Below are 57186 nucleotides of genomic sequence, written 5' to 3'. Positions count from 1 at the left end.
GCGTACGCGATGGACCCCATCGGGGTGAAGACCGGGTTGTGCCAGGGACCGAGCACACCGACCACGCCGAGCGGCAGATAACCGACCGACGCCTGCTGATTACGGTTGAGCCAGTTGGAGGCCAGTTTGCGCCTGCCGAGCGCGTGAGCGGCATTACGGGCCGCCCAATCCAGATTCTCGACAGCGAGCATCACCTCGATGGCGGCCTCCGCTTCCGGTTTTCCGGTCTCCTCGCGCAGGATGTCGACCAGTTCGCTCGCGCGTCGCGCGATGATCCGCTTCCACGCCAGCAGCCAGCGTTTGCGGGCGCTGAAACTCGAGCCGGACCACCATTTTTCGGCTGACCGGGCGGCGCGAACGGCGCGAGTCAACTCACCGGCGCCCTGGACGGCATAGCTGCCGACGATTTCCCCGGTGCGCGGGTCGTAGGAAGTGAGCACGCTCGGTCGGCCGGGTCCTCCCGAACGCACCGCCACGGGTGGCTGCGCGGTTTCGGCCATGCGCCCCAGCCTATGGGGCCCCTATCGGGCCGACAAGGCATGAACGCTGCCCGTATGCTGCCACTGCGAGCCCGACCAGCGACGATCACGGCCGCCGATTCGGTTGTGACCAAACGCACATTTGCCGTGCCTGTTATTGGGTACCGGCGGCGGCCAGGGCCGAAACAGCCGGGCCGGTAACATCGCGCCCGGCAGTAAGGATCACCCAACGGGACGCCGAGCCGCGCGTTACCGGCGACCCGTTCGCCCCATCCGGCCGATAGTGGAGAGTTGATGCCGAGTTCGAACCAAGCCGGGTCGTCCGTGCCCACGGCTGGGCCGCCACCAGTGAGCAAGCCCGCCGGCGAGGCCCCTGCCGTCGAAGTAAGGGACGTACGCAAATCGTTCGGCCCGGTGCACGCACTGCGCGGTATCAGTTTCACCGCCGCCCGCGGCGCCGTCCTCGGTGTGCTCGGACCGAACGGGGCGGGCAAAACCACCACCGTGAAGGTCCTGTCCACGCTGTTGCGCCCCGATTCGGGCACCGCCGTGGTCGCCGGGCACGATGTGGTGAAGGATCCGGCCGGGGTGCGCCGCTCGATCATGATGACCGGCCAGTACGCGGCTTTGGACGAAAATCTGTCCGGCCGGGAGAACCTGGAACTGTTCGGCAGGCTGATGGGCCTGAGCAAATCCGCGGCCCGCACACGCGCCGACTCCCTACTGGAGGAATTCGACCTGGTCTCGGCGGGTAGGCGCGCTGTGCGCAACTACTCCGGCGGTATGCGTCGCCGCGTCGATATCGCCTGCGGGCTCGTGGTGCGGCCGGAGGTGGTGTTCCTCGACGAACCGACCACCGGGCTGGACCCGCGCAGCCGCCAAGGCGTATGGGATCTGGTCACCGGTCTGAAGGACCAGGGCATCACCGTCCTGCTGACCACCCAGTACCTCGAGGAAGCCGACGTCCTCAGCGACAACATCATCGTCATCGACAAAGGCATGGTCATCGCCGAGGGCACCGCCGACGAACTCAAGGAGAAAACCGGCGGCAGCTACTGCGAGGTCGTCCCGCTCGACCCCGGCCAGCTGACCTTGGCGGCCGCGGCACTCGGCGATCTGGTGCCCGCCCCGGTGGCCGCGGAACTCGGCGGCGACCGACTGTCCATCCCGGCACCCGACGGACCGGGAACGCTCGCCGAGGCGTTACGCAGGCTCGACGCCGCAGGCATCCCGTTGGACGATATCGCGTTGCGCAGGCCATCCCTCGACGATGTGTTCCTGTCCATCACCGGGCATACCGGCTCGGCGAGCGACGAGACTGAGCGGCCGAGTTCGTTGAGCGGCGAGTCGGCGGGCGCCGCGATACTGCCGGGCGGGCGAGCGTGACCGTCTCCACTACCGGCCCCGGCACCACCCGGACCGACCTGTTCGCCGATCTGCCGCGGGCGCGGCGCACGGCGTTCGCGCAGTGGCGGGCGCTGACCGGGCGCATCATCTGGACCATGGCCACCAAGGGCGAACTGGCCGTCGCGGTGGTCACTCCGCTGGTTTTCACCGTCGGCTTCTATCTGCCGCTGCGCTTCGTGATGAAACTGCAGGGCATCGACTACGCGCAGTTCGTCATGCCGATCATCGTGCTGCAGACCATGGCCTTCACCATGATGTCGAACGCGCAGATATCGGCGTTCGAGGCGCTGAGCGGGTTCAACACCCGATTGCAGACGATGCCCGTCGGCACGTTGGTACCGCTGCTGTCGCGGATCGCGGCAGGAATGGTGCGCTCGGTCACGTCGTTGACCGCCGCTGTCGTCTACGGGCACGTCATCGGTTTCCGGTTCGAGGCAGGTTGGGGGCAGGCGGTGCTGTTCTGCCTGTTTTCGCTGGCCGTCGGCACAGTCTTGGCGATCGGCGCCGACGCGCTCGGCAGCCTGACCAAGAGCCCGGAATCGCTGAGCCAGGCGCTGACCCTGCCGACATTGATCTTCGGGATGCTGTCGTGCGGGTTCGTGCCCGAAAGCGGATTCCCGGAATGGATCCGGCCGTTCGTGCGTAATCAGCCGATCTCGCAGTTCTCCTTCGCATTGCGCGATATGGCTGCCGACGGGGTGAGCTGGCAGGTTCTGTGGGTGCCACTGGTGTGGCTGGTCGGGCTGGCGGCGGTGTTCACGCCGCTGGCGATCTGGGCGAGTGTGAGGCGGGCATGAGTTCTGTCCAGGTGACGGCGGAACCGGCCGTCGGGAAGCATGCGGACCTGCCCGTGGTGGCGGCCAGGTCGGAGAAATCGCCGCAGCTGTGGCTGACGCACAGCCTGATCCAATGCAAACGGCTGCTGACGGCCTGGGCTCGGGACCCGGCGACCACCATCCAAACTCTGGTGTATCCGGCGCTGACGCTGCTGATGTTCCGTATCGTGCTCGGCGATTCGATCACCGCCGCAACCGGTAAACCGAGCGTCTACGGCACCGTTCCGCTGATCACCCTTGTCGCCGCTATGTCCGGTGCCGTGGTGAGCGCCCTGGGCTTCAAAACGGAGAAGATCACCGGCCTGCTCGGCCGGTTCTGGACCATGCCGATACACCGCGCGGCCGGCCTCACCGGACGGCTGCTCGCCGAGGCCATCCGGGTGCTGATCACCACGCTGTTCGTGCTCGCGGTCGGCTATGCGATCGGGTTCCGGTTCGGTCAGGGGCCGCTCGCGGCGCTCGCGCTCATCGCTATCCCGGTCATGTTCGGGATAGGTTTCGCGGTGTTCGTTACGGCCCTGGCCACGGCGACCGAGGGGGTGGTGCTGGTCAATCTGATCGGCATGATCAGCACCCTGCTGATGTTTTTCAACTCCGGTTTCGTGCCCGTGTACGCCTACCCCACCTGGTTACAGACGGTCGTCGGGAATCAGCCGATGAGCTGCGCGATCGAGGCGATGCGCGGGTTGTCCTACGGCGGTCCTGTCGCCGAACCGCTCACCAAATCCGTGCTGTGGACGCTGGGGATGATCATCGTGTTCGCCTATCCCGCGATCCGCGGCTACCGCAAGGCCGCCGAGAACGGAGCCTGAGCCGGCACGGCTGTGGACAACTCCACCGCAGGGGGGTGACCTGGCATAACGGCGGACTCGGTGCGGTTGTCCCGCCGGGTCCGCCCGTATGCTTCAGGTACCAGACGAGGGAGGTGTCGCAGTGACCACAGCCACCGCACCCGAGCCGCGCGATCCGGCCGATGTGCTGCTGGAAGGGTTCCACGCGCTGGAGACGCCTGAGGGGTTCCGGGCCGAGCTGATCGAGGGGGAGATCATAGTGACACCACCACCAGGCGGGACGCACGAAGGAAATATCGCCTCCGTGGTTCGGCAGGTGATGCGGAATTCCGCCACCGAAACCGATTTCTCCGGAAACAAGGGGCTGGTCCTGGACCGTGGCGGCCTGTGCCCGCGGAACCATGTGATTCCCGATGGGGTATTCGCCCCGGTCGGCGCGTTCCGGGACGAGCCACCGTGGATGCCGTGTGCCCCCGTGATCTTGGTAGTCGAGGTGACCAGCGACAACCCCGACCGCGACCGCAAAACCAAACGGTATTGCTACGCACGCGCCGGGATACCGCTGTATCTACTGGTGGACCGCCGGGAAAGAACAGTGACCTTGTTCAGCGAGCCCGGCGGCGCGGGCGACCTGGTCGACTACCGCCAGGACGTGCGGATGCCCTTCGGTAAACCGGTCGACCTACCAGAACCGTTCGCGTTCCCCCTGGACACTGCCGACTTCGGCTGAGCAGCACTCCCTGAACGGCGCAGTTGTCGCTCGAGCCTGCGACGGTGAACGGCACACTCCCTCCGGCGCTCGAGCAGGAGCGATGGCGGCGCGACCTCGCGCACCACGATCTGTGGTTCGGCGGATTCAGTGCTCGGCCGGATCCGCAGAAGCGGTTTCCGCACGGGAATCGGCGGGCGCGAAGGGGTAGCCGACCCACCGATTGCGGTTGGTCCAGCCCACCAGGTCGTAGCGCCAGCGGAACGGCCAGGTGTGCGCGACGGTGTTGAACAGCACCACGCCCAGCGCGGCGTAATCGTCGTGGGCCGACAGCAGCGCCCGCTGGCCCCGCGGCGAGGCGGAGAAGAACGCGTCGAACATGGCGATGGACTGTTCGGTGGTCAACCGGCCCAGCCCGAACAGGCCCCGCATCCGCATCCAGTAGACGAGTCGCGCTCGCCACGGCCACAGCGCCTCGACCGGGTCGGCGCCGGACTGGATCGCCGCAATAGCGGTATCGGCCAGCGCCAGCGAATCCGCCACGCTGTACCCGGTTGCCGGGTGCATCATCCCGCCGCGCGAGCCGAACGGAACCACCCGCCCGGTGCCCTTACGCGGGGGTGGCTGATCGAGCGGATAGTGGGCCGCCTCGCTCGGTTCGGTGCCGGTGAGCCGGATACCGTGCGCGGCGAGCCGGTTCAGTGTCCGCTTACGCAGTTCGTGCTGCGGCATACCCCCACGCAACCCGAGGCTGGTCTCCTCGAAGATCACGGTGCCGTCGCCCAACGGCACCGCGTACAGGAACGATGGGGGCTCGCCGGGCCCGGCGCCGTTCTCCGGCCGCCAGTCCAGTAGCAGGCCCTCACCCTCGGCCACCATCGGAGCAGCGGTTTCGGCATCGACGAAGATGCCGTGCGCGCTCGCCGCCCGCCGCGCACCCAGGGTGGGCAGCCCGCGCGCGTCGACCACAACGCCCGCGCTGATGCGGGTGCCGTCGGCGAGTTCGACCGTATGTGCGTCGACCCGGGTGGCCCGGCCCGCGTGGACGGTCGCGTCGTCCAGCGCAAGCGCCGCATGCAACCCCGGTTTCGACAGCACACAGTAGGGGCGCTCGATCCGATGCCGGGTTTTGGTCCACACCGTCGGTGCGGGAATCCGGCTGGCGATGACCTCGGCGGGCAACCACTCCGGTAGTTCGTCCACCCAGCAGGAGAACGTCGGTGGCCACAACCGGTCCGGTCGCGGATCGACCGCGGCGACCGACAACCCGGCCACCATGGCACGATGCGCCAGCGCGCGCCCGGCCGGGCCCAGACCCACCACGCACACATCGACATCCCGGACCGCGCTCACTGCCATGCAGGCATTCAAGCCGCTGCGCTCAGCGGAACGCAACCGCCGGCGGGCCTGGAATCGATGTGATCGCGTTCGGGCGTTCAAGTGTTACGCTGCTGCCCGAACAATTCCGATTTCCGCCGAGCGATTTCCGGCGATGCCCCCAGTTCTGTTGGCCCAACAATTCCAGTCGTGAAACGTGTTGTGCCGCAACATAACGTGATTGTCCTATGCGAAGAAGGGACATCATGAGGGGTTTCCACCGCCGCAGGCTCGGTGTGTTCGCCGCAGCGGTCATCGCACTGGGCATCTTTCCGGCGCAGGCTGCGGCCGCGCCCGGCACAGAAACCGAAACATCGCTCGTCGCGGTACAGGAGCACGATCCGCGCCATGTCACGCTCACCGTCCATGCCGCCGCGATGGACCGGGATATCGAGGTGCGGATCCAGCGCGCGGCCGATACCAGCGAGCCGCGGCCTGCGCTGTACCTGCTGCTCGGTGCGGGCGGCGGCGTCGACGGGACCACCTGGGGCACCGAAACCGATGCCCTGCAGTTCTTCTCGGATAAGAACGTGCATGTTATCGAACCGATCGGCGGGATGTTCAGCTATTACGCGGATTGGCGGCACGACGACCCGCGCCTGGGCAAACAGAAGTGGAAGACCTTCCTCACCGAGGAACTGCCGCCGGTGATCGATGAATTCCTCGGTACCAACGGCCGCAACGCGATCGCCGGGTTCTCGATGTCGGGCACCACCACACTGTCACTGGCCGCCACCACCGGTGATCTGTATTCGAGCGTCGCCGCCTACAGCGGATGTGCCCAGACCAGCGACCCGGTGGGTCGGGAGTTCGTCCGCCTCACCGTGGAGGAATGGGGTTGGGCCGAGATGGACAATATGTGGGGTCCGCCGGGGGATCCGGAATGGGCGGCGAACGATCCGTACGTCCAGGCGGAAGGATTGCGTGGAAAAGCGATCTATATTTCCTCGGGAACCGGCGTGCCTGGCCAATATGACGTGTACGGCGGTGAATACTCGTTGGATGGTCCTTGGGGTTTTGCGAATCAAATTGTGCTCGGCGGAATTATCGAGGCCGCGACCAACTACTGCGCGCACAATATGCGTGACCGGCTGAACGAGCTCGGAATATCGGCGCATTACAACTTCCCTCCCGTCGGCACCCACACCTGGGGTTATTGGCAGGACGCGTTGAAGGGTTCCTGGCCAGTGCTTGCCGCTCCCCTGGGGATATGACATGGGGATACGGCAACAGGTTGCGCGGCTGGCGAGTCTGTTGGCAGCCGTCACGGTCGGCGCGGTCGCATTCGCCGCGCCGAGCGCAGCAGAACCGGTGTTCCCGCTGCTGGCCGGCGCCAACAACCCTGCCTGCGTGCCGTCCGGCGGGTACGAGCCGGTCCTGCTGGTGCACGGTTCGGGAACCGACGCCGTGCGCAGTTTCGCCGCCTACGCTCCTGCCCTGCACGCCGCGGGTCACTGTGTGTTCGCCGTCAATCTGGGACGGGGCCCGGCCCTGATCGAAGCGGTGAGCGGCCAGGCGGGTTCGTCGGCGGGTGCGGGACCGATCGGCGCCGCTCTGCTCGGGAACACGGTCTGGGGTGTCGCCGATATCGTCGAGATGGCAGGCGGACTAGGGGACGCCGTTCAGGCTGTCCGTGACCGGACCGGCGCCGCGAAGGTGGCGCTGGTCGGCCATTCCACCGGCGGCACGGTGATCCGCACCTACCTGCGGGAGCACGGCGGCGCCGCCGTGTCCTCGGTGGTCACGCTCGGCTCGCCCTACCGGGGCACCACCTGGGCCGGGCTGCGGGAGATATATCCCGATCTGGCTACCCTCGGGCTGACCGAAGCGCAGATCGCCGCACAGGTCTTCGGTCTTCCCGGCAGGCAGCAGGCGGTGGGTTCGCCGCTGCTGAACCGGTTGAACGCGGTGGGGGAGACGGTGCCCGGGGTGCGCTACACCGCGATCGCGTCGCGCGCCGATACCGTGATCACTCCGCCGGACACCGCGCTGCTGACCACCGCCGAAGGCGGTAACCGCAATATCTGGTTGCAGGACGGCTGCCCCGGCAACACTGCCGATCACGGCGGTCTGCTCGGCGACGAACGGGCAATTGCCCTGGTGGTTGCCGCACTCACCCCCGAAGGCGAGTCGGTCCCCACCTTGCCGTGCAATTGAAACGTTATGGGAGCGTTACTGTTTGGGTGTCACCCAGGTGGTGATGTCGGCGTGCACGACTTCCGTCCCGCGCTTGTCGTAGATCGACACCGGCACGATCAGTTCCCGGCCTTCGGTGAACTCGCCGAAATCCGGTGTTTCCGGCAGTTGTGCCACTGCTCGCAGCCCCGTCTCGGCCTTGGCGAGGTATTGCACGTTCATCGCCTTGGGGATCCACCGGTGGGTGGCCGGGACGGTCGCCTCGCTGAGCATGCCCATCGCCACTTCGGCGAGGTTGCATGCGGCGATGGCGTGGAAGGTGCCCAGATGGTTGTGGATGCCGAACCATTTGGGTGCCCGTACCTCGCACAGACCCGGTTCCAGTCGCGTCACGGTGGGTAGCACGGTGCCGAAGTAGGGCACCCGCGCCACCATGCCCAGCGAGAACAGGGCGTGCCCGAGCCGGTTGTCCGGCAGTTTCGTCCAGCTGCGCAAAGTCGCGGTCGCGTTCGTCATAGACCGATCTTACTTGTCGGTAAGTTGAGTATGGGGGAAACTGGCCGTGCGGCTGGCCGGGTCTGTCGATCCGCTCTCGAGCGACCCGCCACCCCCGATTTGATGTGCTCGCAGCTCTCGGGCATACTGTTCGGGTTGCCTTGACCCGGGTAGTGCGAGTTTCCTGATGAAGCGGCGTTGCCGGGCCTGGTGAGCAGAACCCAATCATGTACCCCACCGATGCGGTGCGGGTACGTCCGGGACGGTATTCCGACAGCCTTACAGGGATGTGTATTCCAGGGCCGAGGAATGAGCGGCCGAGCGACACGCCCGACCGCGTGGACCGGAGAACCATGACAGATGAACAGCGGCGAGGATCGGGCGTGCCCCGGTCGTGGTCTCCATTGAGACGTCTTCGTGTGTTCGGGCTGTGCAAATAGGGTGGTACGGATGCCTGACCGGTTTCCGGACCACGAACGAAAGCGGAGAAAAGGACACTTAGCGTGGCGGGACAGAAGATCCGCATCAGGCTCAAGGCCTATGACCACGAGGCGATCGACGCGTCTGCGCGCAAGATCGTCGAGACGGTGACCCGCACCGGTGCCCGGGTCGTCGGGCCGGTGCCGTTGCCGACCGAAAAGAACGTGTACTGCGTCATCCGTTCGCCGCACAAGTACAAGGACTCGCGCGAGCACTTCGAGATGCGCACGCACAAGCGGCTGATCGACATCCTCGACCCGACGCCGAAGACGGTCGACGCGCTGATGCGCATCGATCTGCCGGCCAGCGTCGACGTCAACATCCAGTGACGGGGACTCGAGACATGACTGACAACAAGAACAGGCCCGCGGCCGGAATCCTCGGCACCAAGCTCGGCATGACCCAGGTGTTCGACGAGAACAACCGCGTCGTCCCGGTGACCGTTATCAAGGCAGGCCCCAACGTGGTCACCCAGATCCGGACCGAAGAGCGCGACGGCTACAGTGCCGTGCAGCTCGCCTTCGGCGCCATCGACCCCCGCAAGGTGAACAAGCCGGTCTCCGGCCAGTTCGCCAAGGCCGGTGTCACCCCGCGCCGTCACGTCGCCGAGATCCGCGTCGCCGACGCCTCCGGCTTCGAGGTCGGCCAGGAGCTGTCCGCCGACGTCTTCGAAGAAGGCACCTATGTCGACGTGACCGGCACCAGCAAAGGCAAGGGTTACGCGGGCACCATGAAGCGTCACGGCTTCCGCGGCCAGGGCGCCAGCCACGGTACGCAGGCTGTGCACCGCCGCCCCGGCTCCATCGGTGGCTGCGCCACCCCCGGGCGCGTGTTCAAAGGCATGCGGATGGCAGGCCGGATGGGTAACGACCGCGTCACCACGCAGAACCTGTCGGTCCACAAGGTGGACGCCGAGAACGGCCTGCTGCTGATCAAGGGTGCGATCCCGGGTCGCAAAGGCGGCGTCGTGATCGTCAAGAGCGCCGTGAAGGGTGGTGCGCACGCATGACCAGCTCCGCAGTGAGTACGGAGAAGAAATCCGCCAACCTCACCCTCCCGGTGAAGGAAATCGGCGGTAAGACCAGCGGCACCGTCGAGCTCCCCGCGGAGATCTTCGACGCGACCGCCAATATCGCGCTGATGCACCAGGTGGTCGTCGCCCAGCTCGCCGCAGCGCGGCAGGGCACGCACTCCACCAAGACCCGCGGCGAGGTCCGCGGCGGTGGCAAGAAGCCGTACCGGCAGAAGGGCACCGGTCGCGCCCGCCAGGGATCGACCCGCGCACCGCAGTTCACCGGCGGTGGCACCGTGCACGGCCCGAAGCCGCGCGACTACAGCCAGCGCACCCCCAAGAAGATGGTTCGCGCCGCGCTGCGTGGCGCGCTGTCGGACCGGGCGCGTAACGAGCGGATCCACGTGATCAGCGAACTGGTCGCCGGGCAGACCCCATCGACCAAGACCGCGAAGACCTTCCTGGCGGAACTGTCGGACCGGAAGAAGTTCCTGCTGGTCCTCGGCCGTGAGGACATCGCAGCGTGGAAGAGCGCGCGGAACCTGGAGCACGTGCACACCATCGCGCCGGATCAGCTCAACACCTACGACGTGTTGGAGAGCGACGAGGTCGTGTTCAGCGTGGAGGCACTCAATGCTTTCGTGCACGGCCCGGCTGAGGCTGCACAGGAGGAGAGCAAGTGACCACCATCGCCGACCCGCGCGACATCCTGCTGGCGCCGGTGATCTCGGAGAAGTCCTACGGGCTGATCGAGGAAGGCACCTACACCTTCCTGGTCCACCCGGACTCGAACAAGACGCAGATCAAGATCGCCGTCGAGAAGATCTTCGGGGTGAAGGTCACCAGCGTCAACACCGCCAACCGTCAGGGCAAGCGCAAGCGGACCCGCTTCGGTTACGGCAAGCGCAAGGACACCAAGCGCGCGCTCGTGACCATCTCGGCCGACAGCAAGCCCATCGAGATCTTCGGAGGCCCGGTCGCGTAAGCGCCCGGAAGTCCAGAAAGCAGAGAAGAACTCATGGCAATCCGTAAGTACAAGCCGACAACCCCGGGCCGCCGCGGGTCGTCTGTCTCGGACTTCGCCGAGATCACCCGGTCGACCCCCGAGAAGTCGCTCATCCGCCCGCTGAGCAAGAGCGGTGGCCGCAACGCCCACGGCCGGATCACCACCCGGCACCGCGGTGGCGGTCACAAGCGTGCCTACCGGCTGATCGACTTCCGCCGGATGGACAAGGACGGCGTACCCGCCAAGGTCGCACACATCGAGTACGACCCCAACCGGACCGCCCATATCGCGCTGCTGCACTACCGCGACGGCGAGAAGCGCTACATCATCGCCCCCAAGGGCGTGGTGCAGGGCACCCCGATCGAATCCGGCCCGACCGCGGATATCAAGCCCGGCAACAACCTGCCGCTGCGTAATATCCCGACCGGTACCACCGTCCACGCCGTGGAGCTGCGGCCCGGCGGCGGCGCCAAGATGGCCCGCTCGGCCGGTTCCAGCGTCCAGCTGCTCGGTAAGGAAGGCCCCTACGCCACGCTGCGTATGCCCTCCGGTGAAATCCGCCGCGTCGACGTGCGCTGCCGCGCCACCGTCGGCGAGGTCGGCAACGCCGAACAGTCGAACATCAACTGGGGCAAAGCGGGCCGGATGCGCTGGAAGGGCCGCCGTCCCACGGTTCGTGGTGTCGTGATGAACCCCGTCGACCACCCGCACGGCGGTGGTGAGGGCAAGACCTCCGGTGGTCGCCACCCGGTCTCGCCCTGGGGCCAGCCGGAAGGCCGCACCCGCAAGCCCAACCGTCCCAGTGACAAGCTCATCGTCCGCCGCCGTCGTACCGGCAAGAAGCGCTGAAGGAGGAGGTAAGAAATGCCACGCAGCCTCAAGAAGGGCCCGTTCGTCGACGACCACCTCCAAGCGAAGGTGGACGTGCAGAACGACAAGGGCACCAAGCAGGTCATCAAGACCTGGTCGCGTCGTTCGACCATCACCCCGGACTTCATCGGTCACACCTTCGCCGTCCACGACGGCCGTAAGCACGTGCCGGTGTTCGTCTCGGAGAACATGGTCGGGCACAAGCTCGGTGAGTTCGCACCGACCAGGACGTTCCGGAGCCACGTCAAGGAAGATCGGAAGAGCAAGCGGCGATGACGACTGATATTCAGAATCCGACTGCCCGCGCTACGGCGAAGTACGTTCGCGTCACCCCGATGAAGGCTCGTCGAGTGGTGGACCTGGTCCGCGGCAAGCGGGTCGAAGACGCCCTCGCCCTGCTCAAGTTCGCGCCGCAGGCCGCGAGCGAGCCGGTCGCCAAGGTCGTGGCCAGTGCCGCGGCGAACGCCGAGAACAACCTCGGCCTCAACCCCGACACCCTGGTCATCTCGACGGCCTACGTCGACGAGGGCGCCACCATGAAGCGGTTCCAGCCGCGCGCCCAGGGCCGGGCGTTCCGTATCCGCAAGCGCACCAGCCACATCACCATCGAGGTCGAGAGCGTCCCCACCGCCGGTGGCACTCGTGGCCGCCGGAAGGGAGGGGCAAAGTAAATGGGACAGAAGATCAACCCCCACGGCTTCCGCCTCGGTATCACCACCGACTGGAAGTCCCGTTGGTACGCCGACAAGCAGTACTCGGACTACGTCAAAGAAGATGTGGCGATCCGTAAGCTGCTCAGCACCGGCATGGAGCGGGCAGGTATCTCCAAGGTGGAGATCGAGCGCACCCGCGACCGGGTTCGCGTCGACATCCACACCGCGCGTCCTGGCATCGTCATCGGCCGCCGCGGCGCCGAGGCCGACCGTATCCGCGCCGAGCTGGAGAAGCTCACCGGTAAGCAGGTGCAGCTGAACATCCTCGAGGTCAAGAACCCCGAGTCGGATGCGCAGCTCGTTGCCCAGGGTGTGGCCGAGCAGCTGTCCAACCGTGTCGCGTTCCGTCGCGCGATGCGCAAGGCCATCCAGTCGGCCATGCGGTCGCCGAACGTCAAGGGCATCCGGGTGCAGTGCTCGGGCCGCCTCGGTGGCGCCGAAATGTCTCGCTCGGAGTTCTACCGCGAGGGCCGGGTGCCGCTGCACACGCTGCGCGCCGACATCGACTACGGCCTCTACGAGGCCAGGACCACCTTCGGTCGCATCGGTGTGAAGGTCTGGATCTACAAGGGCGATATCGTCGGCGGCAAGCGTGAGCTGCCCGCCCAGAGCGCTCCGGCCGGGGATCGCCCGCGCCGGGAGCGGCCGAGCCGCCCGCGTCGCTCCGGTTCCACCGGTACCACTGCGACCAGTACCGAGGCCGGGCGCGCCGCCACCGCGGTGGCCGACGCACCGGCGGAAAAACAGGAGGGCTGACGCCATGCTGATGCCTCGTAAGGTCAAGTACCGCAAGCAGCATCACCCGAGCCGTACCGGTATCTCCAAGGGCGGCACCTCGGTGGCGTTCGGTGATTTCGGTATCCAGGCGCTCGAGCCGGGCTACGTCACCAACCGGCAGATCGAGTCGGCGCGTATCGCGATGACCCGCCACATCAAGCGTGGCGGCAAGATCTGGATCAACATCTACCCGGATCGCCCGCTCACCAAGAAGCCCGCCGAAACCCGCATGGGTTCCGGTAAGGGTTCGCCGGAGTGGTGGGTTGCGAACGTCAAGCCCGGCCGGGTGATGTTCGAGATGAGTTTCCCGAACGAGGAGATTGCGCGCGAGGCGTTGCGCCGTGCGATGCACAAGCTCCCGATGAAGTGCAGGATCGTGACGAGGGAGGAGCAGTTCTGATGGCTACTGGAACTCCGGCCGCAGAGCTCCGCGAGCTGACCGAGGAGGAGCTCGTCTCCCGCCTGCGTGAATCGAAGGAAGAGCTGTTCAACCTGCGCTTCCAGATGGCGACGGGCCAGTTGACCAACAACCGTCGTCTGCGTGTGGTGCGTCACGAGATCGCGCGTATCTACACGGTCATGCGTGAGCGTGAGCTCGGTCTGGCCACCGGACCCGCTGATAAGGGAGATGCGGCATGAGCGACGAGAAGGTGACCGAGGTGCGCGGCCGTCGTAAAGTGCGGATCGGCTACGTCGTTTCGGACAAGATGAACAAGACGATCGTGGTGGAGCTGGAAGACCGGGTCAAGCACCCGCTCTACGGCAAGATCATCCGCACCACCTCGAAGGTGAAGGCGCACGACGAGAACGAGATCGCCGGTATCGGCGACCGTGTGCAGCTGATGGAGACCCGCCCGCAGTCGGCCACCAAGCGGTGGCGGCTGGTGGAGGTCTTGGAGAAGGCCAAGTAAGCCTTCTACTCGGCTGGCAGTCGTTGTTCGAAGGCCCGCTTCCCGTTCGGGAGGCGGGCCTTCGGCGTTTCCGAATCCGGGCTGTATCGGGAAACCGAGCGGTGAACGGCCGGACTTCCGTGGCTCAGCGGTGGTGATCGTAGTCAGGACGACTGCCACTATCGCAAGTGCACGCCAGTTCGGCGAAAGGCGTCGAGAGACCGCACGCGAGCGCGGAATCAGTCGAGGCGTAGGCCGAACTCATTCGTCAGGACCAGTGCCTGCTCGTCGGTGGCGAGTACATAAAAATTGTCTCCCGGCTCATCGAGCTCGACCGACCGGAAGACTCTGCCATCGCCTGGGTTGAGAGCGTCGACGTGAGACAAGATGCCCATGTGGTCCACATAGCGGTCCCATTGGTGATCCAACGTCCATTCGACGGTCGAACCATTGCGGACGAACCGCAGGACATCCCCCTGCTCCGGGTCGATGGTCAGTTCGACGTCGTCTATGACGACAGTTCCACCACTGCACGCTGCTGCGTCGAGCAGCATGCTGTGGTAGGCGCCCTCCAAGTCGTCGACACTGTCTCCGTAGGCCGCAAACGCCACCTCGAAATCGACCAGAGCGTAGGACAAGTCCTCTTCGTCGTCCAACTTGTCGTGCTGTCGGTCGCCCATATCGGTGAGCACATTGTGCGCGGTATCGACAGAGATCATGCCGAGCGAGATCAATCGCTCGGCCAGGGCGGCATAGGTCACTTCGCGTGTTCCTCTCACTACCGCACCTTGATGGAGGCCATCCAGCCACCGCAAGCCGGAATTTCCACTGGTGTGCTGATAGCCACCCCAGCGTCGAGCCCTGTCGCTACGACTGACGGCCTTCGACGACCAGCCGCCCACCCTGCACCCACCTGGCGCGATCTCCCGTGCGGTACAGCCTGCCCTGCGGCTCGAACGGGTCGGCCACGAACCGTTCCTCGTCCGCACCGTCGGCGAACCCGTCCGCGAGCACTCGCCCGCCCACGTACACATCGCCCGCAACGCCCGGCAGCACCGGCCGTCGTGCCGCGTCCAGCACCAGTACCTTCGCACCCGGTACCGGACGCACCCAGCCACCGGACACCAGCGGACCGCGCGCGACCGCGCCCAGATAAGCAGGCGAACGGTAGGCGAACGTGCTCACCGCATCGGGAGATACCGAACGCACCAATTCGGGAAGCGTTTCCGCCCAAACGGTCCCGGCCAGATCCCATCGCTGCACCGAGTCCAGCCGCACGCCGTCCGTCGCGGCCAACCGCAACGGCAGCCCGGCGTCGGAGATCACCTGTGTAGCCGCATGTGTGGCGATCAACTCGCCCAACGCTGCCGCGTCCCCGCGCTGTGCCACCGTCGGCATCACAACCGTCGCACCGTGCGCCACCGCCGCCAGCAGATCCGCCGCCACCTGGGGATCACCCCACGGCAGCGCGATCAGCCGTACATCTCGGGGCCGCAGCGCCGGATCGAACCGGCGCAGCTTCCGGTCCGCGGCCACGCAACGACGGTCGGCGACCGCCACCGCCAACGCGTCCAGCCCCAGCAGCAGCCCGCGAGCGCCGAGCGGGACCGCCGCATCGCCGATCGCGTTGCGCATGGCGGCCAGCTGGGAGATCACACCGGCGCTCGACGTTTCGCCCGAACGGCTCGGTGGCTCGCCCCGATCGAGCATGTCGAACAGCTCGCCGTAGGTGAGAACTTCACGGCCGCAGCGGAAGGCGATACGGCTCGACGGGACGGCGCGACCGTGCCGGAACAGGGTGGTCAAGCCGATCAGATCGCACGGATCGACACCGGTCGACCATTCGTCGAGCACCCGGCGCTGTTCGCTCGTCAGGATCGGTTGCAGCCTGGGCGCTGTTGCGCCCGGACGTTCGGCGAGCAATCCGGTTCCGGTCATCACACTCATCGCACACTCCGCCATGTCGTCTGCATCGCCGATGTTTCCAGCGCCGCACCGTCGCCCGATACGAGCTGACGAGACGGCCGCGCGGGCGTGGTCGCCAGCACGCGGTCGGAAAGTTCGCCGAGACAGCTGAGATTCGGAAATCCGGGCCCCTGCGCGATACCGGCCAGGTTCGGCAGGTAGAGCTTCGCCTCCAGCCCCTCGACGGACAGATCGTGGCCGATCGACGCCTCCAGCCTCGGCTGGGTGATCGGGCCGCCGACGGCCAGCTCGACCAGATCGGCGGCCTCGTCGTCGAACAGCTTCATGAACCACAGCGGATGCCCGCCGGTCGCGTCTACCACCAGGTCGAACGCGTGTACCTGGTCGGGACGCAGCTCGTTGCGCAAGGTGAGCGCGACCGCGTCACCCTGGTCCGCGAACCGCACCACGCGGCCCTGCAGATGATGCACTCGGTTGTCGGCGAGCAGCGATTCCTGCACCCGCACCGAGAACACGCCGCGGTCGGTGCGGCGTACTACATCCCGGCGTTCCTGGATGCTCAGCGCTCGCCATTTGGTGGGATCGCTGAACAGCGAGTTCTCGAAATAGCTTTCGCCGCGGGTGTAGATGGTGGCGCCGGGCGATATCACCGAAACGGTCAGCACATCGTGGCGGATCAGTTCGTCCATCGCCGACCCCGCGGTTTCGCCGCCGCCGATCACCGCGGCCCGCGACGAAGCAGGGAGATCACGGCGGGCGGCCAGATCCCAGAACTCGGCGATACTCAGCACTTTCGGGTGCTGAGCCAGCGCGCGCCTGCTGTCACCCGGGCCGGTGATCATCAACCGATCGGCATCGACCTCGGCGGTATTGCCGTCGGAATCGGCCACGGTGACCAGCCAGCCGTCGGCGGCAGCACGGATGGTCTGCACCCGCCCACTGATCAGATCCAGATCGACTTTGTTCGCCACCCACTGCAGATACTTGGCCCACAGATTGTGTTGTGGGCTCGGCCGCCCGCGGTCGACCCATTCGGCGTAGGTACCGCGCTCCACCAGGAAGGATGACCAACTGAAGGCGAGCATTGCTTCGTTGATGGCGTGATTGTGGCCGCGCGCCCAATTCGAGTGGTAGGGGAAACCCACATCTTTTTCCGGGCTGGTGCCCAGCCGGTGCTGTCCATCGGTCCAGCCGCCGGAAGCGAGCCAATTGCCGCCCACCGCATGGGGTTCCACCACCGTGACATGCGGCGCAGGCAGACCCAGTTCGCGCAATACCTGCGCTTTTGCGGCGACGGCCACGGCTTTCGGCCCCGCGCCGACCACGAGAAGTCTCTCCACTGGCTATCCCACTTTCCCGGAAAACATCGGCCACCGCCCGCTGGACGATCCGCCAACTATGTTTGCATAGGCTTACCTTATAGTGCATCCTCGGTGCCAGTGTCCCGGCCTCGGAAAAAGTGGGGCGCGGAAGGGCGGCGCCCGAAGAGACAACCGAACGGAGCCGCAGAACTCATGAACGAAACCGGGAGCTACGTCCTCGCCCGCGAACTGACCGACCTCCCCGACGACGTGCGCCAGGCGCCTGCACCGGTCATCCCTGAGTTCTCGTCTCCCTACACGCTGCGGCTCGCCGACCCCGACGGTGACGACCCCGACATGCTCGCCGAATGGATGAGCAGGCCCCATCTGGCCGAGACCTGGGAGCAGGCATGGCCCGCCGAACGCCGCCGCGCCGACCTGCGCGCCCAACTGGCCGGCGCGTACTCCCGGCCCTGCATCCTCGGCTTCGATCTCGCGGCCATCGACCGCAGTGACCTGGGACGGCGTGAGGTGGCCTATGTCGAGCTGTACCGGCCGGCCAAAGATGAGATCGCCCGGGTCTACCAGGCCGACCCCCACGATATGGGATTCCATATCGCTACCGCCGACACCAACCTGCTTGGTCGTGGAGTTATCTCGGGGTGGCTGGGAGAGCTGATGCGGGCTATTTTCGCCGCCGACCCCCGGTGCAAACGGATCATGGCGGACCCGGATCACCGCAACACTCCGATACGTCGGGCCCTGGTCAAGAACAACTTCCACAGCCTGGGCGTGCTCGACGTACGACCGGATCGGCGCATCAACCTCTTCGCCCTGCCCCGCCGCCCCGAGGATCTTCCGGCGGTCGTCGCATAGCCCTGCCCGCAAAAGCTCAACCCAGTAGGAACGGCCTGCTGATGCGCTCGACCGCGCCGCGTGCGGGTGTAGGTTGCCCGGAAAGAAGCAGCCCCGACAGAGCGAGGGAAAACAGTGCCTGCTACAGGCAAACGCAGCAAACCGGTGACCCCGATACCACCCGATCTTCCCGTCCTCACCCCCGCCGATCCCGGCGACGGTTTCGCCGAGACCAGCGAGATCCAGGAACGCGCTTTCACTGGCGGCGACCTTTCGCACCCCGATCTCTATGCCGTGAGCCTCGACGGCTGCCGGCTCGACAGTGTCCGGTTCTCCGGTGCCATGCGCATGGGCACCATCGCAGACTGCGAACTCGACGTTTGTGATCTGGCAAACCTGCTCGCCGACGAATCCTCGATGTTCCGTTGCGCCATCAGCACCAGCCGGCTCACCGGCATGTCGTGGACCGCGGGCGTGTGGCGCAATATCTCGGTCGCATCGACCCGCGCCGACCTGACCTCTTTCGCCTATTCGAAATTGCAGACGGTCGTGTTCCGCGAATGCGATCTCCGTCAAGCCGACTTCGCCGACGTGGAGTTCCGTGATGTGGTCTTCGAAGACTGCGACCTGTCCGGCGGCCGGTTCCACCATGCCCGGATCCAGCAGAATGTCCAGTTCCGCAACTGCACCCTGACTGGGCTGGTCGGCGCCTCCGGGCTGCGCGGCGCCACGGTGGACGGCGGCGATCTACTCGGACTGGCCGCTTGTCTGGCCCAGGAAGCGGGTATCAGTGTGGAGTGGTGAGCGGTTCGACGGATAGACCCCACCGTCGCTTTGCTTAGGCTAAGCTAACGCGCATGGGCAAAGGAACCAACGGCGTTCTGCTGAAGCTGTGGCGTGCAGACGACTACCGCCTACGAGTGACGTCGACCGAGGACGTCTCCGACAAGTACAAGCGGATCGGTTTCACTGCGGGCGGCCTGCTCGCCAACCACTCGGTGCACCCCACCCAGTGGATCCGCCTGTGGATCCCCAACGGCGACAAACTGCAGCAGCGCGGCTACACCCTGGTCGACCAGGACCCTGCAGGCGACCACTTCTACATCGAGTTCGCCCTGCACGAGGGCGCCGCCAGCCGCTGGGCCGAACAAGCCGCCACCGGCGACGAAATCGAAGCATCCGTTCTCGGCTCCAACTTCCAACTCCCCGAAACCACCCCCGGCGAATACGTCGTCTTCGGTGACACCGCATCCCTGCCCGCGATCAACTCCCTGCTCGACGCCATCGGCGACACTCCCGCCCGCGTCTGGCTGGAATGGCAGCATCAATCCGACGTCAACCTGCCCGTCCGCAACAAACCACACCACCAGGTCACCTGGTTGCAACGCGTCGACAACGGCCGGCTGATGCGCGAACAGGCCCAGAACATCGACTGCCCCACCGACGCCTTCGCCTGGGTCGCCTGCGACGGCGCCACCACACGATCGATCGTGAAAACCCTCAAAACCGCGCATAGCCTGCCGAAAACACAGATCAAGTCGCAGGCGTACTGGCGCTAGGGGTGCATTGCGGGCACATCGGTGCCATGGTGGATATGTACGGATTCGATCGGCCGTGCCGCGATGTCGGAGGCCGACCCGTCGATTACCACGGAGGCGAGGAGGTGAGGATATGAGTTCTGGTCATAGTCCCCACCCCCACCGCTTCCGATTCAGCGCCACGTAATGCGATTACGTACGCACCCGGTATCCCACGCCATTCGTTGTTGCCAGCGGTAGCTGGGCGTGTTCGTCGGCGGGTTCTGGCCTCGAGCCTCGGTGACCTCGCCTGCTCGCTGAGCAGCCGGTGAGCAATCCTGCCGCGTCCTGTCACCGATAGTCGGTGTGACGCACCTCGGGTGCATCGCTGAAGGCTGTCCGACCTCAGAACCAGGGGATTTCTCATGACACAAACATTTCCCTATGCCACGAAGACACTGCCGCAACGTCCTGCCGTCCATAACCGGGCCGACATCCGGCCCGACGAACGCCGAGCACTTCACCCGACTCGATCCGCATCTTTTCCAGCCCCGCCCTTCCTGATGGACACGCAATACCCAGCGCACCCCAGGTCCGGTGACGTCATTACCGACGCACTCGACAATGTCGGTCGCGCTGTCATGGTCGGAAGCCTCATCGGCACCATCACCGGCGCTGCCGTCGGGGGTGCCATCGGCGGTGCCGGCCCGGCCTTCAGCGTCGTCCTCCTCCCCGAAGCCGCGGTGACGTGCCTCGGCGGCGCTCTGATCGGAGCATCGATCGGAGCGCTCGCAGGCACAATCGCCATCGGCGGTGGGGCGTTGGTCGGGGCCTCGGCGAAGATCGTCTACACCACAACAGCACAGCATCGAAAGCCGTAAACGCTGCGCTGGTGCACGTAACTCGCCTACAGCATGCGGAATGCGCATCGGCACGCATGAGTTGACGTCAAGTACTGACACCCCCGTAGCCGAGGAGATGCCCATGGCCGCCACCGGAACATCCAGCAGCGATGTGTTGATCGACACCACAACCGATTTCGGCAGGATGGTTGCCGATCGGCTGGCCCGGGAGCAGGTGATCTGGTTGACGACTGTCGGCCCCAGCGGGACACCGCAGCCCAATCCGGTCTGGTTTCAGTGGCACGACGGCGAGTTCCTGCTGTTCAGCCAGCCTGATCGGCCGAAGCTGCGCAATCTAGCGCGTAATCCGCGGGTTTCGGTGCATCTGAACAGTACCGAACACGGCGGCGAGGTGGTGGTCTTCACCGGTGTGGCGCGGGTTGCCGATGAGCCCACGCCCGCCGAGCTGGACTCTTTCGCCGAGAAATACGCCGACGGCCTCGTTTCCATTTCGATGACCAGGGAAGAGTTCTTCGCGGAGTATTCGACTCCGGTGCGGATCACCCCGGAGCGCCTGCGCGGTTTCTGACGTATACGGCGCTGCGCTTACTGTCGACAGCCCGTACGCACGGGTGGTACTCACCTGGTCTCCGGACCGGGCACCGCGTTGACTAGGGTCGATGCCGATGAGAAGAAGGCAGCAACCCCCGCTGCCGAAGCGGTACGGTTTGGATCCGGCCCGGCTGCGGCTCCCGGAGGACGGCGAATGGGCGACGATCCGCGACCATCTGGTGCACCGGCTGCCGCGGGTGCCCGCGGCGCGTATCGATGAACTGTTGCGTGCGGGCGAGATAGTCGACCTGGACGGGCCGATCGCGCCCGATGCGCCCTATGTGCCAGGCGGGGCGGTGTGGTTTCATCGCGATCTGCCCGAGGAGACGGTGGTGCCGTTCGATATTTCGATCGTGCACCGCGACGACCATCTGCTCGTCATCGACAAACCGCATTTCCTGGCCACGATCCCGCGCGGGCAGCACATCTTGCAGACGGCGCTGGTGCGGCTGCGTCAGGAACTCGACCTACCCGATCTGGTGCCCGCGCATCGACTGGACCGGGTGACGGCGGGGCTGGTGCTGTTCATCATCGATCCGGCCCGGCGCGGCGCCTACCAGACGATGTTCCACCGCCGCACAGTGCGCAAAGAATACGAGGCGATCGCCCCCTACGATCCGGCGCTCGAACTGCCCGTGACGGTGCGCAGCCGGATCATCAAGGAAAAGCAGGTGCTCGCCGCTCAGGAGGTCGCAGGCGAACCGAACGCGATCACCGAGATCGAACTGCTCTCCCATCGCGACGGCCTCGGCCGGTACCGGTTGCGCCCGCACACCGGCCGCACCCACCAGCTGCGGCTGCATATGAACTCGCTGGGCATCCCGATCCTCGGCGACGACTTCTACCCGGTGCTCTCCGACAAACCGGTAGACGACTTCACCCGGCCGTTGCAGCTACTGGCATCGTCCCTCGAGTTCACCGATCCGATCACCGGTACGCCGCGCCGGTTCGAAACCACCCGCACCCTGCACGCCTGGACGGCGCCTGCGGAATGGGCCACCGGCGCCAGCTGCTCGACCGCCAGGGCCGCCCAGCCGTAGCCGCAGCGGTGAGGCACCGGCCGTGGTTCACTGCGGCGGTTGGTCGGCGGCACAGACGATATCCGTCTCGGGCAATGTGCCGTCCGCGAAATAGCCGTTGATCGCGTCGCTCACACATGCGCTCAACCCGGGACGGAAAGTGAGGTGTATCCGCACATCACGCAGCGTGACCAGGCGCGATCCGGTCATCTTCTGATGCAGTCGCACCCCTCCCGGGTACGGTGTGCGCGGATCGCCGGTCGCCTGCAGGATGAGGGCGGGAACGGAGTTCCGGACAACTGTCGGCGGCTCGACCGGGCGAGGCCAGAACGCGCACGGCTGGATATTGTTCGCCATCGCGCCGAAGACCGGCTGGGCGGCGCGGGTACGCGCGACAGCGTGGCGATACCATTCCGGGTCCGTGGGGGCTCCGACATCACCGCAGGCGATCACGGCCAACGCGTAATTCTCGCCGGCCTGCAACGCCTCCAGCAGATCACGGAGCCCGGATTCATCGGAATGTGTCGGCCTCCCCTCGGCTGCGTTGGCGAGCTCACGGACCGACTCCGCCAGCACGTCGTTCAGCCGGTAACTCCGTAGCAGAGTATGCAACAGAAACGGGAGTAGATGGTCGTCGACCGGATAGCCTTCGACGAGTATCGGCTGGTTGGCGGCCCGGCGGGTGAGGTCCTCGACTGTCCGGCGCACCCGCGGCGCCGTATCCCCCAGGTGGTAATGCTCGTCACGCAGCGCGACCCAGTTCGCCCAGTCGTCCAATGCGGCCTCATCGGCTGGTCCCCAATCCTGGACCATCCCTGTCCAGTACCGGTCGGGATCGATCGCGCTGTCGAGCACGATCCGGTCACTGCGGTGCGGGAACATCTGGGTGAACACCGCGCCGAGGTAGGTGCCATAGGACAAACCGAAGAAGTTGATCTTCTCCTCGCCGAGCACACTGCGCACGACGTCCATATCGCGGGCGGTGTTGCGGGTGGTGAGCCTGCGCAGCTTCGCGACATCGCCGTCCAGGCACGCCGCAGCCATATCCGCAGCAAGCGCCACCTCGTGATCGAAACCGGCCGCATCGAGACCGGCCGACCGGATCATCTCCGGCACCGGCCAGCCACACGGTTCCGGCGCGTCAGACGCGCCGACACCCCGCGGATCAATTCCGATGAGGTCGTATCGGGCACGGACCTCAGGGCTGAGCACGTCACCGAGCAGGCTCAGGCTGTCCAGGCCGCCCGCACCGGGGCCACCCGGGTTGGACAGTAGGATCCCGCGTCGCCGGGCCGGGTCGGTGGCCTTCGCCCGAGAGATCGCCACGGTGATCGTGCGCCCGTCCGGCTCCTGGTAGTCGAGCGGAACCACGACATCGGCGCACTCGACGCCCGGACTACTCACCTGCTCCGGCGAACAAGGCCGCCAGCGCAGGTCCTGATGGTAGAAGGAGACCCGGTTGCCGTCCCCGATCACTGTCAGTGTCGCCCCCGCCAAGGCCATCACGAGCAGGCATCTGCCTACCCATTGCAGCATCATCGGGTTCCGCGCCGGAGCCGATATGCGCTCTGGCAGAACTGTTTTCCGCGACTCCACACCCTCACAGACACTAACAGTCCTGCGGTTCGGTGTCGGGCCGACCACGTTCGGGTGACCAGGGAGGAGCCGGACGGGGACCGCATGGGGTCTCATTACACTGGCCACGATGTTGCACCCGCACTCCACCGACGCAACTGTCGCGACTACCGCGACCAGGATGCCCAGCAGGCATCGCGTCCACGCCTACCTCGATATCGCGGTGGTCGTGCTGGTACTGGCCTGCACGAACCTGATCGCACATTTCACCACCACGTGGGCGAATATCGTCACGGTGCCGGTCGCGGCGATGGTGCTGCTTGCGATGATGCGCAGACGTGGCCTCGGCTGGGCGGAGCTGGGGCTCTCACCCAGGCATTGGAAACGCGGCTCACTGTATGCGCTGGCTGCTGTGGGTGTAGTGCTGGCTGTGGTCGCGGTCGGCGCGGCGCTGCCGGTCACCCGGCCGTTCTTCCTCGCCGACCGTTATGCCACCATCTCCGGCGCGCTCATCGCCTCGATGATCGTGATTCCGTTGCAGACGGTGATCCCCGAGGAGCTCGCCTTCCGCGGTGTACTGCACGGCACCCTGGGTCGCGTATACGGCGCTCGTGGGGTTTTCGCCGTCGGCTCGCTGCTGTTCGGCCTCTGGCATATCGCCTCGTCGCTGGGCTTGACCACAAGCAACCGCGGTCTCACCGAAATCTTCGGCGCCGGTGTGACCGGCCAGGTCTGCGGCATCCTGATCGCGGTCGCCGCAACCGCCGCCGCGGGCATCGTCTTCACCTGGCTGCGGCAGCGCAGCGGCAGCCTGTTGGCCCCGATCGCCCTGCATTGGTCGGTCAACGGCGCGGGCGCCCTGGCCGCCGCCGTCATCTGGCACACGACGCTCGCCTGAGGACGCGGAGGCGGGTCGAGGCCGTGCCATACTGGCCAGGTCAGCCGTTCACCGCCGTGAAGCGAGGGAGCCGATGACCGCCGATCCTGCACCGATGGGCGAGTGCCCGTCTCCGGGTTGGCCGGTGCCACCGCCCGAGGGATATTTCGCCGAGGACCTCGACCGGCTACCCGATCTGCCACCACATACCGAGTTGATCGACGGGAGTCTCATCTTTGTGAGCCCGCAGATGAAGTTCCATATGCGAGTCATCAGGGCCATCGAAGGTGAACTGGTTCGGCAGGCACCGGCACATCTGGAGGTATGCCGGGAGATGACAGTGACCCTCGGCCCGCGGCAGCGGCCGGAACCGGATGTCATGGTGGTCCAGGCTGCTGCAGATACCGGCCTGAATCAGACGACCTATCGACCTGCCGACGTTGTTCTCGCCATCGAGGTGGTGTCACCGGATTCGATGGAGCGGGATCGCAAACGTAAGCCGTTGCTGTACGCGGAAGCCGGTATCCCGCATTTCTGGCGGGTGGAGAATTCCGAGAGCCGGGCCGTTGTGTATGTGTACGAACTCGATCCTGCCACCGAGCAGTATGCGCTGGCGGGTATCCACCACGATCGACTCCGGTTGACTGTGCCATTCGACATAGCTCTTGATTTGACCAGGGCGACTACATAGAACTGGCGCACCACGCTCACCTGAGCACCCGGCCTCCTAGCTGAGATCATCCGGTCGCAGACGGAAGGCCCGATGGTCGGTTCACGGCGCCGCGGGCTCGAAGGAACCCGGACGCCGCTGAAGAACCGATCACCGCGGGAATTCACTAATCAACTGAACGGGTCGCGATAGCCGCCGTAATCAACTCCCGAGCCGCGCTCCCCGTCACGGCCTGCTTCGCCAACACATCAAACGTCCGCCCATACAGCGCCAACTCCCGCGGCTGTGTAATCGTCATCTCAGCCGTCACGTTCTCCACCATCACCATCCGGTTGTCGAACATGATGAAATTCGAAATCGGCACCCGATACCGCGCCCTAGCAGGCACAATCCCGAAAGTAACGCGCGGCATCCCCAACACCGCCAACAAGCGATCCAACTGGCCCACCATCACTCGATCATCTCCCACCGTCGTCCGCAACGCCTGCTCCCCGATGACGAAATGAAACCGGTGCTCTCGTCGGTACAGGATTTGCTGACGCTCCATCCGCTTCGACACACCCTCATCCAGATCATCAGCGGTCCCATAGAAGTCGATGACGTTCCGAAGAATCTCCTCCGCATACTCCGCGGTCTGCAACAAGCCAGGAATCAGCACCGGCTCATACCAGCGCATCAACTCCGTCTCCGCCTCGAGCTTCACCGAAGCCTGCTGCCGGCGCTTCGTACCAGCACCGAGGACACGCCGCCACTCCAGATACGACGCCTCCATGTTGCGGACCGTTGCAATCAGATCCGCGACTTGATCCACGCTCTTTGTGTGCTCACACCACGCTCGGATATCGGCGTCGGTAGGTTTGGTCTTCCCGTACTCGATCTTCGACACCTTGGATTGATGCCAGCCCGCCAGCCGCGCCAGCTCGGTACCAGACAACCCAGAATTGAGACGAAGCTCCCGGAGACGACCCCCGAGAGCTTCGCGCATCTGGTGAATCGAACTACTCACTGTGTGGTGTACTCCCGCAACGGCACAGCCCGAGCCCACACGCGTTCCTTCACGGCACGGCAATACTCGACCATCCGAGGATCTGTGGACACTGCGCCGCCAGCCCATCGCCCGGAGGGCTCGAACACCGTGAACGCGACCAGCGCATCATCGAACAGCCACCAATCATCTGTGGTCAGTTCATCAACGCTGATCATGTGCCGGGGCAGATACCTCACGTCTTCCCCCGCGTTCGCGTTGAACCGGGCCACCGCTTTCGCGAACCGCGTGTACTCGGTGTGGGGTTCGGACACTACGCGGGCACGCCGGATGGCCACACCACGGCCAGTCACGTACCGCACGTGATCGAGCCACGGCTGGAACCACTCGTAATCATCGTGCTCACCGTTGAGGAACTTCCGCAACGGCTCCGACTCTTCTGGAGTCTCGTAGGTGTCCTGCACTTCCAAGTGAAACGCTTCCCGCTGGCAGGAGCGAAATAGGTCGTTGAACGACTCATCCTGCACGAGTTGCACCGTAGAACGTCCTTTCTGCTTTCGGAACCTCAATACACGTCTCGTCCGCGTAGATGTCGATCCCGCCAAGCACTTGCGCGTCCGTTACCGGCATACCTGACAAGGTGAACGTCCCGCGACCGGTGTCGGTCATCGGGGCGCCGACGAAAGTGTCCGGCAGCGCGTACCCGAGGAGTAGGTGTGGAATCTCGACAGTTCCGGGTTGATCGGTCTTCCATCCCTGCACGACGTAGGTGTTTCAGTCGGTGGCGTAGAGGCTGGGGCATCCGCCTCCTGTGGTGCCTCCCTTGCCGAGGAACTGTAACCGCATGGCGCCGGTCTCCAATCGTTGTATGCGTACCTATGCTTGAACAAGGTCCATGATCGCTCATTAAAGCCAGTCTCTCACTGAGGATATCGACCTAGAGCATTTTCGAGCATAAAACTAGACCAGCATGGCCGCACCTTCTTATTTTCGGAAGTGATCACCCGGTCGTCTGGGCAGTCCCACTAGCCAGCGCCGGGTGTCCCCACCAAATGCAATCCGAACCGTGGAGGTCACCCGATGAGCGAGGCCCTACCCCCACTGCCCATCAGAACCGCAGGTAACCGTGCCATGGCAGCCGCCCTGCGGCTCTGGCACCACGAACCCCACGACCGCGGCCTATACGAGCGCATCCTCGCCGGACTCCATCACCTCGACGAAGCCACCGAACCTCGAGAAACCGTGCACGCGGGCGCTTACCGGTTGCAAGAAGAGATCGACCGCATCATCGCCCGCTGGAAAGCCGAGCCCCCGAGCCGGTGAGACGTGGGTGCTGAACCCGCAACCACAACCACTGAGCCGACCCCCGGCGCGGCGGCGGCCTTTCCCGCCATCTAACACAACCCGACAACCCAGTGAGGCAACACGATGCCCGGATTGCTGGTTCTTTTCGTCGTCGCAGCGAGCGTTACGTTCGCCGTCGTCGGTGCTATCTACACCCTGCCGCACGCGCGGGCGGACTACGAGGACGGTCGGCCGATGTCGCTCGGCGAGGCGCACTCGGTGATGCAATGGCACCGCGACTGCGCTCTTGATTGCTGCGAACGCAAGCGTGCTGCTGCCCGAACCCTCTATCTCGCGGGGCGTTTCATCCCGGATCAGCGCATAGAGCGGTTCGTGCGATGAACACGATAGCGACAACGGCGCAGATCAACCGGTGGTGGTTGCAGAAATGCGGTGACAACCGGTTACCGGAAAGCTTGGCGGAGGCGCGGTATCTGCTTGCTGCGCATGCCGGGCATGGTGGGTGTGAGCGTTATCTGCACAGTCTTTCGTATGCGGCGACGGTGATGTGATGGCTAGTCGCGAACCTGAATTTCAAGGGATGGTGCAGCATCACGACGGCAGCTGGTATGCCGTTGGTACCGACGGTCACCCTCTCGATCCCGACGACGGACCCCGCTATATCGATGGCGAGGTCGAGGAGTGAGGGACCGCGCCGGACTGCGCGTCACCGTCGACCGTCTGAGCGCAGCACCCAGGTACCTCGGTCTCAGCGCGTTCGCCACGGTTGCTGGGGTCGACTCGTTGTCGCTGTCGCGTTGGCGGGTCGACGGTCCTGTCTGGGTGCCCGCTCCCGATGTGTTGCTCGGCGAGCAAAAGCGCTGCGGCTGGGCTCCCGGATGTGTCAAGGAATGGTCGGTGTCGGTGCGGCCGGTGGAACGGCCCGAACCGCAGGTGTATTGGGACGCCGCGCAGATGCGGCGCTGTTACGGGCTCTCGTATGAGCTGCTGTGGAAATGCGTCGTCGAAGACAACGCCTTGCCGATACCCGCTATCTGGGTGGACGACTCCCCTGGCTGGCTCCCTCAGCTTCCTGGCGTCCGCCGGAATGGATAGAAGACCCGCCCCAGCGTCGAACCCTGGGGCGGGCTCGACGCTGACCGGCACTCAGCCGGGCAAGTATGGAATGAGGAAGAAACATTATGGTCCGGTTCCTGTGCGCACTGCTCGGCGCTACCGCCTTCAGTGTGCTCGCTGCCGCCCCTGTCGACGCCGCACTCGCGCATACGAGCGCGGCGAAATCGTGCGATCTCGGGTTCATGCCGATCAAACCCAGCGTCGGTGTCGGGTCGATCCTCGGCAACGCCTGGGCGAAATGCGACATACCGCCCGAGCATCACGTCCTCACTCTCAGTCTGGAGCGGCGGGAAGGACGTGCCTGGGTGGCGATCGAGTCGACCTCCGACGCCACTATCCCCAGCCCCCGCCACACCTACGCGGTACGGGTCGTGTGCGGGTCCGGTCCTTGGCGCGTAACAGCCCACGTGACCGGTAGCCTCCAGGGCAGGCCGTTCGACTTCACCGACTCCAGCATGGAGCGGTTCGTATCCGCCGACGAATGCACCCGCTGAGGAGGTCCGAGAGATGCCTTTGACCGAAGGACGTTACGCCGAACGGACCGGTCCACGCCGACTGTGGTTCTGGATCCGGCGTAGTTTCGCCGACGCGGTGCGCCGATACCGCCGCGACCCACGTGACACTGGCGGCGGGTACGTGATGCATCGGGAATGGGGTGCGTGGGTGCTGCGACCGGTTACTGGGTGGCGGTCACTGCGCTGGGTGTCGCCCCCGGTGCGCGCGACCCGCGCTGTACCGGCCGGTGATCGTGACGCGGCAGTGGACTGGCACGCCCAAGCGCTCGGCATGTAGCCGCCGCAACCAGCAGCGGGCCCCTGGAATCTTGGATTCCAGGGGCCGTTCGTGTTTCGCCGGAGGGATCAGACGCTGCAGGGGAGGAAGGCAACGCTGGCGAGGGTGCACTGGGCCTCGCGGGTGAGCTTCCAGGTGCCGTCGATCTGTTTCCAGGTGAGGTTGAAGTAGAACGGGTCGTAGCCGTCGACCGCGGTCTGCAACTGGGCGTTGAGGATGTCGCCGTTCACCGTGACCGGGCCGAGGACCGACCAGCGGAAGCTGGGCGGGGCGGCGGCCATCGCGCCTGCGATCTGGTCGGCCAGCGGCAGCCCGGCTTCGCCCGCTTCGAGTTCTGCGGCGCGTGCGCCGCGGTCGGCGCCGGTGTTGACCACGAGCCGCAGTTTTGCGTCCAGGTCGGCGGGGGCGAGTTGGGTGCGCATCGGGGCGCTCACCGGGGCGGCGAGGGCGGGGGCGGCGGTGGCGACGGTGCCGAAGCCGACCGTGGCCGCGGCGGCGAGTGCGAAAGCCGCGGCGGCGATGCGGCGTAGGGGGTTGTTCGTGGTGATCATCGTCTTCCCATCGTTTGCTGCCGGTATGCCCTATCGGTGCATACCGCACGCTGATAGTAAGGTAAGCCTAGGCAAAGTTGAACTGCTTGCTCGGTTGTGTTGATCACCGATGCCGATCTTCCATATCGCCAAGGTTAGCCTATACTAAGCTCGCTTAGGCTTACCGTAGTCCGACCCGGGCGTGTGGTGACGAGTTGTGTCCCGGAAATGCCGGAACCGCGACTTCCACGGCCGCACAACATGTTTGTGAATGGCGGACCGCGGCGGCGAAGAAGGACAAGCAGGCCGCGACAGTCGGCTGCGGGTAGGAGAGGTAGATGCCCAGGGAACTCGGTTGGATCAGGCAATTTCAAGCTCCGCGTTCCGCTGGATCTCCACCGCTGCTGATTTTCCCGCACGCGGGTGCGGGCGCTTCGGCATACCGCGTCTTCGCAAAGCAGTTGTCCCAGGCATTCGACGCCAACGTTTTCCAATACCCGGGCCGGCAGGACCGGGTCAGGGAAGCGGCCGCGGAAACACTTCCGGACATCGCCGCGGGAGCGTTCGAGGCGTTCGCCGATTCCCCACTGAACCGCGATCAGCCGATTACCGTTTTCGGGCACAGCATGGGGTCGATCATCGCTTTCGAATTCACCCGACTCGCCGAGGCGGCCGGTATCCCGGTCCGGCTGCTCGCCGTCTCCTCGGCTGCCGCGCCGGTGCGTATCGCCGAACTTCCCGGCCATCCGACCGAAGACGAGGAACTGCTGGAGCATATGGCCGCCCTCAACGGCACCGGCACCGACGTCATGTCCAGCCGTGAGGTGCTGAAGATGGCGCTGCCGGTGATGAAGGCTGATTACCGCGCCTTCGACGCCTATTCGTGCCCGCCCGATGTCCGGGTCGACGCCTCGATCCTGGTGCTCGGCGGCGATGACGATCCGTTCGTCGCACCGCGCGATCTGTATGCCTGGGACGCGCATGCGAACTCCGGTGTCGAGGTGACCGTTTTCTCCGGCGGCCACTTCTACCTCAACGACCATATCGACGGCATCGCCGAATTGCTGGTGCCCCAGCCGAAGCCCGTCGGCTGACGGCTGACCGGCGAAGGAATGGAGAACATGACATCCACTGCGGATGATCCGATTGTCGTCGTCGGCATCGGTATCGAAGCCCCCGGCGGTATCGAAACCCTGACCGAATTCTGGTCGGCGCTCGCCGGATCGCAAGAACTGATAGGACCTTTTCCCCGCGACCGCGGTTGGCCGCTGCGGCAGCTGTTTTCGCTCGGCGCCGAAGAGGGCTGGTCTGATGTTCCCGACGCCGGTGGTTTCCTCGCCGGTGCAACGGAATTCGATCCGCTGTTCTTCGGGATCACCCCGCGGGAGGCTGTCGCGATGGACCCGCAGCAGCGGGTGGCGTTGCGCGTCGCGTGGCGGGCGCTGGAAAACGCGGGGCTGAATCCTGGCGCGCTCGATGGGGAACCCGCGGGCTGCTGGATGGGTGTTTCGATAACCGAATACGGTCCGCGGGCAGCCGGTGTCAACGATTACAGCGGCTACCGGGTCACCGGTACCGCACTCGGTGCGGTGGCCGGACGTATCTCGCACGGGCTCGGCCTGATCGGCCCTTCGGTCAGCGTGGACACCGCCTGCGCATCGTCGCTCACCGCCGTGCACCAGGCTGCCGCGGCGATTCGCAGCGGCGAATGCGAGTGGGCGCTGGCCGGTGCGGTCTGCGTGATGGGCACTCCGGGCGCCTTCTTCGAATTCTCCAAGAACAGCGCGCTGGCCGCCGACGGCCACTGCCGTTCCTATGCCGCTGACGCCTCGGGCACGTTGTGGGGTGAGGGTGCGGGCGTGCTGGTGCTCGAACGCGAATCGCGGGCGCGCGCCCACGGCCATTACGTGTACGGCAGGCTGCTCGGTTCCCGGGTCAATCACAACGGCAAGGGCGCCCCGATCGCGGTGCCCAGCGCCGACGCGCAGGAGCGGCTGATCCGTGCCACGCTCGACGCGGCCGGTATCGCGCCGGAGTTGGTGGGGTTGATCGAGGGCCACGGCACCGGCACGCCGGTCGGTGACCCGCTCGAACTCACCGCCTTGGCACGCACCTACGGTTCGGCCCCCGGAGCGAATCCGAAGCTGGGGTCGGTCAAATCGAATGTCGGGCACGCTCAGGCCGCCTCGGGCGTGCTCGGCCTGATCAAAGTGCTGCTGTGCGGCGAGCACGGTCATATCGCTCCCAGCCTGTGGGCGGACAACCCGACCGCCGAACTCGACTGGTCGGCCACCGGACTGCGGTTGGCGAGCAAATACGAGCAGTGGGAACCGGTCGACGGCGTCCGCTATGCGGCGGTGTCCTCATTCGGGGTCGCGGGTACCAACGCGCACGCTGTTATCGGCATGCCGGTTACCGACGACGCCACCACACAGGAGCGAATCAATGCCTAGTTACCGGCTCCCGGACGGCACCATCCCGGTCCTGCTGTCCTCCGACACCGCCGACGGTTTACGCGCCGAGGCCTCGTCGATCCTCGGCTATCTGGAAGAGCGCCCGTCGGTTTCCCCGGATCACGTGACGGACATGCTGTTCCGTACCCGGGTCGCGCGCAGGCAGCGCGCCCTGGCGATGGTGCGCGGCCGCGACGAACTACTGGAGGCGCTGCGGGCCGTCGCATCCGGGGCCGAGCACCGGTCGGTCGTAGCAGTCGACACCCCGGCGACAGCGCGGCGCATCGGGTTCGTCTTCCCAGGTCAGGGCAGCCAACGGCCTGGTATGGGCAAGCTGTTCTACGAACTGTCGGAACACTATCGGCGCGGCGTGGACGATTGCGCCGCAATTCACCTGGACCGATACGGGCATTCGCAGCCGCTGCACTATCTGCTCGGTGAGGAAGGCCGATTCGAGGACACGGTGTGGGAGGTTCAGCCCGCGCTGATGTTCCACATGTACGGCCTGGCCACCATGTGGCAGGCTGCCGGGGTAGCTCCGGCCGCGACCATCGGGCACAGCCAGGGCGAGCTGGCCGCGGGTGCGATCGCCGGGGTGATGACGTTGCGCGACGCCGTGCTCGCCGTCACTCATCGGGCGCGTCTGGTCGAGAAGGTGTCCCCGCGCGGTTATTCGATGGCCGTCCTCGGCATGGACCGTGACGACTGCGAGGCGCTGCTGGCCAGGCATTCCGGGTGGGCCGAGCTGTCGGTGATCAACTCGCCGCATATCCTCGCCATCGCCGGCGACTGCGCGACCATCGTCGATATGGTCGCCACCGCCAATGCACGCGGCCAGTTCGCCAAGGAAATCCAGGTCGCCTACCCGGCGCACACCTCGATCGTGGCGGGCGTGCGCGCCGACTTCGAGACGATGCTCGGTACCGAGATGAGCGCCCCGACCTTCCAGGCCAGCGATATCACCTGCTACGGCGCCACGCTGGGCGTCCCGATCACCCCGGATCTGACCCATCAGGACTACTGGTACTGGAATCTGCGCAACCGGGTGCGGTTCGATCGCGCGGTCATCGCCGCGGGAACCGACGGAATAGACACCTATATCGAGGTCGCCGAGCATCCGGTGTTGCAGTTGGCGCTGCAGGAGAACCTCAGCCTGGTGCCGCGGAACGCCACCAACGCGGGCCGGGATGTCGAAGTGCTCGGCACTTCGCTGCGCACCGCGGACGGGCTGGACGTGTTCTCCCGCAATCTGGCCAAGATCGCCGTACTGGATCTGAACTACGACTTCGACGCACTGCGGGTCGCCGACCCCGACGAGCCGGTCCGTTTGCCGTTGCGCGATTTCCCGCATACCCGGATGAACCCGAAGAAACTGTGGGCCGACCCGGTGGAACCGCCGCAGCCGGTGGCGGAGGATCCGACGCCGAAACCGCAGCGTCTGGTGGAGAAATGGATCCCGCTGGCCAAACGCACCATGACAGCACCGCGTGCGCTGGCGTTGGTCGACCACACCGGTGAATGCGGTGCGCTGGCTGCGGCGTTGGTTACCGCGGCCGAGCGGCACGGCGCGACGGCCACCGTGCTCAACCGGGACGGGCTGGCGGAACTGGCAGGCGCGCCGCGTGATTCGGTCGGCTACGACACAGCTGTGGTGTTGTTGCCGCCGCTGGCCGACACCGACGGCGCGGGCGCAGTGGACGATCTCGCCGGATTCTTCGCCGACCGCGCCTGGCTGCCCGCCGCTGCCGGTCTGCGCCCCGGCGGGGAGTGCTGGCTGCTCACCGTCGGTGGTGAGACGGTGCTCGAATCGGATCCGGCGCCGCAGTTGGTGCACGGTTCAGTGAGCGCCGGGTTCCGCAGTGTGGGCGTGGAGAACCCCGGTGTGCTGTTCCGGCATCTCGACCTCGCCGCCGGTGAGGACGGGTCCGCCGCCGCAGCCCGGATCGTCACTGCGCTGCACACCGCCGGTGAACCGGAGCTCGCCCTGCGGGCAGGCAAGGTGTTCGTGAAACGCCTGGTGCCCGACACCTCGCCCGCTCCGGACAGTGCACCGGATCTCGATCATGTACTGATCGTGGGCGGCACCGGCCAGCTCGGCCTGCAGTTCTGCGCGCATTTCGCTGCCTCGGGCGCAGGTCGGATCACCCTGCTCAGCCGGTCAGGGGAAACGGCTGCGGTCACCGGCAAGCTGAAGCAGATCCGCGGCGGTGGTACCGATATCGACGTCCTCGCCTGCGATATCGGCGACGCGGACGCCCTGAATGCGGTGGCCGCATCGCTGACGGAACGTCCGGTGACCCTGCTGGTGCATGCCGCGGTGAACTACGTCGATGCGGATCTGACCCAGATCACCCCCCAGATGGTTGCCACCGCCGCCGACTCCAAGATCCTCGGGCTGGACGCGGTGCTGGCCACGGTGCCGCGCACCGCCGACTGCCGGATCGTGCTGTGCTCGTCGTTCGCCGCGACCATGGGCGGGCGCGGGCAGATCCTGTACGCCGTCACCAACCGGATGCTCGATATCACCGCCCACCGGCTGCGCCAGAAGGGGCTCGACTGCGTTTCACTGCAGTGGGGTCTGTGGCAGGTCGTGGGACCGCTCGACGAGACGGGCCTGGCGAAGGTCGCGGGCACCGGCGTCGTGCCGATGGTGCCCGCCGAGGCCATGGCGACCGGGCTCACCGGGCACCGGGGTGACGCGGTGATCATCGCCGCCCAGTGGCTCGAGGTGCACGACATGATGAGCACCTTCGGGCAGGGCACGGTGCTGTCGGAACTGCTCGACGCTCCGGCGCCGAGGCCCGCCCCGGCACCCACGGCCGTTGCTCCGACACCTGCCGCCGCACCCGCTGCCGCCGAGCCTGCTGCGGCGGCAGAGCCCGCGAATGATGACGCGCTCGCGACGCGCATGCTGGCCGAACTGCACAAGGTGATGGGCGCCGACGGCAGCGACGTCATCGACAGTGCCGTTCCGCTGGTGGCGTTGGGCCTGGATTCCCTGCAGGCCCTCGACTTCCGTAAGCGCATCAAATCCGAGCTGGACCGGGATCTTCCGGTCGCGGCAATTCTCGGCGGCGCATCGTTCGACGATGTCGTGCTGTTGATGTCCGAGAAAAAGATGTCCGAGAACACGAACAAGGGCTGAGGGGCCGGATCCATGTCAGACACCAAAGCCAGCAGCGACGTTTCGTCCGGCCGCAGCGCCGCCGACCGCCGCAAGGAACTGTTACGCCGCCGGATGCGGGAAAGCGGTGTGCTCGCCGCCGAAACCGCGACCGCCCCGCAGCGGCGGGTGCGCGCGGGCGAGCAGCAGCCGCTGTCGGCGGGCCAGCGGCGGATGTGGTTCCTGCAGACCCGCGACCCCGAAGACACCACCCTCAACCTGTGCGTCGCCTACCGGTTGACCGGCGCGCTGGACGAAACCCGGCTGCGCGCGGCGTTCGATGCGGTCGTCGCCCGCCACGACATCCTGCGCACCACTTACGGGGTGGACGCCGACGGCGAGCCCTATCAGGTGTTCACCGACGAGGCGGCAACCGCGTGGCAGTCGCACGATCTCACCGATCTGCCCGAAGCGGGCCGAGAGCGCCGGGTGGAGGTGCTGGCCAGGCGTGAGTTCGGCCGCCCGTTCGCGCTGGCCACCGAGACCCCGCTGCGGGTCACCCTGGCGCGTCTCGGCGCCGAGGAGTGGGTGCTGATTCTGGTGCTGCACCACATCTGCTGGGACGACGATTCGTGGGCGGTGTTCTTCGCCGACCTCAACGCCGCGTACACCGGCGGTGAGCTGCCCGCGCCGGTCGGGCAATTCGTCGAAGTCGAGGTGCTCGACGGTCCCGGAGAGGAAACCGCGGCGACCGAGGCGGAAGTGGAGTACTGGCGCGACGCGCTGCGTCCGCTGCCGGAACCGCTGGAGCTGCCCGGTACGGTCGGGGGTTCCAAACACGCCGACCGCCGCACCGCGACCCTGTCACCGGAACTGCTCGCTCGCGTGGAGGCGTTCGCCAAAGAGCGGGCCGCGACCCCGTTCATGGTGCTGCTCGCCGGTTTCGCCGCGGTGATCCACCGCTATACGGCCGCCTCGGATTTCTTGGTTTCGGTACCGGTCACGGTGCGGCGCAATGCGACCGCCCAGCAGCTCATCGGCTACTTCGGTAACACTCTGCTGCTGCGTCAGACCGTGCGCAGTGGTGCGAGTTTCAGCGATGTCGTCGACTCGGCCAAGCAGACCTGCCTCGGCGCGTTCGCCCATCAGGGCATCGGTATCGAACGTGTTGTGCAGGAGGCGAACCCGACTAGAGTCGCCGGACGCGATGGGATGGAGCAGCTGGTCCGGCTGGGGTTCAGTGTCCGCAAGAGCGCCGACGCGTTCGACCTGCCCGGCGTGGTCGCCGAACAACTGGACTTCGGCGCGCCGACCGCCCAGGTTCCGCTGGCTTTCGCGGTGGTGCTCGACGCGGCCGGGGGTGCGCTGGTCGAGGCCGAGTATTGGACCGGCGATCTGCCCGCGCCGCTGGTGGATCAGCTGCTCGGGCATTACGTGCGGCTGCTCGACAGCGCGCTGACGCAACCGGGTCGGCGGCTGGTGGACGTGGATATGCTCAGCGCCGAGGACCGTGCGACGATCCTGGAACTGTCACACGGCGAGCTGGTGCCGATCCCGGCGGCGACCATGGTCGATCTGCTGCAGGACCGGGTCGCGGCAGCACCGGACGCGCCTGCCCTGATCTCCGATGACACCGAGCTGAGCTACGACCAGCTGAACCGGCGCGCCAACCGGGTAGCGCACTGGCTGATCGGCCGCGGCATCGGTGCCGAAGACCTCGTCGGTTTGCGGTTCACCACCTCGGTCGAATTCATTGTCGCGGTGCTGGGTGTGCTGAAAGCAGGCGCAGCCTATCTGCCGATCGACCCGTCGTATCCCCAGGATCGCATCGACTATCTGATCGACGACGCCGCGCCTGCGCTGGTGCTCGACCACACCGGGTTCGCTGCTGCCGAGGCCGCGGCCGCCGCTCTACCGGAAACGAATCCGACAGACGCCGACCGGGTGCGGCCGTTGTTGCCGCAGCATCTGGCGTACGTCATCTACACTTCCGGCTCCACCGGCAAACCCAAGGGTGTGCCGGTTGCGCACGCGGCGATCGCCGAACATGTGCGCGGTTTCGCCGCCGAATGGGGGATGAACGACCAGGACCGGCTGCTGCAGTCGTCGTCGGTGAGTTTCGACGCCTCGCTGGTGGATATCTTCATGACCCTGTCGCTGGGCGCGCGGCTGATCGTGCCGAAACCCGACGCCTTCCGCGATATCCGTTATGTCTCCGATCTGATCACTCGGCACGGCGTCACCGTGCTGCATATGGTGCCGTCGATGCTGAGCACCTTCCTGCTGCTGCCGGAGGTGATCGAATGGCGGGCGCTGCGGCGGGTTCCGGTGGGTGGCGAGGCGCTGCCCGGGGAGGTGGCCGATAAGTTCGCCACCATTTTCGACGCCGAACTGCGCAACCATTACGGCCCCACCGAGGCCGTGGTGTGCGCGACGCATATGCCGGTGGAAGGACCGCAGGGCACCGGCGTGGTGCCGATCGGCATGCCGAACCGCAATGTGTACGCCTACGTGCTGGACGAGGCGCTGCAGCTGGTGCCAGCCGGGGTCGTGGGGGAGATCTATCTGGGTGGTGCGCAGCTGGCGCGTGGCTATCTGGGCAGGTCCGGGCTGACCGCGCAGCGTTTCGTCGCCGACCCGTTCTGCCCGGGCGCCCGGCTGTATCGCACCGGGGATCTGGCGCGGCGCAATCTGTCCGGTGCTCTCGAATTCATGGGCCGCGCCGACGAACAGGTCAAGGTGCGCGGGTTCCGTATCGAGCTCGGTGAAGTCGAATCCGCCATCACCGCCCATCCCGCGGTGGGGCACTGCGTGGTGGTTGTCGCCGAGGATCCGGCGGTGGGCGCCATGCTCGCCGCGTATGTGGTGCCCGCCGCCGGATATACCGTCGACGAAGTCGATGTGGACGAGGTGCGCTCCGCTGTCGCGGCCGGGCTGCCGCAATACATGGTGCCGAGCGCGTTCGCGGTGATCGACCAGATCCCGTTGACCGTCAACGGCAAACTGGACAAACGCGCGCTGCCCGCGGTGACATCTGCCGCCGAACGCGGCTACCGCGAGCCCGCCACCGCCACCGAACGCCGCCTGTGTGAGATCTTCGCGCAACTGTTCTCCGTGGATCGGGTCGGCGCCGACGATTCGTTCTTCGAACTCGGCGGTCATTCGCTGCTCGCGGCGCGGCTGGCCGCGCAGATCCGCGCCGGGTTCGGTGTGGAACTGGATGTGCGCGCGGTGTTCGACACCCCCACGGCGGCCGGGTTGGCGGCGCGGCTGGTTACGCAGTTCCGCGACGAGTTCGGTATCGACCTCGACGCGATGGACGACGAATCCGACGATCAACTGCCGCAGACCGGTTCCGGTGGCAATCGGCCGGAACTCGTGCAACAGTCCCGCCCGGAGCTGCTGCCGCTGTCGTATTCACAGCTGTCCATGTGGTTCCAGTACCGCATGGAAGGCCCCAGCGCGGCGGCGAACCTGCCGCTGGCGATGCGGTTCGACGGGCCACTCGATATCGCGGCGCTGACCACCGCGATCAACGACGTAGTGGCCAGGCACGAAACACTGCGCACCTCGTTCCCCGAACGCGACGGAATCCCATACCAGGTGGTGCATCCCGCCCTGACGGTGCAAATGCCGGTCACCGAGATCACCGCCGACCGCCTGGACGCAGAACTGGCCGATATCGCGAACTTCCCGTTCCCGCTGGACGAGCAGCCGTTGATCCGGCCGCGGCTGTTCGCGCTGGATGAGCACACGCATGTGCTGTCGCTGCTGGTGCACCACATCACCGCCGACCACGCCTCGTTCGGCATCCTGCTCGACGATCTGGTCGCCGCCTACCGCGCCCGGACCGAAACCGGGCAGGCGCCGCACTGGGACCCGCTGCCCGTCCAGTACGCGGATTACGCACTGTGGCAGCGTGCAGTGTTCGACGCAGGCCCCTCGGGGGAGCCCAGCGACTACGCCGCAGCGCAGGTGACGCATTGGCGTTCGGTGCTGGCCGGGCTGCCGGAGGAAATCAATGTCGGGCACGATTTCCAGCGGCCCGCGGTGCTCGGCAAACGCGGCGAGGTAGCGACCTTCACCGTGCCTGCCGAGCGCCGCGACAAGCTGCAGACGCTGGCCGAACAGAGCAATGCGAGCGAGTTCGCGCTGTATCAGTCGATTGTGGCGACGGTGCTGCACAAGCTCGGCGGCGGCACCGATATCGCGATCGGCACGCCGGTCGCGGGACGTGTCGACGAGGCTGTCGGCGAGTTGGTCGGGTTGTTCGCGAATATGGTTGTGCTCCGCAACGATCTGTCCGGCGACCCGACCCTGCGCGAGGTGGTGGCACGCGGCCGCGACGTGGTGCTCGACGCCTATATCCATCAGGAGTTGCCGATCGAGCGATTGGTGGAGGCGCTGAACCCGCCCCGGACCCGTTCCCGGAACCCGCTGTTCCAGACCATGCTGCATTTCCGTGGCGCGGACTGGGCGCCCGCGCCGATCGCATTGGACGCTTCGGGCGCCGCCACGGTGACGGTGCTGCCGGTGGATTTCGATATCTCGTTCCTGGATCTGAACCTGAGCATGAACGTCGCCGCCGACGGCAGCATGGATGTGCGGGTCGTCGTCAACGCCGATCTGTACGAACCGCGCACGGCGCAACTGATCGCGCAGGCGGTGGAGGCGGCGCTGACCGCCTTCGCCACCACCCCCGAGCAGCGGGCCGCCCAGCTGGAGCTGCTGCCCGCCGCCGACCTCGACCACCTGCTCGCACCTCCCGCGCCGCGTGGGGGTGCGGTCGCGGGAGCGACGGCGGATGCGGCCGGTGCGGCAGATATCGAACAGAAGCTGATCGCCCTGCTCGAGGAACTGCTCGAGATCGACGACGTCACCGCTGAAGACAACTTCTTCGCGCTCGGCGGCGACAGTGTCATCTCCATTCAATGGTCGGCGCGCGCCGCGGCGCTCGGTCTGCCGCTGACACCGCAGATGGTGTTCGAGCACATGACCATCGCCGAACTGGCGGCTGCCGTCGATGCCGCCGTTGTCGATGCTGTCGATGCCGTTGCCGGTGACACCGAGCCAGTACCGGCGCCACCGCAGACCGACGACGGCGCAACGCACGCCCCGATGAGTGCGTCCGGTCTCGACGCCGACGCTCTGGCCGCGCTCACCGCCTCCTGGCAGGCCCGATCATGAGCGCCCCGCGGATCGAGGACGTTCTGGCGCTCAGCCCGCTGCAGGAGGGGCTGTTCTCCCTGTCGAAGCTGACCGGCGACGGAATCGACCTGTACACCATGCAGTTCGTGGTCGATATCGATGGGCCGCTGGATGTGGCGCTGCTGCGCGCCAGCGCGCAGGCCATGCTGGTACGGCACCCGAATCTGCGGGTGTCGTTCTGGGACACCGATGTGCCCAAACCGGTGCAGATCGTGCCGAGCGAAGCGGAACTACCGTGGACCGAGCGGTACGCCGAGCCGTCACAATTCGACACCATCGCCGAATCCGAGCGGCGCAAGCCGTTCGACCTGAGCCGCGGCCCAGCGCTGCGGATCCTGCTGTTGACAGTGCCGGGCTCCGACAACGACACCGCCGCCAGCGCGCAACGCCGCATGATCCTGACCGCGCATCACATCCTGATGGACGGGTGGGCAGTCGCGGTGTTCACCACCGAACTGCTGGCGATCTACCAGGCCGGTGGTTCCCCGACCGGTCTGCCGCAGCCGCGCCCGTACCGCGACTACATCGGGTGGCTCGCCGCCCAGGACACTGCGGCGGCGACCGCGACCTGGGTGGAGTACCTGGGTCGGGTGAGCAGCCCGCTGATGGTCGCCGACGGTGCGGCGACCGTACGCGCCGGCGCGGTACCCGAAACCACCCGGCTGACCCTGCCCGCCGCGGAGACCGAACGTCTGCAACGCTGGGCGCGGCGCAGCGGGCTCACCCTCAACACGGCGGTCCAGTTCGCTTGGACGGTGCTGCTCGGCCGGCTCACCGACCGGCGGGACGTGGTGTTCGGCACCACCATTTCCGGTCGCCCCGAACAGCTTTCCGGTGTGGAACAGATGATCGGCCTGTTCATCAACACTGTTCCGGTTGCTGTCCGGATCGACGAGACCGCGAGCGTGGTCGAACAGTGCGCGGCCCTGCAGCGCGAATCGGCCGCCATGCGCGATATCGGCTACCTCAGCTTGTCGTCGGTACAGCGCGCCACCGAACACGGCACCCTGTTCGACACGCTGTTCGTTTTCGAGAACGCGCCCATCGACGCCGCGATCCAGACTGTGACCATGCCCGACGGTGCGCGGTTCCGGCCGATCGAGATGGAAAGCCTGGCGCACTATCCGCTCACCGTCGTCTCTCACCTGGCGGGCGCCGAGCTGGTGGTGCTGGTGGAGGCGGTACCGGAGGCGCTGCCGCAGCTGCCTGCGGAGCAGATCGGGGAACGGCTGCTGTCGATACTGCGTCAGCTGCCCGATATCGGCGCCGGCACACCTGCGGCGCTGGACGTACTGACCGCTTCCGAACACGCCGACCTCGCCACGACTGTCCCGGCCCCGCAGGTCGACAACCTGACCGCTTGGGAGCTGTTCGAGCGGCAAGCCGCCGCGACCCCGGACGCGCCCGCGTTGAGCTCCGGCTCGAACTCCGGCGATGAGCGCTACACCTACCGCGAACTGCGCGACGCCGCCGCCCGCCTCGCGGCCGAACTCGCCGACCACGGCGTAGGCCCGGAAACCGTTGCCGCGCTGGTACTGCCGCGTTCGGCTCGTTCCATCATCGGGCTGTTCGCGGTATTGGCCGCCGGTGGTGCGTATGTGCCGGTGGATATCACGCTGCCGAGTACGCGGATCGACTCGATCCTGAACCAGTCGCGTCCCACCCTGCTGCTGACCACCGAGGACTCCCGCGAACTGCTCGCAGGCCGGTCCGAACCAGTCCTCGTCCTCGACGATCCCGAGGTCATCGGGCGAGTGGCGCGGCGCGCTGCGGAAACACCTGCGGTACCGCGTGTTCCGTCGCACTGCGCCTATCTGATCTTCACTTCCGGATCCACGGGCGAACCGAAGGGCGTCGCAGGAACCAACTCCGCGCTCGCCGCCTACTTCGCCGACCATCGTGACCGCGTGTACCGGCCCGCACAGGCACGGCTCGGTCGCCCGTTGCGCATCGCGCACGCCTGGTCGCTGAGTTTCGACGCCTCCTGGCAGCCGATGGTCGGGCTGCTGGCCGGGCAGCATATTCATCTGTTCGACAGCGAGGAGATGCGTGACGCGCACCGGCTGGTCGAGGGGATGACCCGGCACGGGATCGACATGATCGACACCACCCCGTCGATGTTCGCGCAGCTGTCCGCTGCCGGTCTGCTCGACCGCGGTCCGGCGGTGCTCGCGCTCGGCGGCGAGGCCATCGACCAAGCCCTGTGGTCGCGGTTGCGTGCCCTGACCGGCACAGCGGTATACAACTGCTACGGGCCGACAGAGACGACAGTGGAGGCGGTCGTCGCCGCGATCGCGGACACCACCGACCCGACCATCGGTACCGCCAATGCGGGCACGGCGGCCTATGTGCTCGACTCCCGGCTGCGGCCCGCGCCGCGCGGGGTGGTCGGCGAACTGTATCTATCCGGTGCGCAGCTGGCACGCGGCTATATCGGCAGGCCCGCGGGCACAGCCGCTCGTTTCGTCGCCGACCCGTTCCGCCCCGGACACCGGATGTACCGCACCGGCGACCTGGTGCGCCGGCTCGGCCACGGCGGTCTGGCCTATCTGGGACGTGCCGACGACCAGGTGAAGGTGCGCGGCTACCGCGTCGAGGTAGGCGAGATCGAGACCGCACTGCGCCGGCTGCCCGGTGTCGCCACCGCCACCGTCACCGTGGTGCGTCGGGCGGGCGGAGCGAGTCTGGTCGGTTTCGTCGTCGCCGCGCCCGGCCGGGTGGTGGATCCGGCGCAGTTGCGGATCGCGCTCACCGACCGGCTTCCTGCGTATATGGTGCCCGCGCGGATCGTGATCCTGGACCGGCTGCCCGTCAACGCCAACGGAAAACTCGACGGTCACGAATTGGCGCGCCGCGCGGAACAAGCGCTGTCGCACGGCGTTGCCGAGGGGGAACGCGCGGTTGCGGAAACCGAGACCGAACAGGCGCTCAGCGAGGTCTTCGCCGAACTGTTCGACGGCCGTATCCCGGGTATCGATGACGATTTCTTCGCCATCGGCGTGGACAGCATCGTGGCGATATCGCTGGTCAGCAAAGCGCGGCGGCGTGGTCTCGCCGTGAATCCGCGGATGGTGCTCGCCGCCCCGAGCATTCGGGAACTCGCCGCCGCCATCACCTCGGCCTCGGCCGCGTCTCCAACCGATTCCGCGGCCGATACCGCGGAATACGGCGAGGTGCTGCCACTGCCGATCGTCTCCTGGATGTACGAATACGGCCGCTACCGCCGCTTCACCCAGACCACGCTGCTGCGACTACCCACCGGCATCACCGGCAACCAGTTGGAAGCAGTGCTGCAGGCAGCCCTCGACGGATACGACACCCTGCGCTCCCGCCTCGCCGACACCCCGGACGGTCTGCGCCTGATCACCACGCCACCCGGTTCTGTACGTGCCGCCGACATCCTCACCCGCTTCACACCCGCCCATACCGTCATTCCTGCTGGTGACACCGTCGGCACGAGCGGCGTTGCTGCTGGTTCGAACAGCGTCGCGATCGGCCCGCACCACGATGCCGCAGGCGCGAACAACAGCGCTGTCGACTCGAACAGTGAGGCAGTCGGCCCGTATGGCGATACTGCTGGTTCAACTGGTGATGGTGTCGGTTCGGCTGGTGCTGTGGCTGGCCCGACCAGCGGTGGTTTCGTCTCGGATGTCGATGATCCGTTCGGTGCCGGAGACATTGCTGTCGACTGGAACAGCGTCATTGCAGCTGCGGCCAGGGCGGCGATGGACCAGATCGACCCGCGGACCGGCGATATGGTGCGCGCCGTCTGGTTCCCCGGCACCGACGAAGGCGACATCCTCATGCTCGCCGTCCATCATCTCGCGGTGGACGTGGTGTCCTGGCACATTCTGCTGGCCGGGCTGGCCGAGGCGTGGACCGCGATCGAAGCGGGCTCGGCGCCCAAACCGCTGCCGGAGTTCACTTCCTATCGGCGGTGGTCACAGTTGATGTGGCAGCGAGCGTCGGAGCCGGAAGTCCTCGCTCAACGCGATTTCTGGGCCGGGCAGTTGGCCGCGCCCGATCCGGAGATCGGGTCGCGGGTTCCTGACCCGGTCGTCGATACCTGGTCGTCGCTGCGGGTCACGTCCGCACCGGTCGGTGTGGCGGTCACCGAACGTATCCTCGCCGCGTTGAGCAAGGAGGAAGGCGTTCGCGAGTTCCTGCTCGCCGCACTGACCATGACCTTGGCCAGCTGGCGTCGGGAACGCGCTCAGGACCCCCGTTGCGGCGCACTCATCGCGCTGGAAGGTCATGGTCGCGCCGATACGCTGCTTGGCACCGACACCACCAATACGCTCGGTTGGTTCACCAGCGTGTTTCCGGTGCGGCTCGGTGCGGGAACGGAAGCCGTGGATGTCGAAGGCGCGGAAGCCGATCCGGCTGCGGCGCGGGCCCTGGTCGACTCTGTCGTCGCCCGGCTGGATGCGATCCCGAACGACGGGCTCGACTACGGACTGCTGCGGTATGTCACCCGCAGCCCGGAGCTGACCGGCGCAGCCGAACCGCAGGTGGAGTTCAACTATCTGGGCCGGGTCGACCTCGCCGCGAACGACGGCAAACCCTGGTCGATGGTGACCGGCGGAGCCGACACTGCCCTGCCACTGGACCCCGAACCCGACCTTCCGCTGCGTTACGCACTGGATGTGATCGCCGCAATCGGCAGCACACCCGAAGGCCCGCAGCTGCACACGAACTGGCGTTGGGGTCAGGGCCTGCTCACCGAAGCCGACGCCGACCGGCTGGCCGAACTCTGGCAGCGTGCCGTCACCGCGCTGGCTGCTGCGCTCGATCGCCGAACAGTGGATCGACGGTGACCAGGGGGCACCGCCGAAATGGGCTCGGTAGCCGCGTGCGGCCGGATCGCAGCGCCCGGTTCGATGCGAGGCATTTCGAGGCATTACTGTGCGAAAGATAGGTTAGGCAACCCTATGTAGGTGCGGTAGGGTGCGGACTGGCAGTTTCGATCCACCGCGAGTGGTGATCAACAAGGAGTAACGGCGGATATGGAGACAGCACAGCGGCCGCAGAATTCGGCGGAAGTCGGTAAGGACGAAATTCGAGCCGCCGTGGCGGCCCAGCTCGGACTGACCGTGGACGATATTGCCGACGACGTCGACCTCATCCAGCTCGGCCTCGACTCGATCCGCACCATGAAGCTGGCGGGCAGCTGGCGCAAACGCGGCCTGGACGTCAACTTCGCGCAGCTCGCGGCCGAACCCACTGTGGGCGCTTGGCACGAAATGCTCGGCGGCACCGGCACAGGGATCAGCGAGCCGAATCGTGGCGACCAAGGAGCCGACGGGACAGGGAATTCCACTGCTGCGACGTCGAGCGCGGCCGATGGTGACAATGTGCTTTCGCCCGCTGCGGACGCAGAATTCGAGCCGTTCCCGCTGGCCGGTATGCAGCACGCCTACTGGATCGGCCGCTCGGACGAACAGGAACTCGGCGGTGTCGCCGCCCACCTGTACGTCGAATTCGATGGCGGAAGTATCGATCCCGACCGGCTCGAACGTGCTGTCGAGCAGTTGGTCGCCGCCCATCCCATGCTGCGCACCCGGTTCCTGTCCGACGGCACTCAGCAGACCATGCACGCGCCCGGCCGGCCGGTGTTCACAGTCGTCGACTTGCGCGAGCACAGCGCAGCCGCCGCCGATGCCGCGCTGGAAGAGCTGCGTGAACGCAAAACCCATCAGCGGCTGGCCATCGAAGACGGCCAGGTCGTCGATATCACCCTCACCTTGCGCGGACCCGAAAGCACCCGGTTGCACCTGGATGTCGATATGCTGGCCGGCGATGCCATGAGCTACCGAGTGCTCATCTCCGATCTGGCCGACCTGTACCACGGCGCGACCCTTCCCGAACCCGGTTACAGCTACCGCCGCTACCGCACCGAACGCCAGACCGATACCGAAGCCCGCCGCCGGGACCGCGAATGGTGGCAGCAGCGGCTGCCGGAACTGCCGGGCGCACCCGAGCTGCCCACCGTCCCGGTCGCCGACCGCGCCGAACCGCATCGCACCGTCCGCTACAACCATTGGCTGGAGCCGGAAGCCAAACAGCGTCTGCTGGCCGCCGCCCACGAACGCGGCATCACCCCGGCGATGGCGTTGGCGGCGGTATTCGCCGAGACCATCGGCGGCTGGTCGGCGCAGAGTCGTTTCCTGCTGAACATTCCGCTGTTCCAGCGCGAACCGGTGCACTCAGACATCGATCGGGTGATCGGCGATTTCACCTCTTCGATCATGCTCGACGTCGATGTCACCGAGAATCTGTCCGTCGCCGACCGGGCCAGGGCACTACAGCGCAGCATGCACGACAGCGGCGCGCACACCGCCTATTCCGGTCTGGAAGTGCTCCGCGATCTGGGCCGCCACCGTGGTGAACCGGTGCTCGCGCCGGTGGTGTACACCAGCGCGCTGAACCTGGGCGAACTGTTTGCCGACCGAGTTACCGAGACATTCGGCGAACCGGTCTGGATCATCTCGCAGGGACCACAAGTGCTGCTGGACGCACAGGTGACCGAGGTGCGCGGCGGTCTGCTGCTGAACTGGGATGTGCGCGAATCGGCCTTTCCACAAGGCTTGATCGATGCGATGTTCGCCCGCTACACCGAGGTGATCCAGCGGCTCGGCGAGGGCGAAGCGGGCTGGGACGCCGAGGCCGCGGTGCGGCTACCCGCCGCACAGGCCGCAACCAGGGCGGCGATCAACGCCACCGACGGCCCGGTCAGCGGGCGCTGCCTGCATCAGGGTTTCTTCGACCACGCGGCGACGACACCGGATGCGCCCGCCGTGGTGTGGGGACTGAACGGCGAAGGCCTGTGGACGTATGGCGAATTGGCCGCGCAGGCCCTCGCTGTCGCGGGTGCGCTGCGCGCAGCCGGGGTGCGCCCGGCCGACACGGTGGCTGTCCAGCTACCCAAAGGCCCCGATCAGATCCTCGCTGTTCTCGGAGTTCTCGCGGCAGGAGCGGCCTACGTGCCGATCGGATTCGACCAGCCGGTGGGCCGGCGCGCGGACATCCTGCGCACCGGCGAGGTGCGGGTCGCGTTGACCGTCGCCGCCGCAGAGATGGGTGAAGCAGTCACCTGTATTCCCATCGACACCGCCCGCGAGCATCCGCAACCGCTGACCGCCCCGGTGTACCCGGACACCGAGGAAATCGCCTACATCATCTTCACCTCTGGCTCCACCGGCGTACCGAAAGGTGTCGACGTCCCACACCGGGGCGCGATGAACACCATCGATGCGGTGAACGACTGGTTCTCCGTCGGCAGTTCAGATCGCGTGCTCGCCCTGTCGGCACTGGAATTCGACGCCTCCGTCTACGACATCTTCGGCATGTTCTCCGTCGGCGGCTCCCTCGTCGCGCTCGACCCACAGCAGCGCGGCGAAGCAACCACCTGGGTGGAATTGCTGCGCCGCCACCGCGTCACCATCCTCAACTGTGTGCCGAGCATGCTCGACATGATCCTGGAGATCGGCGGCGACCAGCTCGGCGATTCGCTGCGCGCGGTAACACTCGGCGGCGACTGGGTGGGCGCCGATCTGGCGCGCAGGCTTGCCCATCAGATCCCAGGCTGCCGTTTCTCCGGTTTGGGGGGCGCCACCGAAACGTCGATCCACAACACGATCTGCGAAGTCGTCGGTGAACCACCGGAGCATTGGGCGACCGTGCCGTTCGGTGTTCCGCTGCGCAACGTCCGCTGCCGCGTTGTTTCCCCCGCTGGCCGCGACTGCCCCGACTGGGTGCCCGGTGAATTCTGGGTGGGCGGCGCGAACGTCGCGGCCGGTTACCGCAATGATCCCGAGCGCACCGCGGAACGGTTCGTCGAATACGAGGGCCTGCGCTGGTACCGAACCGGTGATATGGCCAGATACTGGCCCGACGGCACTATCGAATTCCTCGGCCGCGCCGACCACCAGGTGCAGATCCGCGGCTACCGAGTGGAACTCGGCGAAGTGGAAAGCGCGCTACGCACCGTGCCCGGCGTCCGGCACGCCGTCGCGGCCGTGGTGGGCGCGGGCGCCCCGAAACTCGTCGCCGCCGTCTCCGGCGACCCCGGCGGAATCGGCGATATCACCACCGCCGTAGCCGACCTGCTGCCCGGCTACATGATCCCCACCCGCATCGAACTCCTCGCCCGGATGCCGCTCACCGCCAACGGCAAACTCGACCGCCGCGCCGTGATCGCGCTGCTCGAACCCGGCTCCGCCGCCACCGAGGACCTCGCCCCCCGCAACGATGTAGAAGCCGCCCTCGCCGCCATCATCACCGAAGTGCTCGACACCGACACCATCGGCATACACGACGACTTCTTCTCTCTCGGCGGCGATTCCGTTCTCGCCACCACCGTCATCGCCCGCGTCCGCGAATGGCTCGACGTCGACCACGCCCTGGTCGCCGATATCTTCGCCACCCGCACCGTCGCCGCTCTCGCGGCCCTGCTGACGGAACGCGAAACCGCTGCGGGTCGAGCGGGCCGACTGTCGACCGTCGCCCGGTTGTATCTGGATGTCGCGGCGATGAGCGACGAGGAGGTCATGGCGGAGGCGTGAAACGGCGACATCTGCTCTCCGGCCTCCGGGTTAGTGGCGTTCTCAGGGCTGAGGACGCTTACGCATCGACTCGTGGGCTTTCGCTGATATCCTTCGGGATCGAAGGCCCCGGAGCGATCCCTGTCCTGAAAGATTGGGTACATCGCCGGGGTTTCCGATTTTCTCCAGTTCCTACGTTGCTCTAACGACGGGTGGTTTACCCCGAAGCACGCCGAATGCGCTTTTGCGGCAGAGCCCAGCGGGTCACCGCCTACCTGCCCGTGGCAGTTCCGGCCGTTCGAGTGCAGCTTCGGGAATGATCGACCAGTGGTCTTCTCTCCGGATCGGCAGCTGGAACGACTCGACGCATGAGGGTGGTCTCAGTGCGGCGCAGAGGACCCTAGTGACTGCAAGGACCACGGTATAGCGCCGATCGGCACTTGGGCGGCAGACCGGTTCTTCCGGCTCGTCTTTGTTCCGGGTGGGAATTCGGGGCCGGTTGCCACAATGACGCGGCCCTCATTGTTGAGCAGTGCTACTTGCAGAGCCGACGCCCGGAATCTCGGAAGCAATGCCTCCTCGATCGCACCGACCGGAACATCGGCGCCGGCGATGCCGAGGAAGGTTCCGAGCGCGGTCGTGACGGGTAGCGAGAAGGTGCACACGTATTGATTGGTGCACGCGAAATCGATGTACGGCCCGTGCACCCACCGTAGCCCCTGGTCGCGCGGGATCACGTACCAGTCCATCGGGGTGTAATCGTAGAAATATTCACTTCGGGGGTTGAGTTCCAGCGGCAGGCGTTGCGGCTTCCGTCCCGGGTTCGAGATCCACCATTCGAGGTATTTGGGGTAGTCGGTAAGAGCGCCCTCGAACATCGCAAAACCTGCGCCGTCGAGCAGTCTTCCTCGCGGTTCCAGCTCGCCGACAATTGTCTCGCGCATGGGCGCCAGGTCCGTCGACCGGGGAGCGGGCTGTGGCTTCTCGGTGAGATCGCCCCACAGGGTCGTCAGCGCGGTGGCGATGGCCGTCAGCGGCCGGTAGACCTCGTCGGCAAGATCGGTAACAACGGAAGCGAGCGACTCGATGGTTGTCGGGGCGGAAGAGTTGTCGTTGTCCCTCATCGATCACTGAGCTCCAAGCGTAGGGCGACGAGCCGATGGATACGGGATTCGGTATGCGATTCCGCCAGTTCTCTCGCCCGGGTGTCGTCTTCCTGTTCGATCGCGTCTACAAGATCACGATGGGCAGCTGCCTCTGTCGCCGGATCCAATTCCAGTCGCGGCAGCCAGAGCAATGCAGAGAGCTCGGCCTGCAGAGCAACCTCTGCGCGAGTCAGTCTAGTGGACTGCGCACACACTGCCATCTCGATATGAAAGCGGCTGTCGGCCCGGCGAGCCGAGGTCTGTTCAGTGCTGACCTTCAACCGGTCGGCCAGGGTCCGGAGCCGGGCTATATCGGACGGTAGCGCGCGGCGCGCGGCGAACCGGGCGACCGCGCCGACGACCGCGAGCTGTTCATCTCCCAGATCACGCAACTCCGGGAGGCTCATCTGGTGTAACCGCGCCAGCGAGGTGTGCTCGAGGGCTTCCACCGAAGAGCAGATGAAGCTGCCACCCCCGCGCCCACGTTTGGTCTGCACAATGCCCTGCTGCCGGAGTACGGCCAAAGCTTCCCGCAGGGTCATTGTCGACACGCCCAACTGGTTGGCGAGATCGGACTCGCTCGGCAACTGTTGGCCGTCGACCATCACACCGAGGCTGATCGCAGCAGACAGTCGCTGCACCACGGCCTCGGTTTTCGGGCCACTGCCTTCGAGCGGTGAAAGCACGGCGCTGAGTGCGGACAAGCCGGCGCTTTCTTGCCGGGACAAGAGGGTCTCCTCGGGGTGGCCTGGACGTACGTCGATTCTAAAACAAGAACGTTTGAACTATGGAGTCAAAGGCATGTTAACGGTGGCATCTATGGTCTGCTGGTCTGTTTTCCTGGTGCCTCACCGGGCGCGCCGACCGCGGTGAAGAAATTTGCCACCCGGCGCTCCAGAAAACCCTTGAACTATGAACTCTAAAGTATTAACTTCGTTGGAGTGGATCGCCCTCTCCGGGGCCCTACCGAGGAAGACACGACCGAGGTGCATCACCGATGGACAATGTGTGCCGAACAGAAGTGGGCGAACTCTGTGTGACGTGGCGTTTGCTTCAGCATCATCTGATCGCGATCGTCGCAGTGGAGAACACGTCCGACGACTCCTCGATAGTCAGCTTCAACTCCGGAACCTATCCGGATCTCGCACAAGCACGAGAACTCCTTCCAGAGCTGACCAAGCTGTGGGATGCGGTCCGCCGCGAGTTCTGGAGGAAACTCATCCCGCCGCAGTCGCTGGTCGACGAACGCCGGGCGTTGGCGTGACCGCGGAACACCCACCGCTATCGGTCGCGGCGACCGAACCCCCATCGGTGCCTGTGCGGGCGATCCATGCGGCCCAGGCTCTCGGGTGCGGGAAGCGATTCCCGCACCGCTCGGCAACGGCGCCGAGCGCGGTCACAACGATGTGACCCGAGATGAGAGATCGTCGAGTCGATCGGCTCGCCGTGTAGGCATTGCGAGCATACGGGTCGGATCGGCCGCAAGAGCGGACGCCGTGCCGTGTTCGTGACCCCAGCGCTGTGGTCGCGAACACGGCACGGGTTCGGTCGGTGCCCGCCCGCACTCAATCGAGTGCGGGGGTTCCGATGATGATGCTGCCGACGCTGCATTCCTCGAGTTCGTCGACACCTGCTGCTGCCACGAACGCGGCTGTATCGCCGAAACCCTGGGCGCAGGCGCCGAGGCCCATGGCGGTCGCGGTCAGATACATCGTCTGCATGAGCACACCGACATGTTTGAGGATCACGGCGTAGGCGACCTGCTCGTAGGTCCACATGACGCGCCCGGAACGGGCCGCCATCACGATCAACACCTGCGGTTCGGCACCTTCGGCGAGGGTCGCGGAGGTGGATTTCACCAGCCGTTGTACCGCCACCGAATCCGCGTCCGCTACCGGACGCAGTACATGGTCGAACGAGTCGTAGTGATACATCCCGGCCGCGAGCCCGGCGACATTGCGTACTACCGGGTACAGCTCGAGCTCGTAGACGCTGCCGCCTGAGGGGTACGGTTTCGACACCAGCTCCTCGCCGGGACCGGCCGACCGGACGCCGCGGACGCGCGCTGTGCGGTACAGCAGTTCGCCGAGCTGGTCGACGGTGATCGGCTTGTCGTCGGCGAAAGCTCGGGTGGAGACCCGGTCCTCCAGCACAGACGTGAAAGTGGGATCCTCGGTGCGCAGAGCCGATAGGTCCGGCGTCGTCAAAGCGACCGGTTCGCCCGGGTAGTTCGGTTTACGTGCGGGTGGCTGCGGAAAGTCGGGTTTTGCCCATTTGGTGGGGCCGAAATGCTCCCAGTTCACCACTCGCTCGCCGAGGGTGCTGCGGCGATGGAACCACAGATCGGCGGTACTCCAGCTGCGGGTGTTGAACTGCTGCTGCTCATCGTCGGGGTCCGCGCAGGTGAACCCGCCCCGGTGCAGATCCTGCGCCAACCGGACAACCAGATCCAGTGGTAGCGCCGTCTCGCTCACATCCTGCCCGCCGAGTAGCGCCAGCACCCGCGGATCGTGGATGCGCACATCACACCACGACCTCGGATGCTCCAGCACGAACCCTCCCGAATCCGAATGCAGCACGCTGAACTTCGACAGCGCACTCGGCGGGGGAGGCGGGCCGGTGGGTGCCTCCTGCGGCATCCCGAACGGTTCCACGGTGTAGAGCTCCCGGTCTCCGTCGAGCACCGTCACCGTAAGCCAGCCATCCGCGGCCAACTGTGCCATCAGCTCGGCAACGGCGGCGTCACCGGACATCTCCGCCGAGGTCACCGGTCCCCGGTTCAGCGTTTTCAACGCGTTCAGCTGGCCGGCACTCAGCTTCGTCAGCTTCTTGTTGTGCGGGGGATGCAACAGCACTGCTCCGGCGGGCGTGGTCACACAGGTGACTCCCGCGCGCAGCGAGTACCGGAACGGCCCGGTATGAATTGCGGTGGACAACCGAAAAACCTCTGTGTTTATTGGCCGCGTCTCTGACGCGGCGTGTTCGCGTCCCGTTTTGTGGCTCGCGTTCCGGCCCTTGCGGCTGGTGCCTGCGGCGGATGCTCGTTCCAGCGCTCCTCGGCGAGGACTGGAACGCGAGCGGGCAGCGAACGGGGAATGGGTATCAGCTGCTCGGCGGGTTACTTCGCAGCGTTGACCAGTGCGGGCTCCAGCTTGTCGAGGATGTAGGGCAGCGACAGCGCGGTGGGCTGGTTCACGGCGCTGGTCTCGGTGTTGTCGAGGAAGACGACCGCGTCCTTGCGCACCGCAGGCAGCTCCGCGTATCCGGGCAGCTGCCGGTACTTCTCGTCCATGCCGGGTGAATGGCCTGCGATCAGCAGGTCGGCGGACAGTTCACTGAGCCGCTCCGGTGACAGCGAAACCCGGCCCTGGCTCGACGGCAACGCCCTGACGTTCTCGGGGATGGTCATACCGAGCTGGGTGAATACTTTGCTGGAACCGTCATTGGGGTCGTTGAGCACCATCAACTGGGTGGGTCCGACCAGCCAGGTGCTGACGAAGGTCTTTCCTGCCAGCCCCGGATTGGCCTCGGCGATGCTGTTGATCTTGGCGTCGACGTCGGCGATAACCCTGTCGGCTTCGTCCTGTTTGCCCAGCACCGTTCCCAGCGTGCGCACCTGGTCCTGCCACGGCGACACCGCATCGGAGGTCAGCGCGGGCAGCGTGGGCGCGATCTTGGACAGCTTGTCGTAGGTCTGCTGATCAGCGATGAACGGATCGGCCAGGATCAGGTCCGGCGCCAGCCCCGCCACCTGCTCGGCGATATCGCCGCCCGGATCGAGCGCCTTCGCCTCCTGCAACGATTCCGGCTCCCACGGAGGGGTGGCTCGCGCCAGCGCCGCCACATTGTCCACATACCCGACTGGTGTCACCCCGAGCGCCTGCACCGAATCCAGCCACTGATTGCCCAGCGCCACGATCCGCGACGGCGTCCCCTCGATCACGGTCTCCCCGCGTGCATGCGCAATGGTCACTCCGTCACCGCTCGCGCCGCCCTCCGAGGAGCCGCTGGCACCGCAGCCGCTCAGGGCCAGTACCCCGGCAACTGCGACCACCAGCCACCGCGCCCAGCCACGCGAAGTCCGTTTCGCCGTCATAGTGCAACCTCCTTCATCGAGGAACAACCCCGACCGGCTCACCCGAGCCGCACTCAGCATAGGGCAGGCTTGGCTAACTTCGTTGGGGCATCTGTGCGCAGAGCTTCCCTGCCCTGGTCACAGCCCACTCGTTGGCCACGGAAACCCGCGGACCTTTAGGCCCCTATTCCGCTCTATTTGGTGATCCTGCTCGATACCCAATTCGAGATCGAGGAGATCCGCGAATTCCGCCTCGACGCCCACGCCGCCGAGTACCGGTTCCACAACCTGCACCGAGACGGTTTCCTTCGGCTCGAGCACGTCCTACTCGGGGATATCACCTTCCGCGATCTGACCCGCTAGACTGCCGCGCAGTTTCATGGCTGTCTGCGCGGCAGCACTGTTGTCAAAGGCTTACGCGCTGGTCCTGTGGCAGGAACAGTTCGTCGCCTTCGACGACGCCGAACGCCGTATAGAACTCCGCGATATTTCGCACCACCTGGTTGCACCGGAACTCGTTGGGGGAGTGCGGGTCGGTGGCGAGTAACTGTTCGGTAACTTCGCGGGTTTGCTTATCGCGCCAGCCGCGCGCCCAGGACAGGAACACCGAGCGGTAATCCGGATTGTCGTTGCCGCGGCGTTTCTCGGCGATACGGAACGCGGCCAGCGCGATCTGCAGGCCGCGCAGGTCAGCGAGGTTTTCGCCGACGGTGAGTTCGCCGTTGACGTGCTGTTCGGGGTCGAGGCCCTCGGGAACCAGTGCGTTGTACTGTTCGATGATCTGCTTGGTTTTGGTGTCGAACGCGGCCCGGTCTTCGGGTTGCCACCAGTCGCGGCGGTTGCCGTCGCCGTCGAATTTGGAGCCCTGGTCGTCGAAACCGTGGCCGATCTCGTGACCGATGGTTGCGCCGACCGCACCGTAGTTGACGGCGGCTTCGGCGTCTTTGTCGAAGAACGGCGGCTGCAGGTAAGCGGCAGGGAAGGCGATCGTATTGGTGGTGGCCATGTAGTAGGCGTTCACCGTCTGCGGGGGCATTGCCCATTCGGTTTTGTCGACAGGTTTCCCGAGCCGGTCGAAGGCGCGTTTCACCTCGAAATCGTTGACAGCGCGCAGGGATTCGACCAACTTGCCCCTGGTGATCTTCAGCTTCGAGTAGTCCACCCAGGTGTCCGGGTAGCCGATCTTCGCGTCGATCTTGTCCAGTTTCTCGATCGAGGCCTGCCGGGTTTCCGGCGACATCCACGACGAGTTGGTGAAGTTCTCCCGGTAGGCGGCCATCAGATCGTCGACCATCTCCAGCGCGCGGTCCTTGGCCGCGGGCGGGAAATGCTTGTCCACATACAGTTTTCCGAGCTGCTCACCGAGGTTGGAATTGACCGTCGCGACAGCCGACTTCCACTGTTCGGGTCGCTCCTGCAGCCCCGACATCAACTTGCCGTTGAATTCGAAGTTGGCGTCGTTGAGTTCGGAGGGCAGGAACCGCGCATACACACGGAGCACCGCGATTTTCAGGTAGTCGCGCCAGATCGCGATATCGGTATCGGCCCAGATCCGTCCCGCCTCGGTGACGAACGACGGCTGGTTCACCACGAGTTTGCCGAACAGGTCCTTGGGCCGGTCGGTGATCCCCGACAGCCATGGATCCCAATCGAATTGCGGTGCGAGCGCGGTCGCCTCTTTCCAAGTGTGCAGATTGTAGGTGGCGTCGGTGTCGCGGTTGCGCACATTGTCCCAGTGCGCGGCAGCGATCCGGGTTTCCAGATCCAGTACCCGCTGTGCGAGGGCGGTGGGATCGGGCAGTCCGGCCCCCGCGGCGATCCGCTCCAGGAAGACGCGATACCCGGCCAGTTGTTCGGCGAACTCCGGTTTGCGGTAGTACTGCTCACCCAGCCCGATCCCGGACTGGCCGAGCGAGGCGATATAGGCCTCGGAATTCTTGCGATCGATACCCACCCCCATCCCGATCAGCCCGCCGATCGGCAGCGCCCCCATCACCGCGGCCAGCTCGGCTTTGTTCTTCGCGTCGTCGATATCGGCGAACATCGGCTCCATCGGCTCCATACCGCGGCGCTCGATTTCGTCGAGGTCCATCCTGGCGTCGTACAGGTCGCGGATCTGCTGCGCCTCCGACCCGTCCTCGGGGTCGGTGATGCCCTCGATGATCTCGCGCAACTGCTGTTCGGTGCGTTCGTGCGCTTCGCTGATCGCGCCGAACGACACCTTGTCCGGCGGCAGCTGGTATTCGCGCAACCACTTGCCGTTGACATGCCGATACAGATCGTCCTGTGGCCGGATCGCGGGATCGGAGCCGGTCATATCGACCTTTTTCAGCGGTATCGGTTCATCGGATCCGCAGGAAGCGAGGAACGCGGCGGCGGGCACCAACCCCACGGCGGCCAGAAACTTTCGGCGGTCGAAGGCCATCGGCCCCGGCTTGGTCACAGGATGCTTCCTCTCCCCGATCCGACACTGCGTCACGAGGTTACCGGCGCCCCGCCGCAATAGCGCGGTGGAGAACTTTCTCGTGCATGGCCGGAGCGAATGCGGAGGTACGCAGATGCGCATGGCCGGAGCGAATGCGGAGGTACGCCTACCGGCGCCCGCCCGCGACGGCGCGGTGGAAGAACCACCCCGGTAGGTCCCGAACCAACCGCTCCTTACACACTCTCTCAGCCCCGTCCGGTTTGCGGCCCGGCTCGCGTTTCAGCCCTCGCAGCGCACGCGCCGAAGGCGCAAGTCGCGAGGGCTGAAACGCGAG

At 66.1% G+C, this 57186-nt stretch carries 55 protein-coding genes (1 of these 55 only partly in view); 40 read left to right on the top strand and 15 right to left on the bottom strand.

What is annotated here, in order from left to right; all coding sequences use genetic code 11:
• Window positions 1–500, bottom strand: partial view of an aldehyde dehydrogenase family protein gene (locus B0T44_RS17420; RefSeq protein ID WP_081512247.1) — the 5' portion only. Its footprint begins 1027 nt before the window's first position; the window shows 500 of its 1527 coding nt (coding positions 1–500); its start codon is at window positions 498–500; its stop codon lies beyond the left edge, outside the window.
• A 273-nt stretch (window positions 501–773) separates the two neighbouring features.
• Between B0T44_RS17420 and B0T44_RS17415 the strand changes: the two genes are divergently transcribed.
• From B0T44_RS17415 to B0T44_RS17400, 4 genes are all read left to right on the top strand, one after another.
• Window positions 774–1865, top strand: a complete 1092-nt coding sequence (locus B0T44_RS17415) for an ATP-binding cassette domain-containing protein (protein ID WP_081512246.1) — start codon at window positions 774–776, stop codon at window positions 1863–1865.
• Window positions 1862–2683 carry an ABC transporter permease gene (locus B0T44_RS17410; RefSeq protein WP_077114306.1) on the top strand — a complete coding sequence of 274 codons (822 nt, stop codon included), beginning with the start codon at window positions 1862–1864 and terminating at the stop codon, window positions 2681–2683. Before B0T44_RS17415 ends, B0T44_RS17410 begins: the two co-directional genes overlap by 4 nt.
• Complete coding sequence (locus B0T44_RS17405) at window positions 2680–3534, top strand: ABC transporter permease (RefSeq protein WP_077114308.1); 855 nt, start codon at window positions 2680–2682, stop codon at window positions 3532–3534. Before B0T44_RS17410 ends, B0T44_RS17405 begins: the two co-directional genes overlap by 4 nt.
• Before the next feature lie 121 nt (window positions 3535–3655).
• Entirely contained in the window at window positions 3656–4243 is a 588-nt protein-coding gene (locus tag B0T44_RS17400; RefSeq protein WP_217697410.1) for a Uma2 family endonuclease, read from the top strand.
• 126 nt (window positions 4244–4369) lie between these two features.
• Here the strand turns inward: B0T44_RS17400 and B0T44_RS17395 are convergent, their stop codons facing one another.
• Window positions 4370–5581, bottom strand: a complete 1212-nt coding sequence (locus B0T44_RS17395; RefSeq protein ID WP_077114730.1) for a lycopene cyclase family protein — start codon at window positions 5579–5581, stop codon at window positions 4370–4372.
• A 224-nt stretch (window positions 5582–5805) separates the two neighbouring features.
• Here B0T44_RS17395 and B0T44_RS17390 point away from each other — a divergent pair, with 224 nt between their 5' ends.
• Both B0T44_RS17390 and B0T44_RS17385 read left to right on the top strand, forming a co-directional pair.
• Complete coding sequence (locus B0T44_RS17390) at window positions 5806–6813, top strand: alpha/beta hydrolase (RefSeq protein ID WP_077114312.1); 1008 nt, start codon at window positions 5806–5808, stop codon at window positions 6811–6813.
• A gap of 1 nt (window position 6814) precedes the next feature.
• Entirely contained in the window at window positions 6815–7756 is a 942-nt protein-coding gene (locus tag B0T44_RS17385) for a lipase family alpha/beta hydrolase (RefSeq protein WP_077114314.1), read from the top strand.
• A 15-nt stretch (window positions 7757–7771) separates the two neighbouring features.
• Here the strand turns inward: B0T44_RS17385 and B0T44_RS17380 are convergent, their stop codons facing one another.
• Window positions 7772–8251 carry a hotdog fold domain-containing protein gene (locus B0T44_RS17380; RefSeq protein ID WP_077114316.1) on the bottom strand — a complete coding sequence of 160 codons (480 nt, stop codon included), beginning with the start codon at window positions 8249–8251 and terminating at the stop codon, window positions 7772–7774.
• Between the two features lie 482 nt (window positions 8252–8733).
• Here B0T44_RS17380 and rpsJ point away from each other — a divergent pair, with 482 nt between their 5' ends.
• The 11 genes from rpsJ to rpsQ are packed head-to-tail and all read left to right on the top strand — an operon-like array spanning window position 8734 to window position 13999.
• Window positions 8734–9039, top strand: coding sequence for a 30S ribosomal protein S10 (gene rpsJ, locus B0T44_RS17375; RefSeq protein ID WP_003938093.1), 306 nt, complete (start codon window positions 8734–8736; stop codon window positions 9037–9039).
• A gap of 14 nt (window positions 9040–9053) precedes the next feature.
• Complete coding sequence (gene rplC / locus B0T44_RS17370; protein WP_077114318.1) at window positions 9054–9719, top strand: 50S ribosomal protein L3; 666 nt, start codon at window positions 9054–9056, stop codon at window positions 9717–9719.
• Entirely contained in the window at window positions 9716–10405 is a 690-nt protein-coding gene (rplD, locus tag B0T44_RS17365; RefSeq protein WP_077114320.1) for a 50S ribosomal protein L4, read from the top strand. The genes rplC and rplD overlap by 4 nt, the downstream gene beginning before the upstream one ends.
• Complete coding sequence (rplW, locus tag B0T44_RS17360; RefSeq protein WP_077114322.1) at window positions 10402–10707, top strand: 50S ribosomal protein L23; 306 nt, start codon at window positions 10402–10404, stop codon at window positions 10705–10707. Before rplD ends, rplW begins: the two co-directional genes overlap by 4 nt.
• Window positions 10708–10740: 33 nt before the next feature.
• On the top strand, window positions 10741–11577 hold the full coding sequence (rplB, locus tag B0T44_RS17355; protein ID WP_077114324.1) for a 50S ribosomal protein L2: 837 nt from the start codon (window positions 10741–10743) through the stop codon (window positions 11575–11577).
• A 15-nt stretch (window positions 11578–11592) separates the two neighbouring features.
• Window positions 11593–11874, top strand: a complete 282-nt coding sequence (gene rpsS / locus B0T44_RS17350) for a 30S ribosomal protein S19 (protein WP_030522695.1) — start codon at window positions 11593–11595, stop codon at window positions 11872–11874.
• Window positions 11871–12269 carry a 50S ribosomal protein L22 gene (rplV, locus tag B0T44_RS17345; RefSeq protein WP_077114326.1) on the top strand — a complete coding sequence of 133 codons (399 nt, stop codon included), beginning with the start codon at window positions 11871–11873 and terminating at the stop codon, window positions 12267–12269. Before rpsS ends, rplV begins: the two co-directional genes overlap by 4 nt.
• Window positions 12270–13067, top strand: a complete 798-nt coding sequence (rpsC, locus tag B0T44_RS17340) for a 30S ribosomal protein S3 (RefSeq protein ID WP_077114328.1) — start codon at window positions 12270–12272, stop codon at window positions 13065–13067. It begins immediately after the preceding gene.
• 4 nt (window positions 13068–13071) lie between these two features.
• Window positions 13072–13488 (top strand): 50S ribosomal protein L16, encoded by a 417-nt coding sequence (gene rplP / locus B0T44_RS17335; protein ID WP_077114331.1) that lies wholly within the window; start codon window positions 13072–13074, stop codon window positions 13486–13488.
• On the top strand, window positions 13488–13727 hold the full coding sequence (gene rpmC, locus B0T44_RS17330) for a 50S ribosomal protein L29 (protein WP_039822435.1): 240 nt from the start codon (window positions 13488–13490) through the stop codon (window positions 13725–13727). Before rplP ends, rpmC begins: the two co-directional genes overlap by 1 nt.
• The gene (gene rpsQ, locus B0T44_RS17325; RefSeq protein WP_077114333.1) at window positions 13724–13999 is read left to right on the top strand and encodes a 30S ribosomal protein S17; all 276 of its coding nucleotides are present in this window, start codon (window positions 13724–13726) and stop codon (window positions 13997–13999) included. The genes rpmC and rpsQ overlap by 4 nt, the downstream gene beginning before the upstream one ends.
• A 218-nt stretch (window positions 14000–14217) precedes the next feature.
• Here the strand turns inward: rpsQ and B0T44_RS17320 are convergent, their stop codons facing one another.
• The 3 genes from B0T44_RS17320 to B0T44_RS17310 all read right to left on the bottom strand — a co-directional run bounded on the left by B0T44_RS17320 (window position 14218) and on the right by B0T44_RS17310 (window position 17244).
• Window positions 14218–14757: a hypothetical protein gene (locus B0T44_RS17320; RefSeq protein WP_139347624.1), complete on the bottom strand. Its 540-nt coding sequence runs from the start codon at window positions 14755–14757 to the stop codon at window positions 14218–14220.
• Between the two features lie 88 nt (window positions 14758–14845).
• A complete protein-coding gene (locus B0T44_RS17315) occupies window positions 14846–15925 on the bottom strand; it encodes an acyl-CoA synthetase family protein (protein WP_077114337.1) in 1080 nt (359 codons plus the stop codon).
• Complete coding sequence (locus B0T44_RS17310; protein WP_077114339.1) at window positions 15922–17244, bottom strand: SidA/IucD/PvdA family monooxygenase; 1323 nt, start codon at window positions 17242–17244, stop codon at window positions 15922–15924. The genes B0T44_RS17315 and B0T44_RS17310 overlap by 4 nt, the downstream gene beginning before the upstream one ends.
• A gap of 174 nt (window positions 17245–17418) precedes the next feature.
• Here B0T44_RS17310 and B0T44_RS17305 point away from each other — a divergent pair, with 174 nt between their 5' ends.
• The 6 genes from B0T44_RS17305 to B0T44_RS17280 all read left to right on the top strand — a co-directional run bounded on the left by B0T44_RS17305 (window position 17419) and on the right by B0T44_RS17280 (window position 22071).
• Window positions 17419–18081 (top strand): GNAT family N-acetyltransferase, encoded by a 663-nt coding sequence (locus tag B0T44_RS17305; protein WP_077114341.1) that lies wholly within the window; start codon window positions 17419–17421, stop codon window positions 18079–18081.
• 114 nt (window positions 18082–18195) lie between these two features.
• Window positions 18196–18864: a pentapeptide repeat-containing protein gene (locus tag B0T44_RS17300; RefSeq protein WP_245839007.1), complete on the top strand. Its 669-nt coding sequence runs from the start codon at window positions 18196–18198 to the stop codon at window positions 18862–18864.
• A gap of 53 nt (window positions 18865–18917) precedes the next feature.
• Window positions 18918–19619 (top strand): siderophore-interacting protein, encoded by a 702-nt coding sequence (locus B0T44_RS17295; protein ID WP_077114343.1) that lies wholly within the window; start codon window positions 18918–18920, stop codon window positions 19617–19619.
• 521 nt (window positions 19620–20140) lie between these two features.
• Entirely contained in the window at window positions 20141–20458 is a 318-nt protein-coding gene (locus B0T44_RS17290) for a hypothetical protein (RefSeq protein WP_077114345.1), read from the top strand.
• Between the two features lie 103 nt (window positions 20459–20561).
• A complete protein-coding gene (locus B0T44_RS17285) occupies window positions 20562–21008 on the top strand; it encodes a TIGR03667 family PPOX class F420-dependent oxidoreductase (protein WP_081512244.1) in 447 nt (148 codons plus the stop codon).
• Between the two features lie 97 nt (window positions 21009–21105).
• A complete protein-coding gene (locus tag B0T44_RS17280) occupies window positions 21106–22071 on the top strand; it encodes an RluA family pseudouridine synthase (RefSeq protein ID WP_077114347.1) in 966 nt (321 codons plus the stop codon).
• Between the two features lie 27 nt (window positions 22072–22098).
• Here B0T44_RS17280 and B0T44_RS17275 read toward each other — a convergent pair whose 3' ends face one another.
• Window positions 22099–23589, bottom strand: coding sequence for an alpha/beta hydrolase (locus B0T44_RS17275; protein ID WP_245839006.1), 1491 nt, complete (start codon window positions 23587–23589; stop codon window positions 22099–22101).
• Between the two features lie 217 nt (window positions 23590–23806).
• Between B0T44_RS17275 and B0T44_RS17270 the strand changes: the two genes are divergently transcribed.
• Both B0T44_RS17270 and B0T44_RS17265 read left to right on the top strand, forming a co-directional pair.
• On the top strand, window positions 23807–24523 hold the full coding sequence (locus B0T44_RS17270; protein ID WP_077114349.1) for a CPBP family intramembrane glutamic endopeptidase: 717 nt from the start codon (window positions 23807–23809) through the stop codon (window positions 24521–24523).
• 73 nt (window positions 24524–24596) lie between these two features.
• Window positions 24597–25193, top strand: coding sequence for a Uma2 family endonuclease (locus B0T44_RS17265; RefSeq protein ID WP_217697411.1), 597 nt, complete (start codon window positions 24597–24599; stop codon window positions 25191–25193).
• Between the two features lie 145 nt (window positions 25194–25338).
• Here B0T44_RS17265 and B0T44_RS17260 read toward each other — a convergent pair whose 3' ends face one another.
• Together B0T44_RS17260 and B0T44_RS17255 are read right to left on the bottom strand one after the other, a co-directional pair.
• On the bottom strand, window positions 25339–26178 hold the full coding sequence (locus B0T44_RS17260; RefSeq protein ID WP_077114351.1) for a helix-turn-helix domain-containing protein: 840 nt from the start codon (window positions 26176–26178) through the stop codon (window positions 25339–25341).
• Window positions 26175–26684 carry a DUF6879 family protein gene (locus tag B0T44_RS17255; RefSeq protein ID WP_217697412.1) on the bottom strand — a complete coding sequence of 170 codons (510 nt, stop codon included), beginning with the start codon at window positions 26682–26684 and terminating at the stop codon, window positions 26175–26177. Before B0T44_RS17255 ends, B0T44_RS17260 begins: the two co-directional genes overlap by 4 nt.
• A 553-nt stretch (window positions 26685–27237) precedes the next feature.
• On the opposite strand from B0T44_RS17255, the gene B0T44_RS17245 reads away from it, so the two are divergent.
• From B0T44_RS17245 to B0T44_RS17225, 7 genes are all read left to right on the top strand, one after another.
• Window positions 27238–27480, top strand: coding sequence for a hypothetical protein (locus tag B0T44_RS17245; RefSeq protein ID WP_077114355.1), 243 nt, complete (start codon window positions 27238–27240; stop codon window positions 27478–27480).
• Window positions 27481–27585: 105 nt separating this feature from the next.
• Entirely contained in the window at window positions 27586–27843 is a 258-nt protein-coding gene (locus B0T44_RS17240) for a hypothetical protein (RefSeq protein WP_077114357.1), read from the top strand.
• On the top strand, window positions 27840–28013 hold the full coding sequence (locus B0T44_RS27200; protein WP_175647900.1) for a hypothetical protein: 174 nt from the start codon (window positions 27840–27842) through the stop codon (window positions 28011–28013). The genes B0T44_RS17240 and B0T44_RS27200 overlap by 4 nt, the downstream gene beginning before the upstream one ends.
• A complete protein-coding gene (locus B0T44_RS28100) occupies window positions 28013–28147 on the top strand; it encodes a hypothetical protein (RefSeq protein ID WP_254893692.1) in 135 nt (44 codons plus the stop codon). Before B0T44_RS27200 ends, B0T44_RS28100 begins: the two co-directional genes overlap by 1 nt.
• Complete coding sequence (locus B0T44_RS17235; protein ID WP_077114359.1) at window positions 28144–28557, top strand: hypothetical protein; 414 nt, start codon at window positions 28144–28146, stop codon at window positions 28555–28557. The genes B0T44_RS28100 and B0T44_RS17235 overlap by 4 nt, the downstream gene beginning before the upstream one ends.
• A gap of 86 nt (window positions 28558–28643) precedes the next feature.
• Window positions 28644–29072, top strand: a complete 429-nt coding sequence (locus tag B0T44_RS17230; RefSeq protein ID WP_077114361.1) for a hypothetical protein — start codon at window positions 28644–28646, stop codon at window positions 29070–29072.
• Window positions 29073–29085: 13 nt separating this feature from the next.
• Complete coding sequence (locus tag B0T44_RS17225; RefSeq protein ID WP_077114363.1) at window positions 29086–29370, top strand: hypothetical protein; 285 nt, start codon at window positions 29086–29088, stop codon at window positions 29368–29370.
• Window positions 29371–29438: 68 nt separating this feature from the next.
• Here the strand turns inward: B0T44_RS17225 and B0T44_RS17220 are convergent, their stop codons facing one another.
• Window positions 29439–29921, bottom strand: a complete 483-nt coding sequence (locus B0T44_RS17220) for an MTB12 C-terminal domain-containing protein (RefSeq protein ID WP_077114365.1) — start codon at window positions 29919–29921, stop codon at window positions 29439–29441.
• Between the two features lie 317 nt (window positions 29922–30238).
• Here B0T44_RS17220 and B0T44_RS17215 point away from each other — a divergent pair, with 317 nt between their 5' ends.
• The 6 genes from B0T44_RS17215 (at window position 30239) to B0T44_RS17190 (ending at window position 49228) form a co-directional block, all read left to right on the top strand.
• Window positions 30239–30994: a thioesterase II family protein gene (locus B0T44_RS17215; RefSeq protein ID WP_077114368.1), complete on the top strand. Its 756-nt coding sequence runs from the start codon at window positions 30239–30241 to the stop codon at window positions 30992–30994.
• A gap of 27 nt (window positions 30995–31021) precedes the next feature.
• Window positions 31022–32353: a beta-ketoacyl [acyl carrier protein] synthase domain-containing protein gene (locus B0T44_RS17210; RefSeq protein WP_077114735.1), complete on the top strand. Its 1332-nt coding sequence runs from the start codon at window positions 31022–31024 to the stop codon at window positions 32351–32353.
• Window positions 32346–35498 carry a nocobactin polyketide synthase NbtC gene (nbtC, locus tag B0T44_RS17205; protein WP_077114370.1) on the top strand — a complete coding sequence of 1051 codons (3153 nt, stop codon included), beginning with the start codon at window positions 32346–32348 and terminating at the stop codon, window positions 35496–35498. The genes B0T44_RS17210 and nbtC overlap by 8 nt, the downstream gene beginning before the upstream one ends.
• A 12-nt stretch (window positions 35499–35510) precedes the next feature.
• Entirely contained in the window at window positions 35511–40643 is a 5133-nt protein-coding gene (locus tag B0T44_RS17200) for a non-ribosomal peptide synthetase (RefSeq protein WP_077114372.1), read from the top strand.
• Window positions 40640–45481 carry a non-ribosomal peptide synthetase gene (locus B0T44_RS17195; RefSeq protein WP_081512242.1) on the top strand — a complete coding sequence of 1614 codons (4842 nt, stop codon included), beginning with the start codon at window positions 40640–40642 and terminating at the stop codon, window positions 45479–45481. Before B0T44_RS17200 ends, B0T44_RS17195 begins: the two co-directional genes overlap by 4 nt.
• A 189-nt stretch (window positions 45482–45670) precedes the next feature.
• Entirely contained in the window at window positions 45671–49228 is a 3558-nt protein-coding gene (locus tag B0T44_RS17190; RefSeq protein ID WP_077114374.1) for a non-ribosomal peptide synthetase, read from the top strand.
• 359 nt (window positions 49229–49587) lie between these two features.
• Here the strand turns inward: B0T44_RS17190 and B0T44_RS17185 are convergent, their stop codons facing one another.
• Window positions 49588–50331 (bottom strand): cache domain-containing protein, encoded by a 744-nt coding sequence (locus B0T44_RS17185; RefSeq protein WP_077114376.1) that lies wholly within the window; start codon window positions 50329–50331, stop codon window positions 49588–49590.
• Window positions 50328–51056, bottom strand: a complete 729-nt coding sequence (locus B0T44_RS17180) for a FadR/GntR family transcriptional regulator (RefSeq protein WP_077114736.1) — start codon at window positions 51054–51056, stop codon at window positions 50328–50330. Before B0T44_RS17180 ends, B0T44_RS17185 begins: the two co-directional genes overlap by 4 nt.
• Before the next feature lie 293 nt (window positions 51057–51349).
• Here B0T44_RS17180 and B0T44_RS17175 point away from each other — a divergent pair, with 293 nt between their 5' ends.
• On the top strand, window positions 51350–51616 hold the full coding sequence (locus B0T44_RS17175) for a hypothetical protein (protein ID WP_139347625.1): 267 nt from the start codon (window positions 51350–51352) through the stop codon (window positions 51614–51616).
• A gap of 301 nt (window positions 51617–51917) precedes the next feature.
• Here B0T44_RS17175 and B0T44_RS17170 read toward each other — a convergent pair whose 3' ends face one another.
• Both B0T44_RS17170 and B0T44_RS17165 read right to left on the bottom strand, forming a co-directional pair.
• Window positions 51918–53288, bottom strand: coding sequence for a SagB family peptide dehydrogenase (locus tag B0T44_RS17170; RefSeq protein ID WP_245839004.1), 1371 nt, complete (start codon window positions 53286–53288; stop codon window positions 51918–51920).
• A gap of 182 nt (window positions 53289–53470) precedes the next feature.
• A complete protein-coding gene (locus B0T44_RS17165; RefSeq protein ID WP_077114380.1) occupies window positions 53471–54448 on the bottom strand; it encodes an ABC transporter substrate-binding protein in 978 nt (325 codons plus the stop codon).
• A gap of 180 nt (window positions 54449–54628) precedes the next feature.
• On the opposite strand from B0T44_RS17165, the gene B0T44_RS27195 reads away from it, so the two are divergent.
• A complete protein-coding gene (locus B0T44_RS27195; protein WP_175647901.1) occupies window positions 54629–54790 on the top strand; it encodes a hypothetical protein in 162 nt (53 codons plus the stop codon).
• A gap of 43 nt (window positions 54791–54833) precedes the next feature.
• Here B0T44_RS27195 and B0T44_RS17160 read toward each other — a convergent pair whose 3' ends face one another.
• Window positions 54834–56870, bottom strand: a complete 2037-nt coding sequence (locus B0T44_RS17160; RefSeq protein WP_342749190.1) for a M13 family metallopeptidase — start codon at window positions 56868–56870, stop codon at window positions 54834–54836.
• Window positions 56871–57186: the final 316 nt, after the last annotated feature.

Source organism: Nocardia donostiensis (genome assembly GCF_002081715.1).
In the GTDB taxonomy this organism is placed as follows: domain Bacteria; phylum Actinomycetota; class Actinomycetes; order Mycobacteriales; family Mycobacteriaceae; genus Nocardia; species Nocardia donostiensis.
The sequence above is the reverse complement of the archived record's forward strand: the minus strand, read 5'-3'. Positions and strand labels throughout refer to the sequence as shown.

What these genes read in the sequence shown, in the direction of transcription:
- rpsS (WP_030522695.1), top strand. Translation starts at nt 11,593, where the DNA reads ATGCCACGCAGCCTCAAGAAGGGCCCGTTCGTCGACGACCACCTCCAA.
- B0T44_RS17305 (WP_077114341.1), top strand. Translation starts at nt 17,419, where the DNA reads ATGAACGAAACCGGGAGCTACGTCCTCGCCCGCGAACTGACCGACCTC.
- nbtC (WP_077114370.1), top strand. Translation starts at nt 32,346, where the DNA reads ATGCCTAGTTACCGGCTCCCGGACGGCACCATCCCGGTCCTGCTGTCC.
- rplV (WP_077114326.1), top strand. Translation starts at nt 11,871, where the DNA reads ATGACGACTGATATTCAGAATCCGACTGCCCGCGCTACGGCGAAGTAC.
- B0T44_RS17295 (WP_077114343.1), top strand. Translation starts at nt 18,918, where the DNA reads ATGGGCAAAGGAACCAACGGCGTTCTGCTGAAGCTGTGGCGTGCAGAC.
- rplP (WP_077114331.1), top strand. Translation starts at nt 13,072, where the DNA reads ATGCTGATGCCTCGTAAGGTCAAGTACCGCAAGCAGCATCACCCGAGC.
- B0T44_RS17395 (WP_077114730.1), bottom strand. Translation starts at nt 5,581, where the DNA reads ATGGCAGTGAGCGCGGTCCGGGATGTCGATGTGTGCGTGGTGGGTCTG.
- rpsQ (WP_077114333.1), top strand. Translation starts at nt 13,724, where the DNA reads ATGAGCGACGAGAAGGTGACCGAGGTGCGCGGCCGTCGTAAAGTGCGG.
- B0T44_RS17285 (WP_081512244.1), top strand. Translation starts at nt 20,562, where the DNA reads ATGGCCGCCACCGGAACATCCAGCAGCGATGTGTTGATCGACACCACA.
- rplC (WP_077114318.1), top strand. Translation starts at nt 9,054, where the DNA reads ATGACTGACAACAAGAACAGGCCCGCGGCCGGAATCCTCGGCACCAAG.
- B0T44_RS17245 (WP_077114355.1), top strand. Translation starts at nt 27,238, where the DNA reads ATGAGCGAGGCCCTACCCCCACTGCCCATCAGAACCGCAGGTAACCGT.
- B0T44_RS17240 (WP_077114357.1), top strand. Translation starts at nt 27,586, where the DNA reads ATGCCCGGATTGCTGGTTCTTTTCGTCGTCGCAGCGAGCGTTACGTTC.
- rplD (WP_077114320.1), top strand. Translation starts at nt 9,716, where the DNA reads ATGACCAGCTCCGCAGTGAGTACGGAGAAGAAATCCGCCAACCTCACC.
- rpsC (WP_077114328.1), top strand. Translation starts at nt 12,270, where the DNA reads ATGGGACAGAAGATCAACCCCCACGGCTTCCGCCTCGGTATCACCACC.
- B0T44_RS17200 (WP_077114372.1), top strand. Translation starts at nt 35,511, where the DNA reads ATGTCAGACACCAAAGCCAGCAGCGACGTTTCGTCCGGCCGCAGCGCC.
- B0T44_RS17405 (WP_077114308.1), top strand. Translation starts at nt 2,680, where the DNA reads ATGAGTTCTGTCCAGGTGACGGCGGAACCGGCCGTCGGGAAGCATGCG.
- B0T44_RS17390 (WP_077114312.1), top strand. Translation starts at nt 5,806, where the DNA reads ATGAGGGGTTTCCACCGCCGCAGGCTCGGTGTGTTCGCCGCAGCGGTC.
- B0T44_RS17210 (WP_077114735.1), top strand. Translation starts at nt 31,022, where the DNA reads ATGACATCCACTGCGGATGATCCGATTGTCGTCGTCGGCATCGGTATC.
- B0T44_RS17215 (WP_077114368.1), top strand. Translation starts at nt 30,239, where the DNA reads ATGCCCAGGGAACTCGGTTGGATCAGGCAATTTCAAGCTCCGCGTTCC.
- B0T44_RS17220 (WP_077114365.1), bottom strand. Translation starts at nt 29,921, where the DNA reads ATGATCACCACGAACAACCCCCTACGCCGCATCGCCGCCGCGGCTTTC.
- B0T44_RS17415 (WP_081512246.1), top strand. Translation starts at nt 774, where the DNA reads ATGCCGAGTTCGAACCAAGCCGGGTCGTCCGTGCCCACGGCTGGGCCG.
- B0T44_RS17175 (WP_139347625.1), top strand. Translation starts at nt 51,350, where the DNA reads ATGGACAATGTGTGCCGAACAGAAGTGGGCGAACTCTGTGTGACGTGG.
- B0T44_RS17280 (WP_077114347.1), top strand. Translation starts at nt 21,106, where the DNA reads ATGAGAAGAAGGCAGCAACCCCCGCTGCCGAAGCGGTACGGTTTGGAT.
- rplB (WP_077114324.1), top strand. Translation starts at nt 10,741, where the DNA reads ATGGCAATCCGTAAGTACAAGCCGACAACCCCGGGCCGCCGCGGGTCG.
- B0T44_RS17225 (WP_077114363.1), top strand. Translation starts at nt 29,086, where the DNA reads ATGCCTTTGACCGAAGGACGTTACGCCGAACGGACCGGTCCACGCCGA.
- B0T44_RS17185 (WP_077114376.1), bottom strand. Translation starts at nt 50,331, where the DNA reads ATGAGGGACAACGACAACTCTTCCGCCCCGACAACCATCGAGTCGCTC.
- B0T44_RS17290 (WP_077114345.1), top strand. Translation starts at nt 20,141, where the DNA reads ATGGACACGCAATACCCAGCGCACCCCAGGTCCGGTGACGTCATTACC.
- B0T44_RS28100 (WP_254893692.1), top strand. Translation starts at nt 28,013, where the DNA reads ATGGCTAGTCGCGAACCTGAATTTCAAGGGATGGTGCAGCATCACGAC.
- B0T44_RS17230 (WP_077114361.1), top strand. Translation starts at nt 28,644, where the DNA reads ATGGTCCGGTTCCTGTGCGCACTGCTCGGCGCTACCGCCTTCAGTGTG.
- rpmC (WP_039822435.1), top strand. Translation starts at nt 13,488, where the DNA reads ATGGCTACTGGAACTCCGGCCGCAGAGCTCCGCGAGCTGACCGAGGAG.
- B0T44_RS17165 (WP_077114380.1), bottom strand. Translation starts at nt 54,448, where the DNA reads ATGACGGCGAAACGGACTTCGCGTGGCTGGGCGCGGTGGCTGGTGGTC.
- B0T44_RS17385 (WP_077114314.1), top strand. Translation starts at nt 6,815, where the DNA reads ATGGGGATACGGCAACAGGTTGCGCGGCTGGCGAGTCTGTTGGCAGCC.
- B0T44_RS17380 (WP_077114316.1), bottom strand. Translation starts at nt 8,251, where the DNA reads ATGACGAACGCGACCGCGACTTTGCGCAGCTGGACGAAACTGCCGGAC.
- B0T44_RS17190 (WP_077114374.1), top strand. Translation starts at nt 45,671, where the DNA reads ATGGAGACAGCACAGCGGCCGCAGAATTCGGCGGAAGTCGGTAAGGAC.
- B0T44_RS27200 (WP_175647900.1), top strand. Translation starts at nt 27,840, where the DNA reads ATGAACACGATAGCGACAACGGCGCAGATCAACCGGTGGTGGTTGCAG.
- B0T44_RS17315 (WP_077114337.1), bottom strand. Translation starts at nt 15,925, where the DNA reads ATGAGTGTGATGACCGGAACCGGATTGCTCGCCGAACGTCCGGGCGCA.
- B0T44_RS17270 (WP_077114349.1), top strand. Translation starts at nt 23,807, where the DNA reads ATGCCCAGCAGGCATCGCGTCCACGCCTACCTCGATATCGCGGTGGTC.
- B0T44_RS17275 (WP_245839006.1), bottom strand. Translation starts at nt 23,589, where the DNA reads ATGATGCTGCAATGGGTAGGCAGATGCCTGCTCGTGATGGCCTTGGCG.
- B0T44_RS17265 (WP_217697411.1), top strand. Translation starts at nt 24,597, where the DNA reads ATGACCGCCGATCCTGCACCGATGGGCGAGTGCCCGTCTCCGGGTTGG.
- B0T44_RS17195 (WP_081512242.1), top strand. Translation starts at nt 40,640, where the DNA reads ATGAGCGCCCCGCGGATCGAGGACGTTCTGGCGCTCAGCCCGCTGCAG.